The organism is Flavobacterium shii (assembly GCF_025847235.1).
Classification (GTDB): domain Bacteria; phylum Bacteroidota; class Bacteroidia; order Flavobacteriales; family Flavobacteriaceae; genus Flavobacterium; species Flavobacterium shii.
In genome coordinates this window covers 1-56106 of sequence record NZ_JAOZEW010000031.1, presented here as the reverse complement: position 1 = coordinate 56106, position 56106 = coordinate 1, and the positions used below count along the sequence as shown (strand labels likewise).

34 protein-coding genes are annotated in these 56106 nt (G+C 32.2%); 17 read left to right on the top strand and 17 right to left on the bottom strand.

Features of this window, described 5'->3' with window-relative positions:
- Positions 1-151: 151 nt before the first annotated feature.
- Positions 152-1939: an ABC transporter ATP-binding protein gene (locus OIU83_RS21760; RefSeq protein WP_264208376.1), complete on the top strand. Its 1788-nt coding sequence runs from the start codon at positions 152-154 to the stop codon at positions 1937-1939.
- A gap of 108 nt (positions 1940-2047) precedes the next feature.
- Here the strand turns inward: OIU83_RS21760 and OIU83_RS21755 are convergent, their stop codons facing one another.
- Positions 2048-2698, bottom strand: a complete 651-nt coding sequence (locus tag OIU83_RS21755) for a response regulator transcription factor (protein WP_264208375.1) — start codon at positions 2696-2698, stop codon at positions 2048-2050.
- A gap of 60 nt (positions 2699-2758) precedes the next feature.
- The gene (locus OIU83_RS21750; RefSeq protein WP_264208374.1) at positions 2759-4510 is read right to left on the bottom strand and encodes a sensor histidine kinase; all 1752 of its coding nucleotides are present in this window, start codon (positions 4508-4510) and stop codon (positions 2759-2761) included.
- A 734-nt stretch (positions 4511-5244) separates the two neighbouring features.
- On the opposite strand from OIU83_RS21750, the gene OIU83_RS21745 reads away from it, so the two are divergent.
- From OIU83_RS21745 to OIU83_RS21700, 10 genes are all read left to right on the top strand, one after another.
- The gene (locus OIU83_RS21745; RefSeq protein ID WP_264208373.1) at positions 5245-5808 is read left to right on the top strand and encodes a GNAT family N-acetyltransferase; all 564 of its coding nucleotides are present in this window, start codon (positions 5245-5247) and stop codon (positions 5806-5808) included.
- A gap of 269 nt (positions 5809-6077) precedes the next feature.
- Positions 6078-7640: a sensor histidine kinase gene (locus tag OIU83_RS21740; RefSeq protein ID WP_264208372.1), complete on the top strand. Its 1563-nt coding sequence runs from the start codon at positions 6078-6080 to the stop codon at positions 7638-7640.
- A 104-nt stretch (positions 7641-7744) separates the two neighbouring features.
- Positions 7745-10342 carry a zinc-dependent metalloprotease gene (locus OIU83_RS21735; RefSeq protein WP_264208371.1) on the top strand — a complete coding sequence of 866 codons (2598 nt, stop codon included), beginning with the start codon at positions 7745-7747 and terminating at the stop codon, positions 10340-10342.
- Between the two features lie 25 nt (positions 10343-10367).
- Entirely contained in the window at positions 10368-13706 is a 3339-nt protein-coding gene (locus OIU83_RS21730; RefSeq protein WP_264208370.1) for a SusC/RagA family TonB-linked outer membrane protein, read from the top strand.
- Positions 13707-13716: 10 nt separating this feature from the next.
- Positions 13717-15036 (top strand): RagB/SusD family nutrient uptake outer membrane protein, encoded by a 1320-nt coding sequence (locus OIU83_RS21725; protein WP_264208369.1) that lies wholly within the window; start codon positions 13717-13719, stop codon positions 15034-15036.
- 54 nt (positions 15037-15090) lie between these two features.
- Entirely contained in the window at positions 15091-15849 is a 759-nt protein-coding gene (locus OIU83_RS21720; RefSeq protein WP_264208368.1) for a LytR/AlgR family response regulator transcription factor, read from the top strand.
- 152 nt (positions 15850-16001) lie between these two features.
- Positions 16002-16652 (top strand): VOC family protein, encoded by a 651-nt coding sequence (locus OIU83_RS21715; RefSeq protein WP_264208367.1) that lies wholly within the window; start codon positions 16002-16004, stop codon positions 16650-16652.
- Positions 16653-17212: 560 nt separating this feature from the next.
- Entirely contained in the window at positions 17213-17803 is a 591-nt protein-coding gene (locus tag OIU83_RS21710; protein ID WP_264208366.1) for a TetR/AcrR family transcriptional regulator, read from the top strand.
- Positions 17804-17877: 74 nt separating this feature from the next.
- Positions 17878-18327, top strand: a complete 450-nt coding sequence (locus OIU83_RS21705; RefSeq protein WP_264208365.1) for a PaaI family thioesterase — start codon at positions 17878-17880, stop codon at positions 18325-18327.
- 71 nt (positions 18328-18398) lie between these two features.
- Positions 18399-19949: a DHA2 family efflux MFS transporter permease subunit gene (locus OIU83_RS21700; protein WP_264208364.1), complete on the top strand. Its 1551-nt coding sequence runs from the start codon at positions 18399-18401 to the stop codon at positions 19947-19949.
- A gap of 53 nt (positions 19950-20002) precedes the next feature.
- Here the strand turns inward: OIU83_RS21700 and OIU83_RS21695 are convergent, their stop codons facing one another.
- The 11 genes from OIU83_RS21695 to OIU83_RS21645 form a co-directional block, all read right to left on the bottom strand.
- Complete coding sequence (locus OIU83_RS21695) at positions 20003-22402, bottom strand: TonB-dependent receptor domain-containing protein (RefSeq protein ID WP_264208363.1); 2400 nt, start codon at positions 22400-22402, stop codon at positions 20003-20005.
- A gap of 291 nt (positions 22403-22693) precedes the next feature.
- The gene (locus OIU83_RS21690; protein WP_264208362.1) at positions 22694-23755 is read right to left on the bottom strand and encodes a helix-turn-helix domain-containing protein; all 1062 of its coding nucleotides are present in this window, start codon (positions 23753-23755) and stop codon (positions 22694-22696) included.
- 161 nt (positions 23756-23916) lie between these two features.
- Complete coding sequence (locus OIU83_RS21685) at positions 23917-25854, bottom strand: family 43 glycosylhydrolase (protein WP_264208361.1); 1938 nt, start codon at positions 25852-25854, stop codon at positions 23917-23919.
- Positions 25854-27224: a glycoside hydrolase family 27 protein gene (locus OIU83_RS21680; protein WP_264208360.1), complete on the bottom strand. Its 1371-nt coding sequence runs from the start codon at positions 27222-27224 to the stop codon at positions 25854-25856. Before OIU83_RS21680 ends, OIU83_RS21685 begins: the two co-directional genes overlap by 1 nt.
- 192 nt (positions 27225-27416) lie before the next feature.
- Positions 27417-29840: a sugar-binding domain-containing protein gene (locus OIU83_RS21675; protein ID WP_264208359.1), complete on the bottom strand. Its 2424-nt coding sequence runs from the start codon at positions 29838-29840 to the stop codon at positions 27417-27419.
- A 127-nt stretch (positions 29841-29967) separates the two neighbouring features.
- The gene (locus tag OIU83_RS21670) at positions 29968-31554 is read right to left on the bottom strand and encodes a glycoside hydrolase (RefSeq protein ID WP_264208358.1); all 1587 of its coding nucleotides are present in this window, start codon (positions 31552-31554) and stop codon (positions 29968-29970) included.
- Positions 31555-31668: 114 nt separating this feature from the next.
- Positions 31669-33315 (bottom strand): glycoside hydrolase, encoded by a 1647-nt coding sequence (locus OIU83_RS21665; RefSeq protein WP_264208357.1) that lies wholly within the window; start codon positions 33313-33315, stop codon positions 31669-31671.
- Position 33316: 1 nt separating this feature from the next.
- Positions 33317-34918: a RagB/SusD family nutrient uptake outer membrane protein gene (locus OIU83_RS21660; protein ID WP_264208356.1), complete on the bottom strand. Its 1602-nt coding sequence runs from the start codon at positions 34916-34918 to the stop codon at positions 33317-33319.
- 12 nt (positions 34919-34930) lie between these two features.
- A complete protein-coding gene (locus tag OIU83_RS21655; protein WP_264208355.1) occupies positions 34931-37963 on the bottom strand; it encodes a SusC/RagA family TonB-linked outer membrane protein in 3033 nt (1010 codons plus the stop codon).
- 36 nt (positions 37964-37999) lie between these two features.
- Entirely contained in the window at positions 38000-39400 is a 1401-nt protein-coding gene (locus tag OIU83_RS21650; RefSeq protein ID WP_264208354.1) for a hypothetical protein, read from the bottom strand.
- A gap of 487 nt (positions 39401-39887) precedes the next feature.
- Entirely contained in the window at positions 39888-43937 is a 4050-nt protein-coding gene (locus OIU83_RS21645) for a hybrid sensor histidine kinase/response regulator transcription factor (RefSeq protein WP_264208353.1), read from the bottom strand.
- A gap of 370 nt (positions 43938-44307) precedes the next feature.
- On the opposite strand from OIU83_RS21645, the gene OIU83_RS21640 reads away from it, so the two are divergent.
- The 5 genes from OIU83_RS21640 (at position 44308) to OIU83_RS21620 (ending at position 48273) form a co-directional block, all read left to right on the top strand.
- A complete protein-coding gene (locus OIU83_RS21640; RefSeq protein ID WP_264208352.1) occupies positions 44308-44886 on the top strand; it encodes a porin family protein in 579 nt (192 codons plus the stop codon).
- A gap of 167 nt (positions 44887-45053) precedes the next feature.
- A complete protein-coding gene (locus tag OIU83_RS21635) occupies positions 45054-46112 on the top strand; it encodes a sensor histidine kinase (protein WP_264208351.1) in 1059 nt (352 codons plus the stop codon).
- Positions 46093-46869 carry a LytR/AlgR family response regulator transcription factor gene (locus OIU83_RS21630; RefSeq protein WP_264208350.1) on the top strand — a complete coding sequence of 259 codons (777 nt, stop codon included), beginning with the start codon at positions 46093-46095 and terminating at the stop codon, positions 46867-46869. Before OIU83_RS21635 ends, OIU83_RS21630 begins: the two co-directional genes overlap by 20 nt.
- Before the next feature lie 100 nt (positions 46870-46969).
- Entirely contained in the window at positions 46970-47272 is a 303-nt protein-coding gene (locus OIU83_RS21625; protein WP_264208349.1) for an ArsR/SmtB family transcription factor, read from the top strand.
- A gap of 59 nt (positions 47273-47331) precedes the next feature.
- On the top strand, positions 47332-48273 hold the full coding sequence (locus tag OIU83_RS21620) for a proline dehydrogenase family protein (protein ID WP_264208348.1): 942 nt from the start codon (positions 47332-47334) through the stop codon (positions 48271-48273).
- A 490-nt stretch (positions 48274-48763) separates the two neighbouring features.
- Here OIU83_RS21620 and OIU83_RS21615 read toward each other — a convergent pair whose 3' ends face one another.
- Positions 48764-49774 carry a hypothetical protein gene (locus OIU83_RS21615; protein WP_264208347.1) on the bottom strand — a complete coding sequence of 337 codons (1011 nt, stop codon included), beginning with the start codon at positions 49772-49774 and terminating at the stop codon, positions 48764-48766.
- A 377-nt stretch (positions 49775-50151) separates the two neighbouring features.
- On the opposite strand from OIU83_RS21615, the gene OIU83_RS21610 reads away from it, so the two are divergent.
- Complete coding sequence (locus OIU83_RS21610; protein ID WP_264208346.1) at positions 50152-53721, top strand: DUF7619 domain-containing protein; 3570 nt, start codon at positions 50152-50154, stop codon at positions 53719-53721.
- Positions 53722-53885: 164 nt separating this feature from the next.
- Here OIU83_RS21610 and OIU83_RS21605 read toward each other — a convergent pair whose 3' ends face one another.
- Genes OIU83_RS21605 through OIU83_RS21595 form a run of 3 tightly spaced genes read right to left on the bottom strand, consistent with a single transcriptional unit; the run spans position 53886 to position 55976 of the window.
- Positions 53886-55172, bottom strand: coding sequence for a hypothetical protein (locus OIU83_RS21605; RefSeq protein ID WP_264208345.1), 1287 nt, complete (start codon positions 55170-55172; stop codon positions 53886-53888).
- 30 nt (positions 55173-55202) lie between these two features.
- On the bottom strand, positions 55203-55736 hold the full coding sequence (locus OIU83_RS21600; protein ID WP_264208344.1) for a hypothetical protein: 534 nt from the start codon (positions 55734-55736) through the stop codon (positions 55203-55205).
- A 15-nt stretch (positions 55737-55751) separates the two neighbouring features.
- Entirely contained in the window at positions 55752-55976 is a 225-nt protein-coding gene (locus tag OIU83_RS21595; RefSeq protein WP_264208343.1) for a hypothetical protein, read from the bottom strand.
- Positions 55977-56106 lie beyond the last annotated feature (130 nt).

Here is a 56106-nt window from a genome sequence, read left to right as displayed (position 1 = left end):
CTAGATTTGGTATTTGCAAGTCTTTTTTAAAATAATCTTAACGTTTTTTTTACTTCCTTATTTTTCAATACTTTAATTACTTCACGAAATGGGACAATTCTTTTGTAGTAACTCTCTATAGTCATACATTTGCATTTATAAATACTATACAATGGCAAGATTCAAAGAAAATGATTTACCCAAATCAAAAATAACCGCTACTTCACTCAATAAAGCAACCATAATATTTAAATATGCCGGAAACCATCAATGGAAATTTTATGTTGGATTGGTTTTCTTACTCTTTACAGGAGCAACTGCCCTAGCCTTTCCTAAATTAATTGGAATGCTTATCGATTGCGTTAAGAACAAAGACAACTCCGAGGCAAATATGATTGCGCTGGGATTGGTTGTTATCCTTTTTTTACAATCGATTTGTTCTTTTTTCAGATTATCATTATTTGTAAATTTTACCGAAAATACGCTGGCAAATCTTCGTTCGGCTCTTTATAGTAATCTGGTAAAACTGCCTATGACTTTTTTCTCTCACAAACGTGTTGGGGAATTAAATAGTCGCATAAGTGCCGATATAACTCAGATTCAAGATACATTAACATCTACAATTGCAGAGTTTTTACGTCAGTTTATATTAATCATTGGTGGTGTAATTTTATTGGCTACCGAAAGTTTCAAACTTACATTATTAATGCTTTCTGTAGTTCCGCTTGTAGCAGTTGCAGCAGTTATTTTTGGTCGTTTTATTCGTAAATATTCAAAAAAAGTACAAGATCAGGTTGCCGAGAGTCAGGTAATTGTCGAGGAAACAATGCAAGGAATAAGTATTGTAAAAGCTTTCGCAAATGAATGGTATGAAATTGCCCGTTATAACGGAAAAATTAAAGAAGTTGTAAAACTAGCTATCAAAGGTGGTAAATACCGAGGTTACTTTGCTTCGTTTATTATTTTCTGTTTATTTGGAGCAATCGTTGCTGTTGTTTGGTATGGTGTTCAATTGAGTATTGCTGGCGAAATGAGTGTTGGTCAATTAATTTCGTTTGTCCTCTACTCTACTTTTGTTGGAGCTTCTTTTGGTGGGATTGCCGAATTATATGCTCAAATACAAAAAGCTATTGGAGCAACCGAACGTGTTTTTGAATTATTGGATGAACATCCGGAGAAAATAAACTCACATCAAAATGCAACTTCTGTTGAAAAAATAAAAGGAAATGTTATTTTCAAAAATGTACAATTTAGCTATCCATCAAGAAAAGAGATTAAGGTTTTAAAAGACGTTAATTTCACAGCCAAATTCGGTCAGAAGATAGCGATTGTGGGACCAAGTGGAGCGGGAAAATCAACAATATCTTCTTTATTGCTTCGTTTTTATGATATTGATGCAGGAGAAATAATTGTAGACGGAAAAAATATCTATGATTATGATTTGGAAAACTTAAGAGGTAATATGAGTATTGTTCCCCAAGATGTGATTTTATTTGGAGGAACAATTAGAGAAAATATCGCTTACGGAAAACCAGATGCTAGCGAAGAAGAAATTTTATTGGCAGCAAAACAAGCCAATGCATTTAATTTTATCGAAGGTTTCCCTGAAAGATTCGATACTCTTGTTGGAGAAAGAGGAATTAAGCTTTCTGGTGGACAACGCCAGCGCATTGCTATTGCTCGTGCATTGCTTAAAAATCCTAGTATCCTAATCCTTGATGAAGCAACATCGTCATTGGATAGTGAAAGCGAAAAACTAGTTCAGGAAGCGTTAGAGATTTTGATGCAAGGAAGAACAAGTATCATTATTGCGCATCGTCTTTCTACGATTCGTAGCGCCGATCAAATTTTGGTTCTTGATAATGGAGTAATTTCAGAACAAGGAACGCACCAGGAATTAATTGCTTTAGAAAACGGAACGTATAAAAACCTAAGTAACTTACAGTTTAGTAATTCTTAAATTATATCAAAGTGATTATTCACAATTAATAAGAATTGAATTAATAAGAAAGTCTCCAATGAAAATTGGAGACTTTCTTATTAATTGAAGTTTGAAACTTAATTAAGTCTAGTTGCTTTCGTCGTGATACAATTGAAAGAGCTTTATAAGATCGGCCAAATTCTCCATTTCCAATTTCTCGAAAATTCGGTTTTTGTAAGTGCTTACAGTCGTTTTTTTGATCTTTAATAATTCTAGAATTTCTAGGTTACCATATCCTTTTACTAGTAATTGGGCAACTTCCATTTCTCTGTTCGATAATAGTTCTAATGGATTAGTAGGTTTCTTTGAAATATAAGAATCAAGAATTCGATCTTTAATATTCTGAGTAACATACTTTCCTGTTGTAATCATTGTATTTATTGCCAGTTTCATTTCCTCTTCGGAGCTTTCTTTCGTTAGATATCCAGATGCTCCAGCATTTAAATATCTCATGGCATAAATATTCTCTTCGAAAGCTGAAAATATCAATATTTTAATATCGGGCTGAATCGTTTTAATTTCTGTTAAGATATTCAGGCTATTGCCGTCTGGAAAATTTACGTCTAAAATCAATAAATCAATTTTGACTTCATTTAGTACTTTAAACGTATCTTTAAAATTTGCTGCCTTATAAATTGTAGCATTTAAAAATAGCTCCTTTATAATTAAAGTAAGTCCTTGACGTACTACAACATGATCGTCGGCAATTAAAAAACTATAGCTATTTGATGAACTCATTGTGTATAAATTAAATTATAATAAACCTGTTTTACAGAACAGCATTTATCTTTTTGTATTTTAAACCTGACTTAGTATCAAATTGAATACAACTTTTGTGCCTTTTCCTTCTTCGCTTTCAACATTAATTTCTCCGTCAAATAATTCGACTATTTCTTTGCATAAGTTTAAGCCTAATCCAGCTCCTAAATCATTAATATTGCCCGATATCGTTCCTTGATAATATAATTCGAATATATTTTTAAGATCCTTTTCGGGAATACCTAATCCATTATCCTGAATTTCTATTTTTAGATTTTGCTCGTAATCCGAAATATTTTCAAGGTCAATGTTGATCGATATAAGTCCGTTTTCTGTAAATTTATTTGCATTACCAACAATATTATAAAAGAGTTGATGAATTTTTGTAGCATCTGAATAAACTTCGTAATCGGAATTTAAGTTGGATTTTACCTTTATTTTATTCCCCTTACTTTCTACCAATGATGATAATGAAGCTATAATTTGATTTATCTCGGTTTTTAAATAAAAGTTTTTACTTTTTAGTTCAGGCTTATAATTCTCTTCTTTGGAATATTCCAAAATCTGATTTGACAAAAGAAGTAATGAATTGGTTGTAAATTGAATAGATTTGAAAGTATCTTTTATCTCGGGATCTTTTACAGAGGAACTTATTTTCTTACTATATATAGAAATGATGCTTAGAGGTGATCTAATTTCGTGGCTTATCATTCCCATGATTCTATTTTTAAAGTTTAAGCTTTGTCGTATTTTATTTTGAGCAATAGTTAACCTTTTTTCATATCCAAAAGCCATTCTTGTAAAGCTGAAAATTATAATTGATATAATAAACATTAATATGATGAGTATCAATAAAGTATAATTCCTAACTTTAATATTTGATTTATATTGTTCTTTTAATTGCTTTTTGGTGTCAGCCTGAAGTGTATTTGCCGGATCACTATAATTAGGCAATATTTCGGCACTTAAATTTATCAGTTTGTTGTTTAGCTCCGTCAGTTTTAAGTCTTGCTCTCTTAAACTGGAAAAAGATTTCTTTAAATTATTAAATTGTTTTTCGTAATATTTATTGGTCGTTATAAATACGTTTTTTATTTGGTCTTCAATACTCCCAGATACCAGTTTATCGTTGTATTTCATGGTTACAATGATTTTTAACTGTTCTTTTTGTATGTCCATTTTCCCGGCAAGTGCATCTCCTAATCTCGAAAAAAGTCCTTTTCGGGATACACTGTCAATCTTCATATAGGAATCGGTTTTAATGCTGTCTAAAATTTTCTTGTATTCAAATTTTTTAAAATCTAATAAATCAGAAGTTTTATCATTCTTTGGATCGGTTTGAAAAACAATAATAGAATCTATAGTCGATTTTAAAGCTATAATATTAGCTTCGGACTTATTCTTTTCCTGTAATAGGGTATTAAATTCCTTATTATTTGCAGTTTCGGCACTTAGTTTATCTACTAATTGCCCCGTTTCGACTAATGAGGCCGAATATTTTTTTAATGAAGCTTCGTCTTTATTACTAATGTAGTCGTTAAAATACTTTTGAGAATTAATAAATGAATTATTAACCTCACCTGTAAGTTGCTTTATATTGTCTAAATAGTTTAATGAATTAAAATATTTTGCAATTTTGGCTTCATTGCTCGTTTCATTATGCCAAATTACAACAGCAGTAATTTGTAAAAGAATAACACATGCCAATAAAGTATAATGTATTATTTTTCTATGTTCAAACTTTAGTTTTTTAAAACTAAACGTATTTCTTATCAAGCTCTTTTTAATCAAAATTTATATTTTATTACCGTTATAAGTCAAAATATAACTTATAACAACTGTTTATAATATAGGTATTTGAAGTAGTATTATGTACTACAATTTAAATAGAAATTGTTTTGCAAATATTAAATATGAGTTATCAATTAAAAGTCAAATAAATTTAATTGGCACTTTCATTTTGTAAAAATAATTAACACTAAACTAAAACAAGAACAAGTATTTAAAAGAGATTTGGAGAAGTCTTTTAACTAAATATAAAAAAATAATATGCAATTACAATTTACATACTTTAAATTATTTTTAGAAACATATTTTTCTTTTTTATAAAAAATAATATGCAAAAATAACCTGCTAAAACTTACTACAATGTAGAACATTGAAAATTCGTGTCTAGAACTTGTACTACAAGTTAGCATTTTTTATAATATAAATACTAATTTTGATGTAAATAGGAATTGTTTTGCGATTTTAATCAAAAAAATGAGAACAATAACAATTTCTATATTAAGATTGTGACAATAAAATTGTCATATAAGTTTCGAAAGTCTATTTGAGGTTAAAAAAAGCTTGTATGTTTTTTAATAACCTATGCGGTTAAAGTGATTTTTTGAAAGATATATTTCATTATTACTAATAAAACAGAGTTTGCTTAAAAAATCCCTAAATAAAACTTAATATATTCGTCTGTTTTTGGTATATATGCAAGTTTAGGGTATTTTTGCCAAAACGAAAAAGAACTAACGATGATAATTAGAAAAGCAACAATAAAGGACGCAGAATACATTGCTACATATTTGCTGCTAGCAATGGAAGGTATAGTGTATAAGTTCATTAAGGAAGAAAACCATGCTAAAGCAAAAGATTTTTTATTGTACTTTATAGAGAAAGAAAACAATCAATATTCTTATGAGAATTGCTTCGTTGTAGAAGATGATAATGAAATTGTTGCGGCTGTAAATATATATGATGGTGCAGAACTAAAGCTTTTAAGAGAGCCTATTGTTCAATATGTACGAACTCATTTTAATAAAGACTTTAATCCCGAGGACGAAACTCAAGCTGGAGAATACTATATTGATACTTTGGGTGTGAGTCCTAAATGCCAGGGAAAAGGCATAGGATCGAAAATACTGCAATTCTTGATAGACGAATATGCAAACAAAAAGCAATATACTTTAGGTTTACTTGTAGAGGAAGAAAATCCCAATGCTAAAAAATTATACTTAAAATTAGGTTTTAAACCTGTTGGGAATAAAACCTTAGCAGGGAAAAAAATGGAGCATCTTCAGATTAAAAGTATTCAGTAAGACTTAAAAAGTAATTCATATAAGTTCAAATAAGTGGAATATTCCCAAACTTATTTTTCTTAAATAACTTATATAGCTTTTAAATAACTAGTAAAGTCTAATTTATAAATTAATAAGACTTACTTTATTTATAGATTTACCTGATATATTGATAGATACGTTTTATAAGTCCCAAAAAGGATGGCTTATAAAAAAGTTATCTTTGCAAAAAATTAATAATACCACATTATAATAAGGAATCTAATATTCCTTATTTTTAAAGAATACCATTGAATTTTAAATCAAAAAATAGCCTTTCGGGGCGTAACTTCTTTATTCTAGGGATTGTTTTTGTGGTCCTTACCTTGTTTTCTATTTATATATTAAGCGGTTTAATAACGCAAATATCCGAAAAATCTAATTCGACTAATTCACTGCGTAGTTTTTTCAAAAAAAAGGAAGTTTTAGCACTCGAATTTTCTCGTTTTTTGGAGGTTGAAAAAGAAATAATTCAGATTATTGAAATTAGTACTCCTAATAATCTATCGGATAATTTAAGAGTTTTAAGTACTGTACATGCCAATAAAAATCTTGTTAAGAACAATTGGTTCCAGATAAATAATGAAAAAATAGAGCTAAGAACCTCTAATGATAAAGCTCATTTAACAGCATGTATAAACGATTTTATTGCTAAAAATGGTAATAAAGACAGAGTTAATACTATTATTAAAGATGGTAAAAACATCTTTTGGCGCATTTATTTTAAGTCTAAAACAAAAAATGGCGAAGTCGTACGCTATGGTTATGATATTGATTTAAAAGCATTACGATTCTATTTTTCTACCGTAGATCAATTGGCAGAAAATTATGCTTTTGTATTTGATAAAGAAGGAACTATACTTTATCATCCCGAAATTAAATTTATAAAACAGAATGTTTTTAAAGTAACAAATATCGTTCCTACAGATACTATATTTATTACCAAAAAAGGCTTTTCTAAAAGAGTAGCACTTTCTGAATATTTAAAATTAGATATCCTTAGGTACACACAACGGCTAAATGTAAATGGTACTGACTGGTATGTTTGTGTCAATTTTCCAGAGAATATTTCAAACGAAGATGTAGATGATATAAAAAAATATGCATCATTGATTTATTTTATTACAACAGCAATCTTGCTTGTATTCTTTTATTTGTTTGCCATTTTTACACGCAAAAGCTTTCAGGAAAAAGAAGATTTAGCCAAAGAAAAAAACAAACTAAGTTTAGAAAATGAAAAGATAAAGAAAGAAAAAGCATTAATTCAATTGCACCAATTAAAGGAGCAAATTAATCCTCATTTTTTATTTAATTCTTTAAACTCTCTTTATATGCTCATTGGTAGTAATACTAGTGTAGCACGCAAGTTTACCTTGAATCTTTCTAAAATTTATCGGTATTTAATTAATCCCCCTGAGCAGAATATTGTTACGCTAAAAGAAGAGCTTCTTTTTATAGAAAAATACATCTTTTTGCAACAAACGCGATTTAAAGAAGAATTTGACTTTACGATTACAATCGAAGACAATAACGTTTTATTAAAGAAAGTGCCGTATCTGGCTTTTCAGATTGCCATAGAAAATGCAATCAAACATAATATTGCTTCTGATGAAAATCCATTAAAAATTACAATTCTCATCAAAGAAAATAAGGTGGTCATTACCAATAATCTAAATGAAAAACAAAACTTCGAAAAAGAGTCTAAGTTTGGTCATAAGTACTTACAGAGTATCTACAGCTACTATTCGAAAACTGATTTTGATACCTTTAAAAGGGACGGTTTTTTTGTCTGTATTTTACCCTTAATTGAATAAAAAAAGCATTCACTCCCAAAAAAAAGCCACTCACTCCATTTTGTTTTTTTTAACGTAATGGATACAATATTTTAGGCGAAAAATTAACCTAAACTTAACTTTAAATGAGGGAAAAGGCATTATTAAAAAATTTAAAAAACACATTTATACTTCTATTATTAATTAGTAGTTGTACAATTATTGCGCAGAAAAAAGACAAAAAGAGTAAAGAAAACAAAACTGAACAAGCTAAGGATTCTACAAGTAACAAAAAAGGAAAAAAATATAATGATCTTTTAAAAGATGGTACTCTTAAAAAAGGATTATTCAATATAATACAAGTTAAAACAGATCTTTATCTTGAAATAAATGATTCTCTTTTTCAAAGGGAATTTCTTGTAGTTAATAAAATTTCGAATGTTCCAATGCAAGTTAATGAGGCTGGACTAAATAAGGGAATGAATTATGAGAATAAGATTATTACTTTTCATAAAGACCTTGTAGCCAAAAAAGTATGGGTAAAATCATCGGTTCCTAGTGTTTCGTCTCCAAAAGATGATGCTATAACAGCTTCGGTAAATAATAATTTTTCGGAATCTATTATAGAGGTTTTTGATATCGAAACAAAGAATAATGATTCAACTTCGATTGTAATTAAAGTAAATAAGATTTTTGACGGAAAACAAAAAAGTTTTAATGATGTCTTAAGTAATATTGGTTTTGGAGGTTCTGTAAAATCAGATCTATCATATATTGAATTTGCAAAAGCATTTCCAAAAAATATTGTTGTTAAATCTCAACTTACAACTTCTGTAAGCGAAGGTGGTGGTCCTGCCCTATCGGTTACAATTGGTGTTACGAGTAATATTGTTTTATTGGATAAAGTTCCGATGCAACCACGTTTTTCTGATAACCGTATTGGTTATTTTACAGAGAAACATTGGTATTTTAATGATCAGCAGCATGCAATGCGCGAAAGAGAACTAATAACTCGTTGGAGATTAGAGCCTAAAACGGAGGATATCGAAAAATACCGTAAAGGAGAATTGGTTGAGCCAAAAAAGCCAATCGTTTATTATATCGATCCATCAACACCTAAACAATGGCGCTCTTACATTATTGCTGGAGTGCATGATTGGCAAGTAGCTTTTGAAAAAGCAGGGTTTAAAAATGCTGTTATTGCAAAAGAACCTACTGAGGCAGATACCGACTTTGATATTGATGATGTTCGTTATTCTGTTATAACTTATGTAGCATCTCAAAAATCGAATGCTATGGGACCTGCAGTTGTTGACCCAAGAAGTGGTGAAATAATTGAATCGGATATTATATGGTGGCATAACGTAATGACTTCTTTGCAAAGCTGGATGCGTATACAAACCGGTGTAATTGACCCTAAAGCTAGAGGGAATAAATTTAGTGACGAACATATGGGTGAAGCAATTCGCTTTGTTTCTTCTCACGAAGTTGGACATACTTTTGGTTTAAAACACAATATGGGTTCTTCATTTGCTTATGATGTAGAGTCGCTACGTTCTAAGGATTTTACTGCCAAGATGGGAGGAACTGCTCCATCGATTATGGATTACGCTCGTTATAATTATATCGCTCAGCCAGAAGATCATGTAGAAGCTATTACGCCAAAAATTGGTGAATATGACAAATATGCTATTGAATGGGGATACAGATGGTATGGTGACGAAAAAGAAGAGCACACTGCATTAAATGGTTTGATTACTAAACATCAAGATGACCCAATCTATTTTTATGGAGAGCAGCAAGATGAAATAGTTGATCCACGTTCTCAATCGGAAGATTTAGGAAATGATGCGATGAAAGCCAGTGAATATGGTCTTAAGAATTTAAAACGTGTTGTAAGTCATATCCTGGAATGGACATATGACAAAGATGAGTCTTATTATGAAACTGGGAAACTTTACATTGGTACAATAGGTCAATGGCAACTTTATAACAGACACGTATTAAGCAATCTTGGAGGTATTTATCTTAATACAACTGTTCATGGAGATAACAAAGCAAGTTATGTAGCCGTTCCTGCCGCAATACAAAAGAGAGCTGTAGCTTATTTATTAAAAAACAGCATCACTATTCCAGAATGGTTGTTTTTTAATCCAATACTAGATAAAACGAATCCATTAAAAGATTCTCCACTTGGACCTTATGAATATACACCATATACCCTAGCAAGAGAATTACAATATAGTACTTTATATAGTATGCTTAGTGATGATCGTTTATTGCGTATTACCGAAAATGAATTATTTCAGCGTAATGAAGCTAAAGAAAATGTATTTACTGTAACACAATTATTCAAAACATTGAGTCAGAATATTTTTGCTCCTACAATCCAAAATAAATCATTGACGATTATGGAACGTATGACACAAAAAAATTATGTTGATGTACTTATTGTTTCTACCAACAAACTTTTTGAGAAAACAGACGGTAAAAAAATCATCGAAATACAAGAGAATTTAAACATCCCTCATTTGTGTAATCAACTGGATGAATCAAGAATGGGACGTAATATAAATCAATCTTCTCTAAAGAGAGTTACAGAGGTTACCTCTGACAAAAAAGGAGAATTAAGACAAATTTTGCAATTATTAAGAACTAAGAAGAACATTGGAAATCAAGAAACTCAAAATCATTATTTTGACTTGATACAACGAATTGAAAGAGCTTTAAATACCACACTATAAATCTTTATCAAATTAAAACCAGAAAATGAGAAAATTATTTTACACCTTGAGCTTACTCTTGACCTTTGCAGGGTATGCCCAAGAAACACGAACGATTACTGGAAAAGTAATTGATTACCAAGACAAATTACCAATTCCGGGAGCAACTGTTTATGTCGAAAACAGTTCTGTTTCTAATAGTACACAACAAAAAAGCGTTATCGAAAGCGCCAGTATTGGAACTGTTACTGACTTTGATGGAAATTTTGAATTGACAATAAACAAGAATACCACTAGCGTAAGAGTAACCTTCATGGGATATCAATCTCACACTATCGAGATTACTGCTCAAAAAGCATATTCTATTTCTTTAAAGCCTGATCTTAGTGAGCTTAAAGAAGTTGTTGTGACTGGGTATCAAAAAATTGAAAAAAGAAAATTAACTGCTGCTGTTGCAAAAGTTAATATGTCGGATATACAACAAGCAGGTGTAGCAAGTTTAGACCAACTATTAATAGGTCAGGCTGCGGGTGTAGCTGTTACTCAGGCAACTGGAGCTCCCGGAGCAGTAGCCAAAATAAGAGTTCGAGGTACAGCATCTCTTTCTGGTTCTCAAGATCCATTATGGGTATTGGATGGTTTACCGTTGGAAAGCAATGATGTTCCTCAAAATTATGACAAAGATAATATTGATAACTTAACCAACTTTTCTATTGCAGGATTAAACCCTGATGATATTAAAGATATTACAATATTAAAAGATGCTGCTGCTACTGCTATTTATGGAGCAAGAGCTGCAAATGGAGTTATTGTGGTTACTACCAAAAAAGGAAGAAAAGGAAGTATGAAAGTAAACTTTACAGCAAATACTTTCGTTACTCAAAAACCGGATCTTTCGAGATTAAATTTATTAAATGCTTCGCAAAAAGTAGATTTGGAGTTAGCAATGGCTTCACGTGAAGATCTAACATATAGAAGCGGTGGCGGTGAAATTTCCCGTATTCTAAAACAGGCTAATGAATTAGGAGCCTATAGAGCGGGAGGTTTTTCGTCTCTTTCATCAAACACGCAAAATTCTATCAATGCCTTAAGAGGTAAAGACACGAACTGGGGGAATTTATTATACCAAACAGCAGTAAATACGCAATATGGTTTGAGTTTTTCTGGCGGTGGAGAAAAATCAGATTATTATTTCTCTTTGGGAGCTTATAATGAAGAAGGAGCTACAATAGGAACAGGTTACGACAGATACAATCTTACTTTAAAAAATAACTTTGAAGTAAGCGATAGACTTAATATTGGTATTGGTTTATTTGGTTCAGAAAGTACTACAAAATCGTATATCTCGGATACTGATGGATTCACAAATCCAGCTAATTACTCTAGAACAGTAAATCCATATTTAACGCCATACAATGCTGATGGAAGTTATAATTACGACAAAGACATTAGCGGTTATTCTGATCGTTACGTTCCTTTTAATATTATAGAAGAAAGGGAAAATACTTCTTATCAATTAAAAAGTAGAGCTATTAAGGCAATTCTTGATATCGATTATAGAATTACCAAAGATTTAAAAGCGAGTACACAAGTAGGTTTACAATTTGACAATACATCTACTGAAAAGTATGCTGCAAAAGATACTTATTTTACCAGAAAAGAAAGAGAGAAATCACTTAGATTCGGTAGTGGTAAACCAAGTTATTTTCTTCCAGAAGGTGGAATTATCCAAAATACTAATGCAGATTTTTTCCAATACAACTGGAAAACAATGTTGAATTATAATACTGTTATCAATGAAAAACATGAGTTAGATATTATGGCAGGAAGTGAATTGAGAAGAAACTACAATACTAGTATTGCAACTAAAGCATTTGGTTATGATGATAAAACATTGACTTCAACTCAAATTATTTTTCCTAACCAAGATGTTGCTAATGATCCTAACTATAGAACTTATAAAAAGAACAAAAATGAAAATGCATTTGCATCATTTTTTGCTACTGCAGCCTATACATATAACAGAAAATATACCGTTTTCGGGAGTGTACGTTATGATGGTTCTGACTTATTTGGTGTAGATCCAAAGTATAAATACTTACCACTTTGGGCTGTATCTGGTTCTTGGTTAGCATCTGAAGAAAGTTTCTTAAAAGACAACGAAACGATATCTAACTTGAGATTACGTGCCTCTTATGGGTTACAAGGAAATATAGATAAAGGAACATCTCCTTATGTTGTAGGTGAATATAAAAATGTAACTATTTTGCCTGGACAAAGTGAGCCTGTTATCACAGTAATAACTCCTCCAAATGACAAACTAAGATGGGAAAAAACCACGAATACCAACTTAGGTATGGATCTTGGTTTATTCAACAATCGTATTAGTATCGTTACCGATGTATATGGAAGAAAAAGTAGTGATTTAATTGGAGTTCAATCTCTTCCTGTTGAGAATGGATTTGAATTTTCTACCTTAAACTGGGCACAGGTATCTAATAAAGGTTTTGAGATTGCATTGGCTACCAAAAATATTGATCGTCCAAATTTTAAATGGAGTACTAATATTAACTTCTCTCACAATAAGAGTAATGTAGATCGTATGCAAGTAAGAGAAAACACGTATACGCCATCAAGAGAAGGATATCCTGTTAATGCTGTATTTGCTTTAAAAACAGCTGGAATTGATGAGAATGGTTACCCATTATTCGTAAATAAAAAAGGTGAAACTGTTAATACACAAACCTTCTTTCAATTATATGACCTTTATCCGGATTTATTCCCTGGAGAGTTATCACAATCTAAATTTGAAGCCAAAGAAATTAGAGATTTATTTACCTATGTAGGAGATTTAGATCCTAAGTTTACAGGTGGTTTTACCAATACTTTCAAAATTCATGATTTTGATCTTACTATAGCAACGACTTTTAATATTAAACAAACTGTTGTAGAAAGACCAAGTTATAATGGTACTATGGTAGATCGTGGACGAAACTTCACTACTGATATTCTAAATGCATGGTCACCTACTAATACAGGATCAAACTTACCAGGAATTGTAAGTAATGATTCTGGAACAGGAGATTCTTGGATGGCTTACAATTGGTTTTCTGGAGGTAACCAGATTGATACTAATAAATTTTTGGATACTTGGGTTCACGACATGAGTTATATGCGTTTAAGCAGTGTACGTTTTGGATATACATTGCCTAAAAAAGCAATTCAGAAAATGTTTGTTGATAACATCAGATTTAGCGTTGAAGCAAGAAATTTATTCGTTATTAGTTCTGATTACAAAGGATATTTTGATCCGGAAACTTATGGAAATATCTACGCACAACCTATTCCAAAATCATTCACTATAGGATGTAACATAACTTTTTAATTGATTTAAGATGAAAAATATATCAAAATACCTAATCCTTTTTATCGCTGCCATAGTTGCTACAGGTTGCGATGACTACCTTGACGTAAAACCGATAGGTAAAGTAATTCCTGAAACACTTGCAGAGTTTAGAGCAGTGCTTACTAAGGGATATTCTGTTTACCCGGACCATAAATCACTAAGCACATTAAGAACAGACGAATTGCTTTTTGATGAAGAGAGTAATGATATATTATTCTATAAAGATAACTATATCTGGAACGATACAAATCCGGATCCTATTGCTACAAGTTTTCAGTATCAGGAATTGTATAACGTTATTTTTTATGCCAATGTAATTATCAATGAAGCCAGCAATAAATTGGAAGCTTCGGCAGATAAAGATCAATTGATTGGTGAAGCATACGGATTAAGAGCTCTTGCTTACTTTGATTTAGTTAATTTGTTTGGAAAGCCTTACGATGCTGCAACTGCAGATTCAGACAGAGGCGTCCCATTGGCTTTAAAAATAGATTTGGAACAAGCTTATATTCCCGAAAGTATAGCAGTGGTTTATAATCAAATCCTATCTGATAAAGAAGAGGCCAAGAAATTGCTTAACAAAGACACTCAGACTACAGGAATCAATTACCGTTTCTCTAAAGCTGCACTATATACTATGGAGTCACGTATTTATTTATATCAAAAACAATGGGGAAAAGCTGCTGAAGCCGCAAATAACGCATTGGCTTATAAAAATGCACTAGTAGATTTAAATGCTACTCCAATTTTGCCAAATAATTATGATACAAAAGAATCTATAATGGCACTCGAGGATTCATTTGATAATCGCTTAAAAGGATCTTCTTATGCTTCTCAATCATTAATAAATGCATATGATCAAACCAATGACTTACGTTTTGGATTGTACTTTCTTAAAATGGGAAGTAGATATGCCTTTGATAAAGGTGGAGAGTTAAATCAGAAATGTACTTTTAGAGCATCTGAATTATATTTGACCAAAGCAGAAACAGCTGCACAATTAGAAGATCTTGCAACTGCTAGAGCAACTATGTTAAGTTTTACAAAAACTCGCTATAATACCACAGGTTACACTCAATTGAGTACAAAGATTGCTGCAATGGACAAAACAAACCTTCTTGATTTTATATATCAAGAAAGAGAACGTGAGTTTGCTGTAGAAGGACATCGTTGGTTTGATTTAAGACGAACTTCTCAAAAAGAAATCTTACACACCATCGCAGGAAAAGATTATATCTTGATAAAGAATGATCCGCGTTACACTTTACCCTTCCCGCTAAACGCACGTTTAAACAATCCAGAATTGTAAATTAATTAGCTCCGTTTTTAACGGAGCTTTTTTTATCTTTGCAAAAAACAAGAAATGAAAATAGTCATTATTGAAGACGAATATCTTGCTTCAAGCTATCTAAAATCAATTCTGGAAGAGCAAAGTATAATTACGATAAGTCAAATAACTTTGATAAAATCTGTAAAGGAGGCTGTTGCTTTTTTTAAACAGAACACGGTTGACCTTGCCTTTATGGATATTCATTTGGGGGATGGAAAAAGTCTTGACATTTTTGAAAAAGCGACTGTTTCTTGTCCCGTAATTTTTATAACAGCATACGATTCTTATGCCGTTAAAGTTTTTAAGCATTTTACTATAGATTACCTTTTAAAGCCTTATGAAGAAGAAGAATTATTGGAGGCTTTGGTGAAATATAAAAATATAAAAGAAACATTTAACCCCAACCCTATTCTGGAATCTTTGGTTGAAATTGAAAACCATAATAATATCCAACACCACTTTTTGGTAAATCACAGAAACAAACTTATCTCTATTAATGATACGGCAATTAACTATTTTTTTGCCACAGGAAAACACCTCTTTATTTATACAAATTCCGGTAATAGCTATTTGTATAATAGCAATCTTAAAGATTTAATAAACAAATTAAATCCAATTATCTTTTTTAAAGTAAACCGAAAATATATAGTAAATCGAAATATTATTGAGGATATAGTAAAACATTCCAGTCAGAAAATTGAGTTACTTTTAAATGTTGCCATTCCCGATATCGAACCAATTATTTTAAGTAAAAAAGAAATTAATAATTTTAAAAATTGGCTTGATTCATAAATTCGAAAAATCAAGTGAAGTATAATAAATTATGATTCTCGCATAGATGTATATAATCAGTTCCCTTTAATAGTGTAGCCACATTTTCTTAAATTTGTTTAATACATAGGATTACAAATAAAAGCTGTAAATCCTAATCAAAAAAAACAGATATGAAACTTACACAGATACAAATCCAAACAAATAATTTAGTAAAAACCACCGAATTTTATAGCAAGATTCTAGGTTTCCAAATTTTAGAAAAGGATACTACATTTGTCACTTTTCAAGCAGGTAATTCTATTTTGAAATTTGTCGAGAATAAAGATTTTGATTCTATTTATCATCTTGCTTTTAATATTCCTGAGAATAAACTCGACGAAGCTATAAATTGGTGTAAGAATAAAGTAAGTCTTATTTTTATTGAAGATCAAAATGTAATTACTTCATTTGAAAATTGGAATGCCCATGCGGTTTACTTCTACGATAATAATGGTAATTTGTTAGAATTTATTGCCAGACATGATCTCGATAATCACCAAATAGAACAATTCGGAACAGATTCAATTTTAAACATTAGCGAAATTGGTATAGTACATGAACAACCATTAGCGTTAGGGCAAGAACTAATAAATAAACATGATTTGGGCTTTTTTAGCAAAAATTCCAATAGTGAAGTTTTTGCTGCTATTGGCGATAATGAAGGTTTGCTTATCATTGTGAGACCTCATAGAAATTGGTACCCAACTCAAATACCATCAGAAAGTAATAAAACAGTAATTCTATTGGAAAATAATGATACAATCACTGAATTAAATTTTTAGCCACTGATTTACTTCGTCAGTTCGACTTTCAGTCTCGGATCAGGAAAGTGCGTTTGTGTCTTTGACAAAGAGTTGCTTACTTAAATTGTCTATAAGAGGACGCGGATGAAAAACTGATTTATAAACAATCAAAAATAAAATCCGTTTAATCCGTGTTTTTGCCTTATCGAATCCGCATAATCCGCGTTCCTCCGGAAAAGAGTTAGATAGAATTAAAGGATTAAAAGTATCTTGAAACTTTATGAACTCTGGGATTAATCTCCTGCTACAAACCACAATATTATCTCCCTCACGTAGGAAAAGTCTCCACGAGTGATTCGAAAAAGATTATGGAGTTCCTCGTGATTCTTCGACTCCGCCTCAGAATGACAGCATCGAGGAGAAACTTTGCGACCTTTGCGTAATCCTTTGTGAACTCTGCGGTTAATTTTTCGCTACAAATTGATACAAACTTTGCGGTTAAATTTTACCACAAACAATTTTACAATAAAAAAATACTTCAAAAAGCATTAAAAATAATACCGATTGGTATATATTTGTATTTTAATATTTGATTAATCATGAGTAAAGCTGCAAGAACTAAACAATTCATTATAGAGAAAACTGCTCCTATTTTTAACATAAAAGGATACAGCGGTACATCAATGAGTGACATTACAGATGCTACAGGACTTACAAAAGGGAGTATTTATGGTAATTTCGAAAATAAGGATGAAGTTGCTATTGCTGCTTTCAAATATAATATCAAAAAACTACAGGATACTTTTGCAAAAGCAATTGAAAAAGAAAGCACTTATAAAGATAAATTATTAGTCTACCCACGACTCTATTCCGATTATTTTCATTTACGAATTACACAAGGAGGTTGCCCAATTCTTAATACTGCTACCGAGGCAGATGACACCCACCCTATCCTTAGAAAAAAAGTAGAAAGAGCAATCAATTTTTGGAAAGAAAAATTAATTGGCTTTATCGAACAAGGAATTGCCACAGGAGAGTTTAAAGCCAAATCCATTGATCCCGAAAGAATAGCGTTAACCATAATTGCTATCATCGAAGGAGCTGTAATGATAAGTAAAGTAACTGGTAATTTAAAAAACTTGTCGGACATTATGGTTTCATTAAATGATATCATAGAAGACTTAGAATAAAGATATCGGCTTTGATTTTTTTTAATTAAAAATATACCCATCGGTATAATACATAAATAATAACAAATTTTAAAATGGGAACAAAAACAAGATTACAAGTGTTGCAGGATTATATTGGAAAAGAATTTACAGCTTCACCATCACCTTTTATGTTATGGATGAATCCAATAGTTGTAGATGCTCAGGAAGGTACAGTAACTTTTAAATATATGATAAGAGATGAAATGACAAATCCTGTTAAGTCATTACATGGCGGGGTTACAGCTGCAATTGCAGATGATTGTATTGGTGCTACCCTATTTTCATTAAATGAAGATAACTTTTATACAACCATAAATCTGGTAGTTGATTATTTTGCTCCTGCACATCTAGGAGATACAATACTTGCGGAAACAGCCATTATAAAAAGGGGAAAACAATTGGTTAATGCACAATGCGAGATTTGGAATAAAGACAAAACCAGACTTATTGCCAGAGCATATTCTAATCTTTTAAAAACTAACATGGTTAAAAAAGCACTATAGCAACTATAACACGAATTGATTAAATAGTCTTTTTTTAAACTAAAATATACCGATTGGTATAAAATATTTTTATGACACCTCTTAACCGTAAACTTTTAATAATTACAGTCATCCTGGCTGCAATTATGGAATTAATAGATATATCAATTGTTAATGTAGCGCTCTCACACATGAGTGGAAATCTCGGCGCAACTCTGGAAGATACCTCTTGGGTTATTACGGCTTATGCAATTGCAAATGTAATTATCATTCCTATTACAAGTTTTTTGAGTGCCAATCTCGGGCGACGCAATTATTATATAGGATCTGTAGTTTTGTTTACCTTCTGCTCTTTTATGTGTGGACATTCATCAAACATTTGGATGTTAGTATTCTTTAGATTCATGCAAGGAATTGGTGGAGGAGCATTATTGTCGATATCGCAAGTAGTCGTTTTTGAGCTATTTCCAAAAGAAAAGCAGTCCATAGCCGGAGCGATATTTGGAGCTGGAATTTTTATTGGTCCTACTATTGGCCCCACATTAGGAGGGTATATAACCGAAAACTATGACTGGCCGTGGATATTTTTAATTAATGTTCCCATTGGAATTCTTGTAATGATTTCATGTTACTTTCTTTTAAGAGAACCTCCTGTTAAACCCGAAATTACAAAAGTAGATTGGACGGGGATCGCTTTATTGGCAATTGGGGTTGGCTCTTTGCAAACTGTATTAGAAAGAGGAGAAGTCGAAGATTGGTTTGAAACAAAGTATATTGTAGTACTTACCGTAGTGGCTTTGATAACATTAATAACGTTTATTTATTGGGAATTAACAGTAGATAAACCAGTTGTTAATCTTCGTGTCCTCAAGAGTAAGTCATTAAGTATTGCAGCTATTCTAACATTTGTTACTGGATTTGGTATGTTTATTTCAATTTACATAAGTCCAGTTGTAGCACAACGTTTATTAAGTTTTTCTCCTTATCAAACGGGTTTGTTATTACTCCCAGGCGCATTATGTGCTTTGCTTGCGCTTAAAATATGTGGCACATTATTACAAAAAGGAGTATCGCCAGTACTAATAATAGCGACAGGATTTCTTCTTTTTATTTATTTTAATTGGAGAATGTCGGGTATAACGTTAAATACTAGTGCAGAGGAGATTTCTACTGCACTTATATTTCGTGCATTGGGATTGGCTTTACTTACTGTTCCGCTTACCATGTTGGCTGTTTCTTCACTGGATCATAAAGATGTTGCACAGGGAGCAGCTTTAAATAATATGATGCGTCAGCTGGGAGGGTCATTCGGCGTGTCGATAATAAATACCTATATTGCACATCGTTATGCGGCTCACAGGAATGTAATAATATCCCATGTTAATCCCGATAACACAATAGCAATGGATAGGATTAATGCCTATATAAAATATTTTGAACATAAAGGTTTTGCTTATAATGAGGCAAGATTAAAAGCATTGAGGTTAATGGATGCTATTGTCACAAAACAATCTTCATTGCTAAGTTACAGAGATGCTTTTTTTCTTGTAGGCCTTTTTTTTGCAATAACATTACCCTTGTTATTATTTGTCATGAGTAAACCAACAAAAGCAAAATCTGATATTATGATTTCGGATCATTAATTTTAATAATTAAAAAACTGCCTTAAAATTAAATTTCTAAGGCAGTTTTAATTTTATCTGGCTCTGTTATTTTCAGTTTGTTCAATTTCATTTTTCTTATAATCCGATTTTTTCGAATTGCCAAAGCTATATGTAGCAGCAAGTTTAAAGTAATTTGTGGTAAGTGTTCTATGGTAATATATCTGGGTTTGACCTACTTCATAATCTCCGGAAAGATTAAATCCCCTAAAAATATCATTTGCAGAAAAATTTAATTTCAAGTCATTATCAAAAAAGCTTCTTTCTATCCCCAGCGTAACTGTTGATCGACTATTTTCATGTCTTACCCCATAACTTTTATCTCCCAAATACCAAGCAAGTAATTGAACTTTAAACAAATCCGGTATAGTAAATGTATTATTCGAATATAGATAGATCTGAGGTTTGGTTGCGCCTAAAGCAAAAGAATAAGTATTATCAATAGATTTACTATAACTAATACTTGCTGTATTGGTAGAATTCCACCATTTGGTAGCAAATGATCTTGAAACTGATGCAAAATAGTTATGTTCTTTTTCCATATTTAATGATCTTAAAATATAACTATTGGGAGTATTACCTCGTAAAGCCGCTCCGGATATAGGATCAATTTTATAAGTATATCCTACTTTAAAATCAAATTTATTGTACATAGCGCCTATTTCAAAAGCATGAACTTTCTCTGGTTTTAAATTAGGATTTCCTTCTATAGTGGTAAATGGATCCTGGTAAATAACATAGGGATTAAGTGCCTGATATCTTGGCCTGGTTATTCGTGATACATAAGAAGCATGTAGTTTTATTTCGTCTGAAAGTGTCATATTCAAAAGTAAATTTGGAAAAAAATCAGCATAATTACGCTTAAACTTCTGGTTCCCATTAGCTGTGGTATTTAGTTCATAATTAGTTAATTCAGATCGAATCCCTAAAGAGTAATTTAATTTACTACCATGTAAATTACTATAATTAATGTAGGCTGCACTAATCTTTTCTTTGTACTTAAAATCACTCGAAAGATCATTATTAAATTCAAATTCTCCATCCCTATCTTCGGATATCAAAAAATCTGAACCAGTCTTAATAGTAGCGTAACTTAATTTTGCGCCAGCTTCAAGTTTAGAATCTTCACTTAGTTTATTAGAATAATCTGCTTGAGTATTTATAATATTAATTGCGTTATCAGCATTGTTTTTTAAATATCTCTCTGTGTTATCTTCATTGACCAAACCATTTTCATCAATTAAGTCTTTTATGGTGCCATTGTAATTAGAATATTGCACACCTACAAATAATGAGGACCCCATAGCATCAGTGATTGCATTATAATTCAAATTTGCAAATTGATTGAGACGTACATCATTTTTAGCAACATCTGTAGTATAAAAACTAGTATCGGTATTCGTTTTAATAGAATTTCGGTTTTCCACTACTCCAGCCAAATCTTCTATATTTCCACTATATTCGAGTGAAATATAATTTGAGTCAGAAAAAGTATATTGAAGTCCAAATCCAAAATTAGAATAGTTATTGAATTTACGTTTCCAATCGGTTGTTAATATCGATTGCATATATTCACTAGGATCAGGTCTTGTTCTTGTAGTATATAATAATTCCCTGCCCTTCCCTAATTGCAGTCCATAATTTCCTATAAAAGAAATTTTATCTTTATTATAATTAAAATCTAGCAACGTATTAGTACTAGTTCCTGCAAATTCCGACACTGTAATTTGTTGACTTGCCGTTCCCATTATACCGCTAGTAACGTTTTTCTTTGTAATGATATTTATGACTGCTTTTCCCTCTGCATCGTACTTTGAGGAAGGATTGGAAATAACTTCAATCTTAGCAATTTGTGAAATCGGAATTGCAGCAAAACGATCATTACTAATTAATATTCCGTTTAAGTAAATAATAGCTTCTCCTTTTCCTAACACGCTAATTTGACCTTCGGATACAACAACATTTGGGACTCTACCCAATAATTCATTTACAGAACTACTTGTAGAAAGTAATGTATTGGCAACATTTACCTCGATAGTACCATTTGATGCGTATTTTAATAAAGGAGTTTGGCTTCTTATAACTACTTCATTCAACTGGTTATTATTTTCCCGAACGAGTACTGTACCCAAATTTATATTTTCTTTTCCTTCATAAACAATACGGAGAAATGTGTCTGTAAATTCTACAGAAGTAAGTTTTAATATTACTTCTTTTTCATTGATAGCAGATAATTCAAAAATGCCGTCTAAAAAATCATTTTGATTTATTAAAGTAGAATCACGTACAGATAACAGCGCAGCATTCCCCATCATCAATTCATTGTTAGAATTGACAACTTTGCCCGAAATATGTTGTATCGATTGTGCTTTTATTGCTTTAGCAGAAATAAGAAAACAATAGATGTAAATGAAAACTAAGATTAGAATTCTCATAAGATTTAACGATTAAGATTTGATTTTTTATTTATGCAAATTTCAATCGTAAATCGTGGTGTGAGGTAATCTAAAGAGAAATCAGGAGTACGGATTTATAAATCTATACTCTATTTTTACTATCCTAACAGGTTTTTAAAACCAGTTAGATATTACACCTTAATTATTGTTATTATAAGGATTATAAAAATATTTCTGAAACATTTTTGGAAACTACTAGACTTAAGATACCTAACAGGTTTTAAAAACCTGTTAGGATAATTTGGAATCTAGTCTTATTGAAATTGAATATTAAGCTAATAAAGCCTGTTGCTGATAATTGGAAGGAGTTGTTCCGGTATGTTTTTTAAATGCAGCAAAAAATGTAGATTTAGAATTAAAACCTACATCATAACCAATAGATTCCAGTGTAAGTTTATCATTGGTTGTAATGATTTTACATGCCTCATTTATCCTAAATTCATTGACGAAACTGGTAAAGTTTTTCCCTAGATTGTTGTTTAAAAACTGTGATAATTGATGGCTTGAAATATTTATTTCCTTTGATAAATCCTGTAAAGTAAGATTTGGATTTTTATATAATTCTTTCTCAATCATTACATTTTCAAGCTTTCCGGATATAATTACTTCTTCGGCTGATTCAATTTTTTTACCTGAATGTTTCGTCGGATTAAGTAAGAATAAATCATCTGTCTTTTTCCGGTATAAAAGGATGGAAATGATAAGATATAAAATGAATGAAAAAATTATTGATCCGCTTATATAGGAAACATGTGGAGCGTTTATTAATGCCAGGAAATAAAATATAAAAAGTAATACATTGCCTAAATAAATCATACCAAACCAAACTTCGGCAGGGTTCGTTTTATGTTTCCTGCTTAGAATCTTTTTTAATACCTCTTTTATTGTAAAACCTGAAAAAACAATATAAACAAACCACTGAAAATAAATAAAATCAACAAAATAGTGTCCCCAGAGTTTAGGATAATCCTTATATGGATATAATATCCCAACAGTAATAATGAGTATTAGCCAAAAAATAAGCGTTAGTTTCCATGATTTAGGCATTACATTAATTTCTTTAACCGAAGCTTTAAGAAAATAATATAAAAATGGACCTATAAAAAAACAAGCCGAAAGCCCAATTTGCAAATATGTTTTGGGTAAGGTTGGATCAAAATGTATAAATACCGATTTGGCAATTCTTATGCTTAACGCTAATAAAAGTGCGCCTAAGAAATAATTTCCGAAGTACTTTCTCTTAGTAAAAAAAAAGAAATAGATCCCCAGAATAATTCCGTTAAAAGCTCCCAAAGCACTAAAAAAGAATAAAAGTTCTTTACTTGTATCCATAATTTATGTCCATTATTAAATAATCACTATGCAGACAAAGCTAAAAAAAAGATTGATGTAGGCAGAAAATAAATTAATTAAAATCCAAACGATGTATAAATATAAAGGCTGCTTCTATTAAAAGAAAACAGCCTTTATAAAACCGAAAATAATTCTACTAATTACTTAATTGCATTTACTCCAGCATGAGTTGGAGTAACTTGTTTTATACTTCCGTTGGAGTTAAATTCTAGTTTATCGATACAAACTTCACGGTGAAAACCTCCAGCATCCCCCATTTTTATTCCTGTAGGATATGAAAATCGGTGATAAACAATATACCATTCGTCTTTATTTGGAATCTGTAAAATCGAATTATGCCCTGTAGCAAAAATTCCCAAATCGGGATTTCCTTGTATTACAATATTATTTTTAGGTATTTCGATTGGTCCCAAAGGCGATTTCGAAATTCCGTATCTCACCTTATAATTTGGACTTCGGGTATCATCCTCACTCCATAAAAAGTAATAAGTGCCGTTTCTATAAATTACATAAGTTCCTTCACGATAGGTATTATCAACGTTAATAACCTTGGTACTCCCCTTTTTTATCGAAATCATATCGGGATTTAATTCGGCTACGGCCATGTAACCATTACCCCAATACAAATAACTTTTGCCAGTTTTAGGATCTGTAAAAACATCCGGATCTATTTCCTGACCTTCTTTTATGCCTTCAGGTCTGCTATTTATTAACGCTTTTCCACTATCTTTAAAAGGTCCGGTAGGATTATCGGATGAAGCTACTCCAATCTTTTGTGCTGCCGTGAAATAATAAAAATATTGATACTTCCCATTTATCTTTTTCTCAACAATGCATGGAGCCCAAGCGTTTCTGTTGGCCCAACTTACGTCTTTTCTAAGATCAAGAATAATTCCTTCTTCTTTCCAATCTGTTAGATTATCTGATGAAAAAGTTTTAAAATAATTCCCAGACCAACCATCAAATCCGTCACTTGTTGGATAAATGTAATATTTGCCTGTTTTGTTTGAATATAACACTTCGGGATCGGCATAATACCCTTCTAAAACAGGATTATTATTTATTTTCGGAAATTTCTCTGGCATTCCCCATTTGGCAATCAATCTTTTCAATTCGGAGCGAGTTATTGGTAGAATAGTTCCGTGACGTGGATTAAAATCCATTGAAATGTCATTGTCGATTACCGTGAAATGCTCCAAATCTTTGGTTTTTGTAAACTGATATTTTCCTTTGGTGTAAACATCATACATCAGGATATATTCATCAGAATTGTTTAGTTTAAATACGCTTGAGCCTTCAACACCATCATTTGTTTGTTGCAAGTAGTTATCATTTTCTATCCATTTTCCTGAAGTTAAATCAGTTGTTGTAGCTACTTTTATTCCTGCTTTTTCTGTTTCGGTTTTATAAAAAAGATGATATACTCCATCTTTCTCAATAATATCTCCATCGATACAAGCTCTTTCGGATTTAGGTACAAATAATAGTTTTGGAGCACTTTCTAAACCTGTGAAATCTTTATTTGCATAAGCGTAATAAATTTTATCGGGACCTCCAGCATATTGCAAACTAAAGTAAATTAGGTACTTTCCTGCTTTAGCATCATAAATCGTTTGTGGTGCCCAAACTCGTTTCAGGTTTTCATTACCAGGAAAAGTCGTCTGAATATTTACCACGCTACTCTCCCACTTTACAAGATCGGTGCTTTTTAATAAAACCATTGCACGATTACTGTCCCAACCTTTGGATGAAGTCATATCGGTTAAAACCATATAAAATGTTTTGCCGTCGTCGCCACGCAAGATATGAGGATCACGAACGCCTCCGCTTGAACTAATAGTTTTGCTTTCTATTACAGGTTTGTTATTATTTAAATTATAATAATGATACCCATCGGCACTAATGGCGTATCGTACAGCCTCTTCTTCGACATTATTTCCTGTGAAGTAAACGAATAAATAAGCAGTTAAATCTTTATCGGCAATGACAGGTGGAAAACCTTTGGTTTCATTATTCTGAGCTTGTATTAAGTTTAAAAGCATTAGAAAAAATGCAATACTAAAATGTGTTATTTTCATTATTTTTTGCTTTTTAATTGATACAGAATTGAACTGTGAGGTTTTAATTTTGTCGAAATTACTTTAGATGAAATAATAGACTTCTCTCCTGTCCAGATAGTAAGAGCTTCAATATTTCCTGAAATTCCGAGATCCGATAAATTTACCGAGATATTTTCTGTTGCTGTATCGGAAGTATTAAATAGTGCCAAATAAATGCTTCCGTCTTTAGGATTTCTTGATGTTACAGCAATTTTGCCATCTTTCTGGAAAAGTTGTTTTACATCTGTACTTTCCTTATGCATTTTTACGACTTCTTTATTCGTTAATAATGATAATGTAAAAGCATCGTTACTTGGTAAATCCCCACCAAAAAACAACGGGGATTTAAAAATATTAAAGAACGTAATCAATGTATATTGTTCGTCTTTTGTTAAACGAGACATTCTATCTTCACCACGTTCTCCTCTTAATGAAATGCGTCCTAACGGAATCATATCGCAGTCTGGCCATGTTCCGGGTGCAATATATGGATACCATTTTTCGCTTACTTTCATTAAGTGCGTAATGTGTGGCCAAGTATCCCAAACATCATCGACCATCCTCCACATATTGGCATGTGTGATTACGTGTGGAGCAGCTTCAATAGGAGTTTCTCCCGGTGAAGTGCTCAATACGATTTTACGTCCGCATTTGTCAATTGCATTTCTAATCAGGTTTATTTCTCCTTCATGATAAGGTCTTGATAAATCATCAATCTTTATAAAATCTACTCCCCATTGCGCATATAATTGAAATAAAGAATCATAATATTCCTGCGCTCCGGGTTTGTCTGCAACAATGGTATAATTATCTTTTAACCATTCGCATTGCAGTGCTGTAGTATAAATTTGATCCGCCGTAATTCCGTTTGTACCTTTAATGGGTAATTTATCTTCAACGGCTTTTTTGGGAATTCCACGCATGATATGGATTCCAAATTTCAATCCTTTTTTATGAATATAGTCTGCCAAAGGTTTGAATCCTTGTCCGTCTTTTGCAGATGGAAATCTATTTAAAGCAGGTAAATATCTTCCGTATTGATCGATTACATAACGCGGATCTGTCTGGTTATATCCTCCTGCTTTGTCATTTTCTACAAACCATCGAATGTCTACAACCACATACTCCCAACCGAATTTTTTGAGGTTTTTTGCCATATAATCGGCATTGGCTTTTACTTCATGTTCTTCTACAGTAGAACCATAACAATCCCAACTATTCCAACCCATTGGAGGAGTTTGTGCCCATTGTTTAAATTCCTCTCTTTGAAAAGTTTTTATCTGAGAATTAGAAGAAACCGATACCAGAATAACCCCTATTGTCAATGCAATTCTATTTTGTATTTTCATTTTAATTAAATATGTGTAAAATTAACACTTTAAATATAATAAACTTTTGGAGACTATATACAATTAACACATTTTTCATAATAGTCCGTTGGGTTCTTTGTATAAATATATGATCCTGCTGAGGCTTGAATATAAATGCTTTTTTAGACCTAACAGGTTTTAAAAACCTGTTAGGTCTTCTTTGAAAACTTCTTATTTCACATTAACCGTAACTTCAACCGGTTTTAACCATTGGCTTGTAAAAGTTACTTTTATCGGCTCCGATGATTCCCCTGTAGATTGAATATAAGCGGCAATGTGTCCATGATATAGTCGTTGAACATTATCTGTATAATCTGTCATATCACTATTGTTTCCAGCTTCAAGTCCTAATAAAATTCCAGGTCCTGTAATTGTGCATGTTACTTCATTATCTGAAAGCATTACTGGTAAACCGTTTTGATCTTTTACCTGTACCATAATTTTGGCAACTCCTTTATCTTTGGCAATTGTAATGTTTTTATCAGCAATCGTTAATTCAACAGGTTGCTGTGTAGATGTAATCGCATATTTGCTAACCACTGCATCATCTTTGCTTAAACCAATTACTTCCAATTTCCCAGAGGTAAACGGAATATCCCAATAAATAATTCCTGTTTTTTCATCGTATGGTTTAACTGCACCAACTATCTTCCCGTTTAATTCCAAACGTGCTTTGGCTGCATTTGTGTAACAAACTACACGAATCATTTTCCCTTCGGTATAATTCCAAATTGCCCATGCATCTTTAGAAACATCTTTTTCATTTTGCAAAGGATACGTTCCGATATAAGCCATTGGTTTATCTGACCATAATGACTGGCGGAAATATCCTCTTGGTTTAATAACTCCTGCAAAATCAACCAATCCGGAGTAAAATCCTCTAGAAGGCCATCTTCCTGATTCTCCTAAATAATCGATCCCTGTCCAAAGAAACTGTCCGAAAATATATTTATTATTTTTTACTGCCAGCCAAGGTTCCATCTCATGAACATTTTCACTACCAAAAATTACTCGCTTTGGATATTTCTCATGATCGGATTGGTATTTACTTTCTGTATAATTATATCCTGTGATATCCAAAGCGCCTGGATATTCTGTCTCGTTAGACATTGCAACACCTGCTAATCCTGCCGTTGTAGGACGTGATTTGTCGTATTTTTTTACTGCTGCAACCAAGCGTTTCGCAATAGCTCCAAGACGCATTGCATCTGGGGCATCTTTTTTATAACCTCCGTAAGCTGCTTGTCCAAAACCATCTGTCCCTTTGTCCAGAACTGGGTGCGAATAAGGATCATTAGGATAATCGACTTCATTACCAATGCTCCAAGCAAAAACAGAAAGATGATTTCTATCGCGACGTACAAAATCTTCCAGGTCTTTTTCTCCCCAATTGGCAAAAATATCAAATGTTCCTTCAAATCCAGGAGTACCATAATTCCAGCCTTCTAGCCATTTACGTTTTGGAAATTCCCATTCGTCATAAGCTTCGTTTAAAACCAATAATCCTAATTCATCACAAAGCTCATAAAAAACTGGGGCTTGCGGATTGTGACTTGTACGTATTGCATTTACTCCAATTTCTTTGAGTGTTTTAAGTCTGGTTTCCCAAACTTCACGTGGTACTGCCGAGCCTAAAACTCCTGCATCGTGATGCAAACAAACGCCTTTCATTTTCATCCATTTTCCGTTAAGGGCAAAACCATTATTAGGATCAAAAGTGAAATTCCTAAAACCTGTTTTTGTAATCGTTTCATCTATTTGTTCACCATGTTTAAAAACGGTTGTTTTAAGTTGGTATAAATTTGGATTATCGAGATCCCATAACTTAGGATTTTTTACATTTATTTTAGCCGAAATTTTTCCGCTTTTATTTGCTGCGACTTCAATTTTATTGGTTGCTTTTGCTACAGATTTCCCATCATTTGCAATCAATTCATTAACTACAATAAGGCTTGATTTTGAAACAGATCCATTTTCTACATCAACCTCAATGTTTAAAGTTCCGTTTCCTTTACTTACTTCCGGATAAGCGTAAACACCCCATTGTGCGATATGAACCGGATTTGCATAAACCAACCAAACATCACGGTAGATTCCCGAACCGGTGTACCATCTTGAATCGGCACTTTGGCTGTGATCTACACGAACCGAAATAGTATTTTCGGCTCCGTATTTTACATATGGTGTTGCATCATAAGCAAAAGAAATATAGCCATTTGGACGTTTTCCTAAAGAATGTCCGTTAATAAAAACTTCGCTTCTATTATAAACGCCTTCAAAGTACAAATAGACTTTTTCACCTGTTTTGCTTTGCGGAACAGTAATCGATTTACGATACCAGCCAATTCCACCTGGTAAGAAACCGGTACAACTCGCCAATGTTGGGCTTAATTGTCCTTTTACACTCCAGTCATGTGGTACGTTTACTGATTGCCATTTGCTGTCATCGTAAATTGCTTTTTGTGCATCTGGTGTATCCTGAAGATTGAATTTCCAGTTGTCATTGATTTTTTTTGAATCTCCAAACGATATCTGACTGAATGCAGACAAACATGAAAAGAGGAATACGGGTAGTAAGATCTTTTTTGTAAACATTTTTTTTAAGTTGCTAAGTCGCTAAGCCTCTATGTTGCTTAGCTTTTTTTAATACTTTATTTGTTATTTTTTTTTCAAGTTTCAGGTTTGAACTGAGACTGCCACTACGACTAAAAACCTGAAATTTTTAATACTCCAATTCCCCGACAAACGTTACAATTGATTTTGCCGGAATTTCCAGATTATCAATTTTCTGAATGTCAGCTCTTTTTAAATTAGAATTATCTGAAGTGACATAAGGTGTAAATTCATTGTTTTTTACTGTACCTTTTGATAAATCAAACTTGTATTTCTGATCTGATTTTCCGCAGTTTACAGCAACGACAATTAATTTTTTATTTTCGAAATCTTTGTAAGCCGTGAGCATTACATCATTTGCAGCATCCAATTCGTTTTGATTTGGAATATCGACTCTAAGCATTCCCGGACGTACAAACAAAGAGTAATTCCCAAGTGCCCAAAGTAATTTTGAATCGTGAAATTCTCCATCATTCTTAACATAATCAGGATCTGTTCCTCCGTTACTTTTCCCGTCATCGAGATAAATTAAACCATCTTTATAATCTACACGGGTTATTGATGTCCACCATTGCCATGAAGCCGCATTTGCAACAGCAATATCATTATGAATTAAACGTGCTACAAATAAAGCTGTTTGCATTCCTAAATCTCTTCCTCCGCCAGATCCGCCAGGAATTTCGCCTTCTCCGGGATTCTCTAAAATACAATACTCCGTTTGCCAATATTTTAATCCGGGGTTTTGTTTAATACTTGCTGCAATTAATTTTCGGCTTAAAACTTGTCTTTCAATCGGCCAAGTCGTAAAATAACTATGTCCTAAAATGACATTTTTTACATTTGGAAGTTTTAAAACATTTGTTTTTGTTTTCCCAAAGAAATACTCAATCTGATTATCACGATTTTCAGCATTTACATTCTCGTATAAATAATCTATTTGTGCTGCTTCGGCAATCACAATCTCGGTACTCATTTTTTTAGCTTTCAGTTTTTCCGAAAGCGATTTTGTCAAATCATAAATTTCCTGATTTGTAGCCGGAGTTCCTTCCTGACTGTTGGTATCCCCATTTTTTGGCATCCATTCCCATTGTGGCTCGTTTAACGGACTTACATAATCGAATTTGATTCCTTCTTTCTTTTCTAATCCTTGAATACTTTGAACTAAAAAATCGGCAAATTTTGGAATTGCACCATCTTTTAGATTCAGTTTATTCTTTTGGGATGCAAAAGATAATCCGTTGTTTGTCATGTAAACTGGCGGACTATTGGTGAAAATCAAGAATTTATCTACACCGCGTTTTTTGGCAGCTTGCAAGAACCATCTTTGCCCTTCTTGTTTCGAGAAATCGTAGGTTCCATCGGCTTGAAGAAAAGATTCACTTCTTCTCCATTCGTCAGAAATCTTACTTTTTTCACCTTGTTCAGTACTTCCTGCGCCAAGATTAAATCTCCAAATAGAAAGTCCGATTCCTTTAGGATTTCCCTGTCCATCAATTTCTTTACTAAAAAGTAAATCAGCAATGGCATTCTTTTTTTGTTCAGGCCAATTTTTTCCAACAAACTGGCATCTCCAGGCGTCCGAACCTCCAAAACCATCCATAGTTTGTACTACATTATCTGTGCTAATGGTTACTGTTCGCTGTCCAAAAGACAGCGAACTCATAACCAATAAAAGCGAGACATATATTTTTCTCATTTTTTAATATTCTTTGTATTTTTTGTATTTTTTGTTTTACGCGATTTTGTCTCGATATCTCAAAACCTTAGTACCTCAGTACCTTTTTTAAAAAACCTTTGAGCCTTTTTCAAGCTACTTATAACTCCCTACATAAGTCACGATAGACTTTGCAGGAATTTCCAGATTCCCAGCATCAACAGCAGTACCTTTTTTCAAGCTCAAAGTTTCAGAAGTTGTGTAAGGCGTAAATTTATTATCTGTTAAAGCTCCTCCTCCAAGATTCAATTTGTATGTTCTTGCCGATTTGCTAATATTAACTGCTACAATTACTAGTTTTTTATTTGTTGCGTCTTTATATGCCGTAAGCATAACATCTGTAGTGGCTGCGGCATTGTCTATATTCGGTATTTGAACTCTTACCATTCCCGGTTTTACAAAGAAAGAGAAGTTTCCTAATGCCCAAAGTGTTTTGGCATCTCTAACAAATCCGTCATTTTTACAATAATCGGCATTTCCAGCTCCATTACTTGCTCCATCATCTACATGGATTAATCCGTCTTTATAATCTCCGCGGCTTATCGCTGTCCACCATTGCCAAGATGTAACTCCGCCAATAGAGATATCGGTGCTTATGATTCGGGCAACCCAAAGTGCAGTTTGGATACCTAAATCTCTCCCTGGTCCTGCTCCTCCTGGAAGTTCGGCTATTCCCGGGCTTTCCAAAACGCAATATTCCGAACTCCAAAGACTCACTCCTGCGGTAGATTGTATTCTTGCTGCTGCCGATTGTCTGGAAGAAATTAACTGATTTAAAGGCCAGGCTTGCCAGTAACTATGCCCCGATATTGTTTTCTTTACATTACTTAATCCTGCAATATTTCTTGCTGAATTTGTTCCAAAGAAATAATCTATTTGGTTTGATCTGCTTTCTAATCCTGATACTGTTTTATAAAGCGATTCGTAAGAACCTGTTTCTCCTACAACGATTTGAGAAGTAAGTCCTTTTGCTTGTAATTTTGGAGATAGAACGGTTACAAAATTATATATATTGGCATTTGTTGCCGGCGAACCTTCTTGTCCCGAACCATCCCAATTGTATTGTGGTTCATTAAACGGACTTACATAATCTATTGTTAATCCGTGTTCTGTTTTTAATTTATCTAATGAAGTGGCCCAAAAATCGCCCAATTCTGGCATTTTTCCATCTTTTAAGTTATAGAATTCTTTGATGGTTGCATGTGCTTTTCCGTTTTGAGTAAGATATACAGGTGCGCTATTTGCGAAAGCTAATAACTTTTCTACTCCACGTTCCCTAGCGGCTTTCATAAACCAAACCTGACCGGCTTGTTTATTCATATCATAACTAACTCCATCGGTAGTAAAACATTCTGTACGTCTCCATTCATCAGTAATATCACTTGCACTTCCTTGTTCGGTACTTCCGGATCCAAGGTTAAAACGCCATAATGACAATCCGATTCCTTTTGGATTTCCGTCATTATCAACTTCTTTACTGAAAAGTAAATCTGCAATATGATTCTTTTTATCAATAGGCCAATTCTTTCCTATAAAATTTCCCTGCCAAGCATCTGATGCTCCAAAGCTTTCCATAGTTTGAAGATTCATATCCAGATTTATATTCAAATCTCGTGTTGCCGAGACATCTGTGTCGGAATTATTATTATTATTATTCTCGGAGTCACAACTAGTAAAACACAAGTTGATAGAAAGTAAGCCTGCCAACAGCAGACTTACTTTATTATTGGGAATCAATCTCATATTAGTAGTTAGGATTTTGTGTAATTAATCCTCCACTTAAATCTCTTTCTAACTGTGGTATTGGCCACAATAAATTTTTGGCTGGATTAAAGTTTATTCCTTTATCCTGTGGTTCTCTCAAATTGGTTGTTTCATATGGATCTGTAGAACTTAGATTGTATTTTACAAAAGTTCCGTCAGGTCCCATTAAGGATTCAATAACTGGTTTTCCTGTACCTGGATCTTTTTCACGACGAATATCGAATAAGCGTAGTCCTTCAAAAGCCAATTCTAAACGTCGTTCTTTATAGATTTGTCTTAATAGGTTAGGTCCTGCCAAACCTGTTTTTGGATCTAATTTTACGCGCGCTCTAATGAAATTGATATCTGCCAAGGCATCTCCTCCTAAATGGAAATTAGCTTCTGCTCTGGTAAGATACATCTCTGCCAAACGAATAAGAGGAATGTTTAATGGTAAGTGTCCGTCTTTTTTGTCTAATGAACGACGTGTTGCCACAGGAATATAATACTTGCGAATAATACGCCCAGATTTGTTATCGTTTAAGCTAAATTTATGTGTTGGGTTAAGAACTTCATCCCCATAAGCAGGATCTCCCCATTTGGTAATAGTACTTCTGCGACGAATCTCATCATTTTCTGAAAGATAGGCATTCTCCAAATCGCTTGTTGGCATACACCATCCCCAACCATCCAGAACATCTGCGGCACTATTACTTGGGAAATTTTTCTTGTCTTCTCCTCTGGCGCCTGACAAAGTAGGTAAAGCACTTCCTAAATCTCTATCTTGTGCGCTCGATGATTGTGCTTCAAGGATAGATTCCATACCATTATGATTGTTAACATTCCATATATTAAGAAAATCTGTTTCTAGCATAAAAGGTCCTTCAGATATTACTTTATCTGAATATTGTCTTGCTTCTGCCCATTTTTCCTGAAACAATGATACACGCGCTAGTAAAGCATAAGCAGCCCATTTATTAATTCTTCCGTTTCTTGCTACCGGAATATTCTCCAATTTTGCAGCAGCATTTTTAAGATCTGCTTCTATTTGTGCATAAACTGCAGTAACAGGACTACGTTCCAGTTTTAAATCGTTAGTTCCAAGTGAAGTTGTATATAATGGAACGGCACCAAAATTATTTACTAACTCATAATAACAATAGGCACGAACGAATAACGATTCTCCCATATATTGATTTTTCTGAGAATCAGTAATTGGTGAAATAGCCATTTTCTCCAAACCAATATTACACGATTGAATTGTATAATAATGAGCAGTATAAACACTATTCATATCTCCCATATTCTCTGGTGTTATCACGTATTGAGAACAAGGTCTGTGTGCGCTGTTATCTTGTCCTGTGTTTCCCATCCAGGCATCATCTGTAGACATTTCATTAGTAACTCTTGGTGCTAAGAGCGCATACCAATCATTAGGTAACAACAATCTCTTTGTTAATTCATTCGTATAGTTCTCACATTCTTGTGCTGTTTGAAAGTAGTTTTCGACAGTTTGAATCCCTCTTTGTTCTTTTTCGATAAAATCATCACAGGAAACTGCAAATGCAGAAAAAGCTATTATTGATATTATTATTTTTTTCATATCTCTTTATTTTTAAAATGCTACATTAAGACCTATCAAAACTGTTGGTAAAATTGGATAATTCCATCCTCCAAAACCAGATCCTTTAACTCTGTCTCCTTTGTCTGGGTCTCCCCCTCCTACTTCGGGATCAATTCCTGTATAGTTTGTCCATGTCCATAAGTTCTGACCTGATACTGATAATCTAAGCTTGTCAAATCCAAATTTATTATAGAATGAATACCCAACCTGAAGGTTTTTCATACGTACATACGAACCATCTTCTACATAAAATGAAGAGAATTTGGAGAAATTTTCGTTGTTATCATCTTTGGATAAACGAGGAACATAATTAGAAGTTCCTTCTCCATGCCAAGCCATTTGCTCCAATCCACTTACTTTATTGGTTAAACTTGTACCATTATATAAATCAGAAATATTTTGGTTTACGATGTCATTTCCAATACTTGAGTAGAAGTTTGCTATCAAATCAAATTGTTTATATGCAAAACTTAAATTCAATCCCACATTATAATCCGGCCACGGAGAACCTAATTTGGTTCTGTCCTTATCGTCAATTTTTCCATCTCCATTTAAATCCTTAAATCGAATATCACCAGCTTGTGCGTAAGGTTGTAATTTGTTTCCGTTTTGATCTGTATGCGCATTTAATTCTGTTTGATTTTGAAACAATCCATCAGCTACATATCCATAAAAAAATCCTGGCTCCTCTCCCTTAGTTGTTAATGTTCTGTTACCTGATCCATATAGTTTTTCTCCTTCTGTAGATAAAGCCAGCATCTTAATATTTACTGTTGTAAAAGTCACATCTGCCCCATACGAGAAATCCCCTTTTTTATCTTTATAGGATAATAATATATCAATACCATTAGACCCCATTGACCCTACATTTGTCCAAATTGTTGCGTAATTAGGGAAACCACTATATGTTGGGAATTGTTTTAAGAACAACATATCTTTTGTTTTCTTTTGATAATATTCTAATGACCCAGAGAATTTGTTTTTCCATAATCCAAAATCAAGACCAAAACTTATATCTTCTACAGTTTCCCATTTAATATCTTTATTTGCCATACTAGACGGATAGGAAGTATCTACAACATTTCCGTCAAAAGTGTAATACCCTTGTTTTATATTTGATTGATAAACGGCATCTGGTAAATTTTGATTGCCTACTTTTCCCCAACCTGCTCTAAACCTAAGATCGTTAAGTACCGATTTTGTACTTTCCATAAAACCTTCATTCGAAATTCTCCATGAAACAGATGCAGATGGGAAATTTGCCCATTTATTATTAGCCATAAATTTCGAAGAACCATCACGTCTAAATGTACCTGTTACATAATACTTACCATCGTAGTTATAGGAAAAGCGCGAGATATAAGACATTATAGAACTAGACCAGCTATTGCCTTTACTACTACGGTTTTTGGTTGCAGCATTTACCTCTCTCATAGAATCGGAGTTATTAGGTACTCCTTCTCCGTAGCCAGATACATCGGAGCCATTATACTCCTCCATCGTGTTACCAATCATTAAAGAGGCATTGTGTTTTTCGGCAAATGTTTTAGAGTAAGTTGCTGTAGTTTGCCATGTCCAGTCCACATTTGTGGTTGCAATTCTTTCTACACTATTAATTTCTGCTTTTTCGTGAGCAGCATCGATTATAAAGTCGGGATTGAATTTACTCTGTACTTTATCTCCAACTTCAATAGATCCTTGCGTACGGATAACCAAACCTTTAATTGGTGTGTATTGTAAATAAGCGTTTGTATTAAGATTATATAAATTTGTATAATCATCATATCTTTTTACAGCTGCTACAGGATTCCATACATACGATGGGGAACGCGCATAGATGCTATACTCGTTTTCTGTTCCGTTTAACTGATCTGCAGGTTTGTAGATTGGTGTAATTGGGTCAATTTTATCAAAATCGGCCCAGTTTGTAGGTGCTCCCCAAGTTTCATATCTTGGATTTAAAGTAATTCCTGCCGAGAATTTATCCGAGAATTTAAAATCATTAGCAATCCTCATTGTAATTCTTTTCCATCCTCCTATTTCATAAAAAGATTCAGAGTCAAAATAGTTCAGACTTATAGCATAAGTATGCTTCTCAGATCCTCCACTTACTCCCAAAGAACCATTTGCAATAGAGGCGCTTTGTTTAATTCCTGCTCTCCACCAATCGGTAGTTTTGCCTCTATATTGCTCCGGATTTGGCAAATACGCCGAATATCCTGCATTGGTATATGCTTTATTCATAATAGTAGCATAATTCTCGGCATCGGCCATATTATACGGGTTATTCATAATTTGAATACCCGAATTTAGATCAAAGTTGAATTTGGCTTTTCCGATTTTACCTTTTTTGGTAGTAATAAGAATAACTCCGTTTGAGGCACGAGAACCATAAATAGCACTTGCAGATGCGTCTTTAAGAACCTCCATAGACTCAATTTCATTAGAACTCAGGAAATTAATACTTGTTCCCATCGGAATCCCGTCTATTACATAAAGTGGGTCTGTATTAAGATTTACTGTAGAGATTCCTCGAATAAGTACTCGGGGTTGTGCTCCCGGTCCTCCAGCTCCCGTTACCTGTACTCCGGCAACTTTACCTTGTAAGGACTCCGTAACGTTACCAACTGTCATTGTTTGAAGGTCTTTTCCTTTTACCGAAGCAATAGAACTAGTTACATCACTTTTTTTGACAGATGCATAACCTACAACTATAATCTCATCCAATGCCTGACTTGCTTCTTGGATCACAACATCTACAACCGTTTTTCCGTCTACTTTTACAAGTTGTGTTGTAAAACCAATAAATGAGAATTCAAGCTGGGCTTCTTTATTAGGGACTATAATGGAGTAATTACCATCATAATCGGTTGCTGTAGATGTGGTTGTTCCTTTTACAAGTACATTAACTCCCGGAATTGGAATCGCACTTTTATCCTTAACTGTTCCTTTAATTGTTATCTGTCCAATGGCTGTTGCACTGAACAATACGGTAATAAATAACCATATAAATTTATATTTCATATTAAGATATTTTTATTAATTAAATGATATAACAAACTATTTTTTTGTTGTTATAAAAGCTCTTTCCAATTCTGTATCAAGAATTACTTTATACGTTCCTGGAGCAGCAGGATATTTTGCATTACCGTTTTCTCCCGGTGACATTGTTGCAATACCGTTTTTTATTAATCTCCATGATGGACTCCACCATTGTCCTGTAAAAGTTGCTTCCATAGTACCTGTAAGTACATATTCTCCTATAAGTTGGTAAGGGTTATCCGGATTATTAGCCAGATGTAATCCTGTTTGAGCCCAAGCAGTCCAAGTATCCCAATCGGCGCCTTGAATACCAGCACCACATACACTTACAAAAGGTCTTCTTTGCGCTTCTACATCATGCCATAATCCGTTGGCAATATCTGCCCAGACTTTACTCGATGGAGTATATTTGGTAGCCGAATAAACAAGCGTATTAGGATTAACTTTAATAATATAATATCCTTTTGTAGGTAATATAATCGGAGTTGAAACAACGTCATCTACGAGATTTCCTGTTTCATTAAGTCCAAAGCAATGCGGAGCAAAATCTGACTCTTGTCCTAAGAAATAAATCTCTTTATTGTCTTTATCCGCATAATATTTGAATTCGAAATCTTGTCCGTTTTTCTCATGAAAATACATTGGAACACCTACAGCATCTGTAGTAAGATTGGTGCCTTTTGGTTGGTCACATAAATAGATTGCAGGATATTCATTGGTAGCAACCACATTAATATTTAATGTACCTGTATTTGGTATCACAAATTTATCTCTTGCGGTAATTGTCAATACATAATTTGCGGCGGTTACTGGCAATGTATATGTTTTATTGAATGTATATGATTGTGGTGATCCTTGTAATTGTATCATCTCGTCGATATCAAGTGCCTCACACTTTACATGGATAAAATCTATTCCGGAATCATCGTTAACAACAAAATTTACAGGCATTTCATTACTAGAGGATAATAAAATTACAGCACCTTCTTTGGGAGTAATCATGCTTATTGCAGGGGCAGAAAATTCACCATCCAAACGCAGATTAATGTTTTCATCGACCGCGTTTCTGGAAACATCAGTAACTGTTAGTTTGATTTTAAAAGCTTCGGATGTTCCTCTATTGGCAGGTATCTCAAAGAAATAACTTAAATCATACGACTTAATTAAAGGATCTGTTCCAAAGGTGATTGTTTTATCTAAAAACAATTCCGGTATTTGAATTCGTACACTTTTTAGACCTAAATCATCTGCCAAAGCGGCTTTAATTTCAAATTTTCTATTGGGTGCTCCGTAAATTTCTTTGGTTGATAAGAGAATCGTGGGATTGTCTGAAGCTGGAAAATCCGATTCATCATTTTGACATCCTGTAATAAGAACGGCAAAAAGGGCAAGAAAAAATAAAAATACATTTTTTTTCATCTCTTTAAGTTTAAGGTTTATTTGTTAGTTTGGTTTGGTTTTAAGTTAGATCTAATTTTATTCTTGTTTAAACCCGCAGTTTACAACTGCGGGTATGATAAGTAATGCGTAAAATAATCTCTTACATTCCTCTGTTTATTGGAACTCATTTCTTAAAACAGATTCTAAGACTCACCGAAAAATTAAACACTTATAAATTATACAGTAACATAACTTACATATTACCATTTGTGCAAAGTAATATCTAGTTGCAAAGTTTAAGGAGGGGTAAAATGGAAAAAAAAGGTGGTCAAATCCGTAATCAAGTATTATTTTAAGGTATAAATTAATAATTGTAAAAAAAATAGTGTGATTTTTTACGCATAACATAATTATACATCCTATATGATATAGTATTGCAATTATCAAAAACAGAAATAACGAATCCATTTTTTGAATAATAAGAGATAAATTGTTTCATTTAATAGGATTGAAATAGGGAATAAAACTATTTTATAATATTTAAATCGGCATTAAAGGAGTTTTTATATTTCTTGATATACTCTGAGGGAGTAATTCCAAATAACTTTACAAATTGCTGTCTAAAGTATTTAGGATCTTCAAAACCTACCTCTGCCCCTGCCTGAGTAATATTAATATTTTCGGTTAACATCAACATAGCTGCTCTCCTTATCCTAACCGAACGTATAAAAGCATTAAGAGTTTGTCCGGAAATAATTTTAATTTTGGTGTAAAGCGTTCTGTGGCTCATTCCCATTTCCAGTGCAAAATTCTTAATTGTAAAATCTCTTTTATGAATATTGGCTTCGACAATAGCAATACACTTTTTAAGCATTTCCTGATATTCTAATGGTACTTTTTGAGTGTTTTCTTTAAGCGTTATACTATCCAGAAAGTATTTACGCAAATTACTTCGGTTTTTTAATAATGACTCCACGCGTGCAACAAGAATATCATCATCAAATGGTTTTGTGATATAATCGTCTGCCCCATCGCTTATTCCCCGGAGATGTGTTTCGGGATTTTGGGATGCAGTTAATAATATTACTGGTATATGCGACAGGTTACTATTTTCTTTAATTTTTCGGCATAATTCGAGACCATCCATTCCCTCCATAGTAATATCGCTAATTACTAAATCGGGCATGTGTTTCTTGGTTAATTTTAAACCTTCCTCTCCATCTTCGGCACTATAAACCAGATATGCTTTGGAGAATAATTTTATCAGATAGTTTCTTATATCTGTATTATCATCAATAATTAATATGGTACGCTTATCGGTAAGTAGTAATTTATCAAATCTATCATCACAAATTCCATTGGTAACAAGTAAAATTTCTTCTTCAGAATCATCAGCAATAAGCTCATCAAATAATTGACTTCTTTGCGGTACAACATTAGAAACTTCAATATCTTTAAAATGATTGTCTCCTTTTAAAAAAGTTAGTTTAAATATACTTCCTTTCCCAATTTCACTACTACAACTTACAGAACCTTTGTGTTTATCTACAAAATATTTCACGATAAAAAGTCCGATTCCAAAGCCTGTTCCAACTGATGCTTTGGAGTTAATTTGTTTAAATTTTTCGAATATCACTTCGATATCATTCTTCTCAATTCCAGAACCACTATCCGAAATATCCAAAAGTATATCTCTTTCATTTTCTGTAAGCTTAAGGCTAATTTCTCCTCCTATTGGGGTGTATTTAAAAGCATTGGACATAAGATTAAATAGCGATATCTCTATTTTTTCATAATCACCAATTATTTCAACATCGTGATCTGGAATATAAAAATTGTAGCTAATATTTTTATCTTTGGCTTGATTTACAAAGCATTGATATACTTCATTGCATAAATTATTCACATTAATAGTCGAAAGCCTAAGAAGATCTCCATCATTTTCGGCTTTACGAAAAAGCAATAACTGATCTACCAAACTCAAAAGTCTTCTGGCATTTCTGTGTGCAATTGCCAAATCACTTCCCGATGAGCCATTTTGAACACTTTCTTTCTGAACCGCTTTTTTTAATGGATTTATAATAAGAGAAAGTGGAGTTCGAAATTCATGAGATATATAGGTAAACATCGACGATTGCTTTTCGGCAATTTCTTTCTCTTTTACTCTTTCCAGCTCGGCAATTTTTACTTTATATTTTAATCTTTCCTTGTTTTTATTATACTTTATGTAACCCAAAACAACCCAAATACCAGCAAGTATATATAAACTATACGCCCACCATGTTCTATACCAAGGTGGTAATACTACTATAGTAACAAGACTTTCTTCTTTATTCCATCCACCTTTAAAGTTTGTTGTTTTTACTTTAAACACATATTTCCCTTCAGATAATCTGGCATAATTTGCTTTTCGGGATTGTCCAACATAATTCCATTGTTCGTCCCATCCGTCTAAGTAATATGCATAATTTATTTTATCGGCATTGTTATAATCCAGCCCCACAAATTCTAATGATAAAGAGGTTTGATCGTATGCAAGATTTACTTCTTTAATTTTATCAGAATTTAACTCCGATACCATTTCCGTATTACTTTCTTCGATTGGTTGATTATTTACATAAAAATCAGTTAGTAATAAATTATTCTCTTGGTTAAAATCTTTTATTGCTTCCGGAAAAAAGATATTAAAACCATTAATTCCACCAAACACAAACTCTCCTGTAGATAATTTAAGTCCTGCATTAAAACTAAACTGATTGCTTTGGAGACCATCATTCACAGAGAAATTTCTAAATGTTTTTCTTTTTTTATCAAATCTACAAATACCATTGTAAGTGCTCATCCATAAATTCCCTTCTTTATCTTCGAGTATTCTTAAAACCGTATTCGACGACAAGCCATCATCTATAGTGAATCTTTTATACTTATTTGTTAGTCTGTCAAATAGCAATAATGCACCTTCCTGAGTACCTAGCCACAAATTTTTATCCTTGTCCTCATGAATGCTTCTTATAGGATTACCAATGGCGATTTTATTGATTTTATGGGTTGTTTTTTCGATAGAAAATAAAGAAGAATAATTCCCAGCCCAAAGCTTCCCGTCACTGGTTTCGGTAAAGGACTGTAAATTATTAATCGATTTATCAAAAAGGGAGAAACTATTTTTAGTTCTATCAAAAAGATACAGACAACCTTCGTTTGTGGCGCTCGCCCATATATTTGCTTTGGAATCCTGATATACAAACCAAATATTTTTCTCCGTTTGTTTTGTAAACGGGTTGTAACAGGAATATTGAGTTACTGTATTATTCTTTGTGTTAATCTTATTTACACCGCAAGCCCATGAGGAAAGCCAAATATCGTTATTATTATCCCGGATGATACCCGTTATAAAATTGCTCGAAAGTTTATTACCATAATTTATATATTTATTATTTTTGCGATCCCAATATTTTAATCCGGCACCATCTGTTCCTACCCACAAATTGTTTTTTTCGTCTTCACAAAATGACAGAATAAAATTTTCGGCAGGATCCTTTGCATTATATCTAATGCTTTTAAAATACTTTGTAGTGTTGCTCAACATACTTATTCCGCCTCGCAAAGAACCAAACCATTTATTTCCGGATTTATCTTCGTATAAACTCCAAACCGAATTACTTTTTGCCAGTTGGTTCTCTTTTATTGCATTAGTAGGAATTGCTTTTTTATTAGTGCCAATAACTTTATAAATTCCGCAACCGTCTGTTGTAATCCATATTTCATTTTTCTTATCTACAAGAATATCAGTTACACTGCATTTGTTAGAGAAATAATTCTCTGATAGTAAACCTGATTTTGTATTAAATAAAAAAAGTCCTTCATCGGTTCCCAGTAATAAATTCCCATCTCTGGTAAGTTTCATAGATTTAACTTCTATAGAAAGCGGAAAAACGACATTTAAACTCTTAGATCCATATTTATAACTACAAACACCTACGTTTTTTACATAAATCCAGGAATGCCCATTTTTCTTATCATCCTGAATTGCAATCGCGTCATAATTATTGATAATATCCCTATTTTCCGATGCTTTAAGCGAAATATGTTTTCCGACAAAAGAACCATTTTCGAACGTAATCAAACCTAAATTTTGAGACGCAATTAATACCAGATTATCCGAGACAGAACTCATCTGATGGATAATATCTTTTAAGGTCTCTGGTTTTTTGTTTGAAACTACATATTTAGCAGAATGAAAGATGGAAGCTTTTTTATCATAAATACAGACTCCCTGAGTACCACCTATCCAAAGATTGTTTCTAGAATCTCCTTCGATATTATAAATGGTATTAAATGGTAATGATTTTTTATCATTAATACGGTTGCGAAATACTTTAAAATTATATCCGTCATACCTGTTTAGCCCATCGTAAGTACCAAACCACATATATCCATCGTTATCCTGAAATATTGTTGTAACAGAGTTATTGGACAAACCATCGGATATATCTAGAAATTTAACCGGATAATCCTGAGAATGAACAGAGAAGGAAAAAACTAAGGCAATTATTAAATGTAGGTAAAAGTACTTCAAAGCAAAACAGGTTTTAAAAATCGAATTCTTATTCTGTGTAAAAAGTACAATTATAATCTAAATTTGAATATTATTAGCATAAATATTGGCGCAAATTGCTTTTGTTTTCCATAATGTAAATAGTATTACAAAAATCTTCGGAATTAATAAATTTAAACTTATAAATAGAAGAAGATTTGCTTTTTTTGGTAGTAAAATACAATTTTGTAAAGCTGGATAATCCTGTTAAAAAAAGTACTCCGCACACTTCCCCTTCAATTTTGTCCGTCTCGCCCATGTTTTTTATTTGTCTGTCTCCAATGCTTTTTATGTTTGTACCATCAAAATAAAAAAGGCGATTTGCCAGACAACATTTAAAATTATAAAAATCATGAAAAAATTATTTTTGCTTTGTATTATCCTTATATCCACAACATCTGCATTTAGCCAAAGCTTTTTTGACAGACTTCATTTTGGTCTTAAAGCGGGTGCAAACTACAGTGATTTTAACAATGCTAATTTTGAAACTGAAGGACTAGTTGGGTTTCATGCAGGTGCAATAGTTGCATTTGATATCAATAAAAGTTTCTCTATTCAGGAAGAATTTTTATTCTCAACTCAGGGTGCTAAATTAAAAGGAGCGTTATCAAATGAAAAAGACCTTAAACTATCTTACATATCAGTGCCTATTGTATTAAAATATAAAACAAAATTCGGATTATACATTGAGGCAGGACCACAATTTGGAATTTTGGCTTCCGAGAATTTTAAAGCTATAACGAGTGATAAATTCGGAGAAAAAATTGATGCCGGAGTTGTAGGAGGAATTGGTTATCAGTTACCGAACGGTCTTGGTATTGGAGCTAGATACTATATGGGACTTACAGATGTTAGTAAAATAAAATCGACAACAATAAATACAGATTTCCAGAACAATACCGCACAAGTCAGTCTCTTTTACATTTTTTAAGTCATTTTGGTTTTCATTATGAAAAGAGTAAAATGCCAACTGCACAAGTAGTTGGTATTTTTATATTATCAAAGAATAGTGCGATATGATCTTATTTTTTTGTAAATTAATCCTATTTAGAATAAGAAATAGTAAGATCTCAATCCTTAAAATGTAAATCTATAATCATGAGCAATATTGCTAAATCCTTCAGTCCACAGATTTTGAAGGAAATCTATAAAATGAATTTGTTCCTTACGTTCTTAGTGTCATTTCTTGCCTTGTTTTTTCTTATTATGTTCAGGAATTCGACTAGTCTTATCTTTTATATGACCATAAAAAGCGGATGCTACATATTCCTTGTTACTTTCTCACTATCCTATATCTTGAAATTATGTGCAGCAAGATTTCCTAATAATATATCCAAATTCAGATTATGGCGTTATACTGCCAGTTTTAGTGTTTCTATTTTACTTCAATTAATTCTATGGCCCTTTTTTGCCAAGCTGGCAGGAGTTAAATGGAGTATTTATAATATACCATTGTTATCTACATTTTTAATAGAAGCACTTATTTTGTCTACTTTGGTATTGCTTCTACAGGATTTTGCGATACTAAGACTTGCAAAAACACAAACTGAGCTAGAAAATTCAAGATTACAATTGCGTTCTGCAGAAGCCGAAAACCTACTTTTAAAGCAACAAATTCATCCACATTTTCTTTTTAACTCACTCAATACTCTAAAAGCGCTTTATAAGAAAGACCTCAATCTTGGTGAGCATTATCTCATTCAACTTGCTAGTTTTTTGCGTACAGCAGTGTCACTTAACGGAAGTATGATTACAACACTCGAACAAGAACTTGAGTTTTGCAGGAATTATCTTGAGATGCAAAAAATGCGTTTTACCGAAGCGCTGGAATGGGATATCGTAATTAATGACCCGCAGATGCTAAAAGCATATGTCCCTACTTTTTCATTACAACCATTGGCCGAAAATGCGATAAAACATAATAAATTTACAAAACAGCATCCTCTTCGCATAATCATAGAGCAGCAAGGAGCTTATATATCGGTATCTAATACGATGTATACCAAAGAATTTGGAGAAACCTCGCTTAAAAGTGGTCTGGCAAATCTTGCTGAACGCTACCAAATTTGGTCCGGAAATGAGATTATGATTAATAACGACGGGATTACTTTTTCTGTAAGCTTTAAAATAGGCACACATGAAAATAATAATAATTGAAGACGAAACTCTGGTTGCCGAAGATCTGGCTGCCAGCCTTAAAGAGATTAGTTCAGATCTTGAGATAGTATCTATTTTAGGTTCTGTCAAGGAAGCAATTTCTTATTTTAAAGTGCATCCGCAACCAGACCTTATATTTAGTGATATTCAACTTGGAGATGGATTGAGTTTTGAAATTGTTCAGGCTGTTCCTTTACAAGTTCCTCTTATTTTTTGTACCGCTTTTGATGAGTATGCTTTGGATGCTTTTAAAGCAAATGGAATCGAATACATTCTAAAACCTTTTAGTTATGAGGCTTTAAAGCTGGCGGTAGAAAAATTTAAGAACATGAAAAAAATTATGTCGCATCAGCTTTCTTTACAATATCAAACTGCTATTGAGAGCTTATCGAGTATGCAACAAAAAGGAAGCGGTACTCTTATGGTAAAATTTAGAGATCGATTATTGCCTTTTACTTTTGATAAAATAGCGTTGTTTTATGTCGAAAATGAGACAACAACCATGCTTACTCATTCCGGTAAAAGCTATATTCTTAATGATAGTTTGGAAGATCTTGAAAAAAAGACTCAGCAAGTTTTCTTTCGAATGAACAGGCAGTTTTTGGTTAACCGTAATGCAATACAAGATGCTACAGACTACTTTCCGCGTAAACTAAAAGTAAATTTATTACTGCCTTTCGATAAAGAGATTTTTGTAAGCAGGGAAAAAAGAACCAAAATGCTAACTTGGTTGAGTAGTTCGAATTTAGATCAGTAAATACGCTACTTTAATTTGAGTTTATTTAGCTTAAACATTTTTTATAATTTCATTTAAACATATCGATATATTTCGATATATAAATATATATATTTGTGATATGGATATCATAGAAATTAATAAGGTATTATCAAATCAAGCTCGGATTGATATTTTGCATTGGCTAAAAAAACCTGAGGCTAATTTTCCTGTGCAAGTAAATGTGCCTGATTTTAGTGACGGGGTTTGTGTTTGTCATATTCAGGATAAAACAGGTTTGTCACAATCGACTGTATCACATTATTTGGCTATGATGCATAAAGTAGACCTTTTAATTGCTACCAGACATGGAAAATGGACATATTATAAAAGGAATGAAAATGAAATATTCAATTATATAAACTCATTAAAAAATGAGCTTTGATTTTTAATAAAAATTAGAAAACTAAATCGGGATATAAATAATAAAAATTGCAAGATTACATGGAACAAGATTTGATATTGATGGGAGCCAATGCTTTAAGAAAAGCAGCAATGAATGATAAGGCAAAAGAGTATATTCTTTCTAACGAAGTACTATTTAAAACAATCAAAAAAGCTGCTGATAGATTTATTGGAGGGGAAACATTAGAAGAAACAATTCTTAAAGTCAAAGAACAAAATAAAGAAGGATTTAAGTGTTCTATGGAATTTATGGGTGAAAATACCCAAACAGAAAAAGAAGCCAATGATGCTGCCTCTGAATTTATTAGAATAGCTCAAAGTATTAAAAATCAAAACCTTAATTCTACAATTTCTCTGGATCTTTCTCATATTGGGCTATCAATTTCACACGATTTGTGTTTTAATAATTTAGCTACTATATGCCAGGAGGCCGAAAAACAAAACATTGAAGTAACTATAAGCGCAGAAAATGTCGAAATAACAGATGCAATTATTGGGATCTATAAAAAAGCATCTCAAACATATGAAAATACTTCAATTACGTTACAGGCATATTTACACAGAACAAATGATGATTTTAAAGAATTAATTCAGGAAAAAGGAAGAATAAGAATGGTTAAAGGTGCTTTTGATACGCCTAAACATCTTTCTATTGCCAGAGGTTCGGAATTGAATGAACGCTATTTGTATTTTGTAGATCAGTTATTATCCAAAAATCACAGATGTGCAATTGCTACTCATCACTCCTTAATACAGCAAGAAACTATCGCTTTAATTCAAAAGTATAAAACAAGTAATGACATTTATGAATTTGAGAGTTTATATGGTATCCAAAACGATCAGTTAAGAATTCTGAAAGAACAAGGTTATGCTACAAAATTATACTTTGTATATGGTAAAGAATGGTATTTGTATTTATGTAATAGAATTGCAGAATATCCTTTAAATTTATTTCAAGCTTTAAATGATATCGTCAGTTAAACTAAAAAAAAATGCTCTGTAAAAATTTTACAGAGCATTTTTTCTTTGCTTTTAGCATAATTATATAGATATCAAAAGTGCTGTTAAGGCAGTAATTATAATCCATAATACCTTATTGATCCTTTTGTTAAATAAGATATTTCTTCTTTCTAAATTTTCCTGTACTAATTTATCAACTTTTCTAAAATCAATGGAATACCTCTGCATTTCTTTTTTACTCAAAAATATTGATAATCAAAAACAGCAAAAGCCACTAATGGGTTTATTTATAATAGAATAAGGTAAGATTAAATGATTAAAACTTAGCCGCGAATCGCACTAATGATCGCTAATTTTTTTTTAAAACTTTGCGAAATTTTGCGTAAATCTTTGTCCCCTTTGCGGTTAATTTTTCTGCCACAGATTAATGGATTAAAAGTTAGCCACAAATCACTAATTATCGCTTTTTTTTTAAACTTTACTGTTAATCTTTCTACTACAAACTAGCTTATCACTCGATTTCTTTAGTTGTGCGTTTTGGGCGCTCTATTCTGTATCTGATAAATTGAGGTACAAAACAAACTAGAAGATGTGTACGTTTCCATTGGTAACATTTAAGAAAAAAAATCATTGCCACAAATAGAAATACTCCTGCCCCAATGGCTACCTGAAAAGGATAAGACAATAAATTTTGTTGAGGAATTATCATAGGAACAAGTGCAATTGCGCAAGCTGGAGCAAAAGGTTTTCCTGCGATTTCGAAAAAAATAAAAAGACACACAAACAGTATCAGTACCGTAAATACTAGTGGCAAACCTAATACAATATGTAAATAATACTGAAAAAGTGCTCCTAAAACTGCCGAGATTATCATTATGAAATAAATTTGTATAGGACGATTACGAAACCCCGCAGACGAAGAACTAAATTCTATAAACATTACCACCAATGGAGGTACAATAAAATAGACTTTCCCAAAGTAAACTGGGATTGCAGCTATTGCCAAAAGCCAAAAGAGTAGTTTTATCCAGTGTTTAGGATTATGGACATAATGTCCCTTTTTTGTATTTAAAGTAATAATCTGTCGTAGTTTATTTTTCACCAGCAACCATTGTCCGAAAACGACTAAAATACTCATGATAAAAACTGAAACAGGATAAACAAATGAATGAGTTCCCATTAATACAGGCAGCATTGCAGCCGATGTTATCGGGATTAAAGTCGTACGCGTTATGCTAAGGCAAAGAGATGTAAAGACGAAGGAAATTCCAATATTTACAAGCAAAGGAAATGGAGAATAACGAACAATTAGGATTCCAAAAACAGCACAAACTGTCATTAATACAACTAACATAGGTCTTCCTACTGTCCATATTTTTTTATCCACAACCCATAAACCAAGTACTAATGCTGCCATCTCCGGAAAAAGGATTTCCTTCTCCCCTAGCCACTCCGAAACTCCTGCCATTAGACAAATAATTATAAGAGCAAGTAGGTATCGGATTAATTTAAGTCTGTTCATCTGGATTATTGTAATATGAAACTTTATTATTTACACACAAAGTTACTAAGACCTTATCCTGATTACAATGGACAGATGTGGATATTATCTGGACAGATTTGCTGCCAAATTAATACTCCTGGAAAATTATTTTATATTTAATCTTCACTCCTTAATATAATACAGTGATGATAACATTCAAAAGCTTTCTATATTTCATCTATTAGTAACACAAAAGCTTATAAAAACTTGGTATTTTTAGCATAATACTTTTAAGTGATTTGAAAGAGTGAAAAGCTAAATTTAATAGCAAGTAAAATTCGCAAAATAAGTAGTTTGTTACCTCAAAAAAAAATATTTAAATACTTAATTTATTATATATTTACGAAAAATTTAACATGAAAAAACTATACTTTTTATTTTCCTATTTATTTATTTTTAATTGCTATGCGCAAAACCCTGCAGATAGAGATCCTAGTTTTAACACTTTTAGTTTGCCGCTAGGGAACTATTTCATCGACAATGATGTTATTAAATCCGGAATTCAGAGAGATGGTAAAATAATTTTACTAAAATGGAAATCTAATTCAGGTGTCAACGAATTGATAAGAGTTGATAATAATATTTTAGATGCAAGTTTTAATACAGGAACTGGTTTTAAGGGAGTGGCGTCTGATTTTAAAATTCAACCGGATGGAAAAATAATAGTAATAGGTTCTTTTACTTCTTATAATCAAGTAAATGCTAACAAAATTATACGATTAAATCCAGATGGAAGTATAGATAAAGGATTCACTTTAGCTCCTGGAGTTACTATTTCAAGACCTAACATTGAAGTACAATCTGATGGTAAAATTTTAGTGACTGGGATTATTAATTCAAGAGAGGGAACTGTTAGACTGAACCAAGATGGAAGTCAAGATACTGGTTTTGTTACCAGTGTAACTTTCTTTCAAAATTCTTCCAAAATAAGTTTACAACCTGATGGAAAAATTGTTGTTTTTGGAATCACAACTAATGATGCTGGAGATGCATATAATAAAATAGTCCGATTAAATAAAAACGGAAGTTTGGATCTGGATATCACTCCAAAACTTGATGTAATAAACACATTATATAGTTTCGCTACGCAACCTGACGGAAAAATTTTAATTGCAGCAAATTACAAAGAGGGAAATAATGTTTATTCTAATCGAATAATAAGATTAAATAACGATTGTACTATCGATTCAAGTTTTAAATCAGATAAATTTATTGCTTATAGAGATCTTGGAATGTCAAAAATTATTGTCCAACCAGATGGTAAAATTATTACTAGTGGTAATGTTTCTTATGAAAAATATATCCAAAGAAATATTACTAGATTAAATTCTGATGGAACACAAGATACTACTTTTAAAATTGGAAATGCAGCCGATGATATTGTGCAAAATATAGAATTATTGAGCAATGGAAAGATTATAGTTTCTGGAAACTTCAAACAGTTTAATAATCTATCAGTAAATAAGATTTTAATATTAAATAGTGATGGAAGCAAAGATAGTTCTTTTAGTAATCGATGTGTTGGATTTGATTCAGGAATCGTCAATGCAGTAACAGTTCTTGCTGATGACAAAATTATGGTCTCAGGAAGTTTTTATGGCTATAATGGTATTGCAAATTCAGGTTTGATTAGGTTAAATGGTGATGGTAGTCAAGATGAATCATTAACATTTGGTGGTTTAAAGGGATTTAATGATCAATATAACTATAATAATATTAATTCTATAGCGGTGCAAACTGATGGGAAAACGGTTTTAGGAGGTAATTTTACAGACTTTAACAATATTACCACAAATAGAATAGTTAGAATAAATTATGACGGAAGCAGAGACAGTTCATTTGTTGTTGGTTCCGGGTTTGATTATGAAGTGCATAAAGTTGTTGTATTATCTGATAAAAAAACACTTGTAGGAGGGGCTTTTACTAAGTATAAAGGGATTTCTTGCGCAGGTCTTATACGATTAAACTCTGATGGTACTCTTGATGAGAGCTTTAAAAGTAGTTGGATAGGTAATAATGATGGGCAGTTATTTCTGTATGATATTTTTAATTTATCTGACGGAAAAATTCTAATTTCAGGAAATTTTAAAAATAATATTTCAATTATAAGACTTAATAGTGATGGGACAAAGGACAATTCATTTGTATTAACTACTCAAGCTGAAGTAAACCTGCAAAAAATTATAATTCAGCGAGACGGAAAAATTATGGCTTCAGGTTCAATCGGTAATAAACCAACTATATTGAGATTGAATCCAGATGGTAGTTTAGATAATTCATTTAATTATATATCACCTGGTAGTGGATTTGGAATATCTATTTCAGGCATTCAACTTGATGATAAGTTATTAATTTCTGCATATAATGGTTATGATAATAAAGATAAATTTTTTATTAGACTAAACACAAATGGCAGTCTGGATAGTACCTTCTACAATATCTTTAATAATAATGAAATAGATGATGATGCTAAAATTATAACTCAATCAGATGGTAAACTTATCTATTACGGTTCTTTTAATAGCTACAAAGGAGTTCCAGCCGGCAGACTTATACGATTACTAGGGCAAGACTATAAATTTGTTCAGGGTAATAATAAATTAGATTCAAATAATAATGGTTGTGATTTGAATGATGTAGCATTTGCAAATCTAAAAATGAATATTTCATCGGCTCAAAGCACAAAAAGTTTTATAACAAATACTACTGGTAATTATACAATCACATTACTAAATGGAGCTCATACAATAACTCCAGTTTTTGAAAACCCATCTTATTTTAATGTAACTCCTACTAGTCTTAATGTGGATTTTCCTTCTGAGTTAAGTCCGCGTAATGGTAATTTTTGTATTACTCCAAATGGAGTCCGTCCTGATCTGGAAATTAGCATTTTACCTTTGACTGCTGCAAGACCTGGATTTGATGCAAAATATAAAATAGTATATTCTAATAAAGGTAATCAGCAGCTTTCAGGAACAGTTTCTTTTGATTTTATGGATGAAATTATAGATGTAGTAGAAACTAATCCTCGTTTTTCGAATCAATCTAATAGCAATTTAAAATGGAATTTCACTAACTTAAATCCACTGGAAACAAGAGAAATATTAGTTGTGTTAAACGTAAATTCACCAATGGAAACTCCTCCTGTATATGGGGGGATGTTATTAAAGTATAAAACGGAAATTTCTTCATCACAAACGGATCAAACTCCGGATGATAATAAATTTTATTTTGATCAGATTGTTGTAAATTCATTCGATCCAAATGATAAAACATGTGTTGAAGGAGATTTCATTTCACAAACTAAAGTTGGGGATTATGTACATTATATAATTCGTTTTGAAAACACAGGTACATATCCTGCACAAAATATAATCGTAAAAGATATTATTGATACAAATAAATATGATATTAATACCTTGTATCCTTTGAGTGGAAGTCATTTGTTTACAACAGAAATATTAGATAATAACAAAGTTGAGTTTAAATTTGAAAATATCAATCTCCCTTTTGATGATGCTAATAATGATGGTTACTTGGCCTTTAAAATAAAAACAAAAACCTCACTTGTTTCAGGGGATTCATTTGGTGGCTCGGCAAATATTTTCTTTGATTATAACAACGCAATTACAACAAACATACCTACAACGACTATTAGTAAAACATTAAGTGTCAAAGATTTTTCATTTGAAAAGCACTATATTTTATATCCTAATCCAGTTAAAGATATACTAAATATAAGTACAAAGGATGATATTGAATTATCATCAATACAGATTTATAATTTTCTTGGACAACTAATTATGGTAGTTCCAAATGCAACACATACAAAAACTATTGATGTTTCTAGTTTGTCTTCAGGAAATTATTTGATTAAAATTATTTCTAACAAAGGAAATTCAAATACGAAATTCATAAAGAGTTAAAACATTAAGTTGTTTTAAAACATATTAAACTAACGGATTGGTCTCACTAATCCGTTTTTTTTTGCTTTAAATTTTATTTTAGATTTGATATTTAGCCCCTCTTTCTCCCCTGCCACACCGAAACTTTTACTAATGAATTTAATTAAATGGAAAAATCGGGGATTTCAATTTCTACTCATTATACTAATTCCATTATCCATATCTTCTTCCATTGCTTCTGCTAAAAATTTCCTAGATTCTTCAGAAAAATAAGTTGTAATAAAAGGAAAGATAAAAGCTATTGCTCCCCCACCTTTAATTCCTAATTTTCCAATATTTTTTAGGTTTTGAACTTTGACATTTGGTAACTCTTCCGCAAGGATTGGTAGATTTCTTGGACGTACTGTACCCGAACCATCTTTTGTGGTTTGGATGAGAGATTCAGAATATTTTCCTTTTCGAATATTTTCCACAATTACTTTTCCTTCAGGAGTTTTCCAAACTTCTCTTGAATCAATCCCTTCTAAAACTGATAAATCTTTGGATAACTCTGTTCCTTGTTTTATTTCTGTAATATTTTGTTGCCAATCTTGTACATACCATTTCCCATTAAGAAAGATTGGGGTTTTTCCATCTCTGCTAGTTAAGTTTCCATTTTTATCTAGTTCCAAGATATCCGGACTAGAAATGTCTGAAGGAGTCGCTGCTAAAGGATCTTTTATATAAGAGGGTATTAAACTATTTTCATCGACTTTATTGTTAAGGTCTTGGTAATGTTTATTATCTTCTAAAGAATTATTTCTAATAATCTCTCTTTCACCATAAGTTGCCACATTCATTGCCGCCATAGTTCCTCCTGTCCAAAGTAATGTTTTAGCAACTCCCATCTCTAGTCCTGCAACTACAAAACCAGCTCCTCCAACAAGAGACATTACAGCATTAAGCGCTATTTCTTTATCATTATTGTTATTAATTTGTTTCGCGTATTTTTTTGCTATAGCATAACTAAAAATAGGAGTTAATAATCCTCCAATATCACACAGTAACAAGGAATTTTGAGTAATCGCTTTTTTTTTATCAAATTTTACGGTATCATGTTCTATCCACCATTTGCCTTTTCCTAACGCTCCTGAACACATATGGTCAATTTTTGTTGATTGATATAATCCATATGCCATTGCACCTACACCAATAGCAAGAACTGCCCATCCTATTGGTCCGGACAATATTAAAGCTGCTCCAATAATAAGACCTGCACCAAAACACAAAAAACTCCACATTGCATTCGTAGGACTTTTACATGGAAACTCTTTATTAATATTTCGATCGTCTATGGTTAATAATGGTCTCTCTTTGTCAGTTCCATAAAATACTGTAATTGTTTCTCTTGTGGGGATTAATTGTCTGGGTCCTGCATCTTTCTGGAAATTACAAATAACATACACGTTCTTGGGTATATATGAAACACTCATTTTATTTTATTCTATTTTATTTTAGATAATTTATTTGGTACTATACCAATAAATATTTTGGAATCTTTTCTTATTTATTTTTGAAAAACCTAGCTCTTGTTGAGCAATAATGAGAAACTTTCTCAGTTCTCTTCCTTTTTTATTTTCATACCTACTTCTATATTCTACATCATAGAAATAAATTTTTTTTTTGTTTTTTAAATAAAATTGCATGTAAATTTTTGAATTTAGTAATTGAGGAGTTAGTGTCTCATAATTATAAGAATAAAAACCTATTATATCATTTTTTAAATATTTTTGAGGGTTGTTTTTTCCTTTTCTCATGTATAGATAATAATCATCAAACCATAATGTTATCTTCATCGATAACATTTTTAGTATCATTATTCCAGTTCCCATATATAGTCCTGTAAAAATTAATATAATTGGAAGCCTAAAAAATTCTCCAAATAAAAAATAATATATTGAAGCATAAAAAATGATGCAAGGTATACTTATGGGTATCATCCATGCGGGATGAAAAGTTATTACATTATCAAAAATAAATTCTTTTCTTTTTTTCATTTTCCAAGTTTTAATTTAAAATTCTATTTGTTTTAGATCAAATTGAGTAATAAATTGATAATTATTTTTTACTTCTTCTTTCATTAATACACTTGCATTTACAACCAGTCCCGTTTTTTTATCTATTGTCCTCCTTATACGATAATCATAATTGTATTCACTAAAACCGTATTCAATAATAGGTTTGTAAAGCTTATTATATTGTTCTTCTAAAACTTTATTATCTATATTATTTCTCAAAAGAATATTTTATTTATAGTAAATAATAATAATAATAATAAAGGTAACCGACTAGTCCAGCAACTAAATATCCAATCGCATAAGGAATCCCTAGGTTTTTCATATTGTTTGACTAGTTATTTATTTCTTC

What these genes read in the sequence shown, in the direction of transcription:
- OIU83_RS21760 (WP_264208376.1), top strand. Translation starts at nt 152, where the DNA reads ATGGCAAGATTCAAAGAAAATGATTTACCCAAATCAAAAATAACCGCT.
- OIU83_RS21755 (WP_264208375.1), bottom strand. Translation starts at nt 2,698, where the DNA reads ATGAGTTCATCAAATAGCTATAGTTTTTTAATTGCCGACGATCATGTT.
- OIU83_RS21745 (WP_264208373.1), top strand. Translation starts at nt 5,245, where the DNA reads ATGATAATTAGAAAAGCAACAATAAAGGACGCAGAATACATTGCTACA.
- OIU83_RS21735 (WP_264208371.1), top strand. Translation starts at nt 7,745, where the DNA reads ATGAGGGAAAAGGCATTATTAAAAAATTTAAAAAACACATTTATACTT.
- OIU83_RS21730 (WP_264208370.1), top strand. Translation starts at nt 10,368, where the DNA reads ATGAGAAAATTATTTTACACCTTGAGCTTACTCTTGACCTTTGCAGGG.
- OIU83_RS21725 (WP_264208369.1), top strand. Translation starts at nt 13,717, where the DNA reads ATGAAAAATATATCAAAATACCTAATCCTTTTTATCGCTGCCATAGTT.
- OIU83_RS21720 (WP_264208368.1), top strand. Translation starts at nt 15,091, where the DNA reads ATGAAAATAGTCATTATTGAAGACGAATATCTTGCTTCAAGCTATCTA.
- OIU83_RS21715 (WP_264208367.1), top strand. Translation starts at nt 16,002, where the DNA reads ATGAAACTTACACAGATACAAATCCAAACAAATAATTTAGTAAAAACC.
- OIU83_RS21710 (WP_264208366.1), top strand. Translation starts at nt 17,213, where the DNA reads ATGAGTAAAGCTGCAAGAACTAAACAATTCATTATAGAGAAAACTGCT.
- OIU83_RS21705 (WP_264208365.1), top strand. Translation starts at nt 17,878, where the DNA reads ATGGGAACAAAAACAAGATTACAAGTGTTGCAGGATTATATTGGAAAA.
- OIU83_RS21700 (WP_264208364.1), top strand. Translation starts at nt 18,399, where the DNA reads ATGACACCTCTTAACCGTAAACTTTTAATAATTACAGTCATCCTGGCT.
- OIU83_RS21695 (WP_264208363.1), bottom strand. Translation starts at nt 22,402, where the DNA reads ATGAGAATTCTAATCTTAGTTTTCATTTACATCTATTGTTTTCTTATT.
- OIU83_RS21690 (WP_264208362.1), bottom strand. Translation starts at nt 23,755, where the DNA reads ATGGATACAAGTAAAGAACTTTTATTCTTTTTTAGTGCTTTGGGAGCT.
- OIU83_RS21685 (WP_264208361.1), bottom strand. Translation starts at nt 25,854, where the DNA reads ATGAAAATAACACATTTTAGTATTGCATTTTTTCTAATGCTTTTAAAC.
- OIU83_RS21680 (WP_264208360.1), bottom strand. Translation starts at nt 27,224, where the DNA reads ATGAAAATACAAAATAGAATTGCATTGACAATAGGGGTTATTCTGGTA.
- OIU83_RS21675 (WP_264208359.1), bottom strand. Translation starts at nt 29,840, where the DNA reads ATGTTTACAAAAAAGATCTTACTACCCGTATTCCTCTTTTCATGTTTG.
- OIU83_RS21670 (WP_264208358.1), bottom strand. Translation starts at nt 31,554, where the DNA reads ATGAGAAAAATATATGTCTCGCTTTTATTGGTTATGAGTTCGCTGTCT.
- OIU83_RS21665 (WP_264208357.1), bottom strand. Translation starts at nt 33,315, where the DNA reads ATGAGATTGATTCCCAATAATAAAGTAAGTCTGCTGTTGGCAGGCTTA.
- OIU83_RS21660 (WP_264208356.1), bottom strand. Translation starts at nt 34,918, where the DNA reads ATGAAAAAAATAATAATATCAATAATAGCTTTTTCTGCATTTGCAGTT.
- OIU83_RS21655 (WP_264208355.1), bottom strand. Translation starts at nt 37,963, where the DNA reads ATGAAATATAAATTTATATGGTTATTTATTACCGTATTGTTCAGTGCA.
- OIU83_RS21650 (WP_264208354.1), bottom strand. Translation starts at nt 39,400, where the DNA reads ATGAAAAAAAATGTATTTTTATTTTTTCTTGCCCTTTTTGCCGTTCTT.
- OIU83_RS21640 (WP_264208352.1), top strand. Translation starts at nt 44,308, where the DNA reads ATGAAAAAATTATTTTTGCTTTGTATTATCCTTATATCCACAACATCT.
- OIU83_RS21635 (WP_264208351.1), top strand. Translation starts at nt 45,054, where the DNA reads ATGAGCAATATTGCTAAATCCTTCAGTCCACAGATTTTGAAGGAAATC.
- OIU83_RS21630 (WP_264208350.1), top strand. Translation starts at nt 46,093, where the DNA reads ATGAAAATAATAATAATTGAAGACGAAACTCTGGTTGCCGAAGATCTG.
- OIU83_RS21625 (WP_264208349.1), top strand. Translation starts at nt 46,970, where the DNA reads ATGGATATCATAGAAATTAATAAGGTATTATCAAATCAAGCTCGGATT.
- OIU83_RS21620 (WP_264208348.1), top strand. Translation starts at nt 47,332, where the DNA reads ATGGAACAAGATTTGATATTGATGGGAGCCAATGCTTTAAGAAAAGCA.
- OIU83_RS21615 (WP_264208347.1), bottom strand. Translation starts at nt 49,774, where the DNA reads ATGAACAGACTTAAATTAATCCGATACCTACTTGCTCTTATAATTATT.
- OIU83_RS21610 (WP_264208346.1), top strand. Translation starts at nt 50,152, where the DNA reads ATGAAAAAACTATACTTTTTATTTTCCTATTTATTTATTTTTAATTGC.
- OIU83_RS21605 (WP_264208345.1), bottom strand. Translation starts at nt 55,172, where the DNA reads ATGAGTGTTTCATATATACCCAAGAACGTGTATGTTATTTGTAATTTC.
- OIU83_RS21600 (WP_264208344.1), bottom strand. Translation starts at nt 55,736, where the DNA reads ATGAAAAAAAGAAAAGAATTTATTTTTGATAATGTAATAACTTTTCAT.